This is a genomic window from Kitasatospora sp. NPDC004240 (genome assembly GCF_053603215.1).
Genome location: NZ_JBSGFD010000058.1, coordinates 1 through 45,428, shown reverse-complemented (window position 1 = coordinate 45,428; position 45,428 = coordinate 1). Strand labels below are relative to the sequence as shown.

At 71.3% G+C, this 45,428-nt stretch carries 37 protein-coding genes and 2 pseudogenes; 19 read left to right on the top strand and 20 right to left on the bottom strand.

Annotated elements, in window-relative coordinates; genetic code table 11:
* Positions 1-309: 309 nt before the first annotated feature.
* Positions 310-720, bottom strand: coding sequence for a hypothetical protein (locus ACWEQL_RS17925; RefSeq protein WP_452151223.1), 411 nt, complete (start codon positions 718-720; stop codon positions 310-312).
* 327 nt (positions 721-1,047) lie between these two features.
* Here ACWEQL_RS17925 and ACWEQL_RS17920 point away from each other — a divergent pair, with 327 nt between their 5' ends.
* Positions 1,048-2,241 carry an IS110 family transposase gene (locus ACWEQL_RS17920; RefSeq protein WP_452151222.1) on the top strand — a complete coding sequence of 398 codons (1,194 nt, stop codon included), beginning with the start codon at positions 1,048-1,050 and terminating at the stop codon, positions 2,239-2,241.
* Positions 2,242-2,795: 554 nt separating this feature from the next.
* Here the strand turns inward: ACWEQL_RS17920 and ACWEQL_RS17915 are convergent.
* Both ACWEQL_RS17915 and ACWEQL_RS17910 read right to left on the bottom strand, forming a co-directional pair.
* Positions 2,796-3,293, bottom strand: coding sequence for a hypothetical protein (locus ACWEQL_RS17915; protein WP_452151221.1), 498 nt, complete (start codon positions 3,291-3,293; stop codon positions 2,796-2,798).
* Positions 3,293-11,191 (bottom strand): ricin-type beta-trefoil lectin domain protein, encoded by a 7,899-nt coding sequence (locus ACWEQL_RS17910; protein WP_452151220.1) that lies wholly within the window; start codon positions 11,189-11,191, stop codon positions 3,293-3,295. The genes ACWEQL_RS17915 and ACWEQL_RS17910 overlap by 1 nt, the downstream gene beginning before the upstream one ends.
* A gap of 603 nt (positions 11,192-11,794) precedes the next feature.
* Here ACWEQL_RS17910 and ACWEQL_RS17905 point away from each other — a divergent pair.
* The 6 genes and pseudogenes from ACWEQL_RS17905 to ACWEQL_RS17880 all read left to right on the top strand — a co-directional run bounded on the left by ACWEQL_RS17905 (position 11,795) and on the right by ACWEQL_RS17880 (position 17,812).
* A pseudogene (locus ACWEQL_RS17905) lies at positions 11,795-13,067 on the top strand (IS3 family transposase).
* Between the two features lie 22 nt (positions 13,068-13,089).
* Positions 13,090-13,587 (top strand): annotated as a pseudogene (locus tag ACWEQL_RS17900) (transposase); the annotation flags it as partial.
* 68 nt (positions 13,588-13,655) lie between these two features.
* Positions 13,656-13,946: a hypothetical protein gene (locus tag ACWEQL_RS17895; protein WP_452151219.1), complete on the top strand. Its 291-nt coding sequence runs from the start codon at positions 13,656-13,658 to the stop codon at positions 13,944-13,946.
* 554 nt (positions 13,947-14,500) lie between these two features.
* Positions 14,501-15,145: a hypothetical protein gene (locus ACWEQL_RS17890; RefSeq protein WP_452151218.1), complete on the top strand. Its 645-nt coding sequence runs from the start codon at positions 14,501-14,503 to the stop codon at positions 15,143-15,145.
* A gap of 1,040 nt (positions 15,146-16,185) precedes the next feature.
* Positions 16,186-17,160 (top strand): hypothetical protein, encoded by a 975-nt coding sequence (locus tag ACWEQL_RS17885; protein ID WP_452151217.1) that lies wholly within the window; start codon positions 16,186-16,188, stop codon positions 17,158-17,160.
* 283 nt (positions 17,161-17,443) lie between these two features.
* The gene (locus tag ACWEQL_RS17880; RefSeq protein ID WP_452151216.1) at positions 17,444-17,812 is read left to right on the top strand and encodes a hypothetical protein; all 369 of its coding nucleotides are present in this window, start codon (positions 17,444-17,446) and stop codon (positions 17,810-17,812) included.
* A 61-nt stretch (positions 17,813-17,873) separates the two neighbouring features.
* Here the strand turns inward: ACWEQL_RS17880 and ACWEQL_RS17875 are convergent, their stop codons facing one another.
* Together ACWEQL_RS17875 and ACWEQL_RS17870 are read right to left on the bottom strand one after the other, a co-directional pair.
* Positions 17,874-18,047: a hypothetical protein gene (locus ACWEQL_RS17875; protein WP_452151215.1), complete on the bottom strand. Its 174-nt coding sequence runs from the start codon at positions 18,045-18,047 to the stop codon at positions 17,874-17,876.
* Between the two features lie 273 nt (positions 18,048-18,320).
* Entirely contained in the window at positions 18,321-18,704 is a 384-nt protein-coding gene (locus tag ACWEQL_RS17870; protein WP_452151214.1) for a hypothetical protein, read from the bottom strand.
* A gap of 237 nt (positions 18,705-18,941) precedes the next feature.
* Between ACWEQL_RS17870 and ACWEQL_RS17865 the strand changes: the two genes are divergently transcribed.
* Positions 18,942-21,239 carry a hypothetical protein gene (locus tag ACWEQL_RS17865; RefSeq protein WP_452151213.1) on the top strand — a complete coding sequence of 766 codons (2,298 nt, stop codon included), beginning with the start codon at positions 18,942-18,944 and terminating at the stop codon, positions 21,237-21,239.
* A gap of 256 nt (positions 21,240-21,495) precedes the next feature.
* Here ACWEQL_RS17865 and ACWEQL_RS17860 read toward each other — a convergent pair whose 3' ends face one another.
* On the bottom strand, positions 21,496-22,140 hold the full coding sequence (locus ACWEQL_RS17860) for a hypothetical protein (RefSeq protein WP_452151212.1): 645 nt from the start codon (positions 22,138-22,140) through the stop codon (positions 21,496-21,498).
* Between the two features lie 200 nt (positions 22,141-22,340).
* On the bottom strand, positions 22,341-23,168 hold the full coding sequence (locus ACWEQL_RS17855) for a hypothetical protein (protein WP_452151211.1): 828 nt from the start codon (positions 23,166-23,168) through the stop codon (positions 22,341-22,343).
* Positions 23,169-23,443: 275 nt separating this feature from the next.
* On the opposite strand from ACWEQL_RS17855, the gene ACWEQL_RS17850 reads away from it, so the two are divergent.
* On the top strand, positions 23,444-23,725 hold the full coding sequence (locus ACWEQL_RS17850) for an HU family DNA-binding protein (RefSeq protein ID WP_452151210.1): 282 nt from the start codon (positions 23,444-23,446) through the stop codon (positions 23,723-23,725).
* A gap of 84 nt (positions 23,726-23,809) precedes the next feature.
* On the opposite strand, the gene ACWEQL_RS17845 is transcribed toward ACWEQL_RS17850, so the two are convergent.
* On the bottom strand, positions 23,810-24,265 hold the full coding sequence (locus ACWEQL_RS17845; protein ID WP_452151209.1) for a hypothetical protein: 456 nt from the start codon (positions 24,263-24,265) through the stop codon (positions 23,810-23,812).
* A 130-nt stretch (positions 24,266-24,395) separates the two neighbouring features.
* Here ACWEQL_RS17845 and ACWEQL_RS17840 point away from each other — a divergent pair, with 130 nt between their 5' ends.
* Positions 24,396-25,019, top strand: coding sequence for a hypothetical protein (locus tag ACWEQL_RS17840; protein ID WP_452151208.1), 624 nt, complete (start codon positions 24,396-24,398; stop codon positions 25,017-25,019).
* 47 nt (positions 25,020-25,066) lie between these two features.
* On the opposite strand, the gene ACWEQL_RS17835 is transcribed toward ACWEQL_RS17840, so the two are convergent.
* Positions 25,067-25,642 (bottom strand): hypothetical protein, encoded by a 576-nt coding sequence (locus ACWEQL_RS17835; protein WP_452151207.1) that lies wholly within the window; start codon positions 25,640-25,642, stop codon positions 25,067-25,069.
* Positions 25,643-25,753: 111 nt separating this feature from the next.
* Between ACWEQL_RS17835 and ACWEQL_RS17830 the strand changes: the two genes are divergently transcribed.
* Entirely contained in the window at positions 25,754-26,098 is a 345-nt protein-coding gene (locus tag ACWEQL_RS17830) for a hypothetical protein (RefSeq protein ID WP_452151206.1), read from the top strand.
* A 94-nt stretch (positions 26,099-26,192) separates the two neighbouring features.
* On the opposite strand, the gene ACWEQL_RS17825 is transcribed toward ACWEQL_RS17830, so the two are convergent.
* Positions 26,193-27,479: a hypothetical protein gene (locus ACWEQL_RS17825; protein ID WP_452151205.1), complete on the bottom strand. Its 1,287-nt coding sequence runs from the start codon at positions 27,477-27,479 to the stop codon at positions 26,193-26,195.
* 173 nt (positions 27,480-27,652) lie between these two features.
* Positions 27,653-28,138: a hypothetical protein gene (locus tag ACWEQL_RS17820; protein ID WP_452151204.1), complete on the bottom strand. Its 486-nt coding sequence runs from the start codon at positions 28,136-28,138 to the stop codon at positions 27,653-27,655.
* Positions 28,139-28,458: 320 nt separating this feature from the next.
* Between ACWEQL_RS17820 and ACWEQL_RS17815 the strand changes: the two genes are divergently transcribed.
* The 3 genes from ACWEQL_RS17815 to ACWEQL_RS17805 all read left to right on the top strand — a co-directional run bounded on the left by ACWEQL_RS17815 (position 28,459) and on the right by ACWEQL_RS17805 (position 30,721).
* The gene (locus ACWEQL_RS17815; protein WP_452151203.1) at positions 28,459-29,448 is read left to right on the top strand and encodes a DNA-processing protein DprA; all 990 of its coding nucleotides are present in this window, start codon (positions 28,459-28,461) and stop codon (positions 29,446-29,448) included.
* A gap of 254 nt (positions 29,449-29,702) precedes the next feature.
* Positions 29,703-30,188 carry a ComF family protein gene (locus ACWEQL_RS17810; protein WP_452151202.1) on the top strand — a complete coding sequence of 162 codons (486 nt, stop codon included), beginning with the start codon at positions 29,703-29,705 and terminating at the stop codon, positions 30,186-30,188.
* A 218-nt stretch (positions 30,189-30,406) separates the two neighbouring features.
* On the top strand, positions 30,407-30,721 hold the full coding sequence (locus ACWEQL_RS17805; protein WP_452151225.1) for a WhiB family transcriptional regulator: 315 nt from the start codon (positions 30,407-30,409) through the stop codon (positions 30,719-30,721).
* A 105-nt stretch (positions 30,722-30,826) separates the two neighbouring features.
* Here the strand turns inward: ACWEQL_RS17805 and ACWEQL_RS17800 are convergent, their stop codons facing one another.
* Positions 30,827-31,378, bottom strand: coding sequence for a hypothetical protein (locus ACWEQL_RS17800; RefSeq protein WP_452151201.1), 552 nt, complete (start codon positions 31,376-31,378; stop codon positions 30,827-30,829).
* Positions 31,379-32,158: 780 nt separating this feature from the next.
* Here ACWEQL_RS17800 and ACWEQL_RS17795 point away from each other — a divergent pair.
* Positions 32,159-32,563 (top strand): hypothetical protein, encoded by a 405-nt coding sequence (locus ACWEQL_RS17795; RefSeq protein ID WP_452151200.1) that lies wholly within the window; start codon positions 32,159-32,161, stop codon positions 32,561-32,563.
* Positions 32,564-32,586: 23 nt separating this feature from the next.
* Here the strand turns inward: ACWEQL_RS17795 and ACWEQL_RS17790 are convergent, their stop codons facing one another.
* Entirely contained in the window at positions 32,587-32,934 is a 348-nt protein-coding gene (locus ACWEQL_RS17790) for a hypothetical protein (protein WP_452151199.1), read from the bottom strand.
* Positions 32,935-33,677: 743 nt separating this feature from the next.
* Here ACWEQL_RS17790 and ACWEQL_RS17785 point away from each other — a divergent pair.
* A complete protein-coding gene (locus tag ACWEQL_RS17785) occupies positions 33,678-34,037 on the top strand; it encodes a hypothetical protein (protein WP_452151198.1) in 360 nt (119 codons plus the stop codon).
* A 433-nt stretch (positions 34,038-34,470) separates the two neighbouring features.
* Here ACWEQL_RS17785 and ACWEQL_RS17780 read toward each other — a convergent pair whose 3' ends face one another.
* Complete coding sequence (locus tag ACWEQL_RS17780; protein WP_452151197.1) at positions 34,471-35,166, bottom strand: hypothetical protein; 696 nt, start codon at positions 35,164-35,166, stop codon at positions 34,471-34,473.
* 309 nt (positions 35,167-35,475) lie between these two features.
* Positions 35,476-35,619, bottom strand: coding sequence for a hypothetical protein (locus tag ACWEQL_RS17775; RefSeq protein ID WP_452151196.1), 144 nt, complete (start codon positions 35,617-35,619; stop codon positions 35,476-35,478).
* A 171-nt stretch (positions 35,620-35,790) separates the two neighbouring features.
* On the opposite strand from ACWEQL_RS17775, the gene ACWEQL_RS17770 reads away from it, so the two are divergent.
* A complete protein-coding gene (locus ACWEQL_RS17770) occupies positions 35,791-35,919 on the top strand; it encodes a hypothetical protein (protein WP_452151195.1) in 129 nt (42 codons plus the stop codon).
* A gap of 113 nt (positions 35,920-36,032) precedes the next feature.
* Here ACWEQL_RS17770 and ACWEQL_RS17765 read toward each other — a convergent pair whose 3' ends face one another.
* From ACWEQL_RS17765 to ACWEQL_RS17750, 4 genes are read right to left on the bottom strand one after another with little or no spacing between them, the layout of a single operon-like run.
* Complete coding sequence (locus ACWEQL_RS17765; RefSeq protein ID WP_452151194.1) at positions 36,033-37,274, bottom strand: beta-ketoacyl synthase N-terminal-like domain-containing protein; 1,242 nt, start codon at positions 37,272-37,274, stop codon at positions 36,033-36,035.
* A gap of 4 nt (positions 37,275-37,278) precedes the next feature.
* Positions 37,279-38,535 (bottom strand): beta-ketoacyl-[acyl-carrier-protein] synthase family protein, encoded by a 1,257-nt coding sequence (locus tag ACWEQL_RS17760; protein ID WP_452151193.1) that lies wholly within the window; start codon positions 38,533-38,535, stop codon positions 37,279-37,281.
* Positions 38,532-38,957 (bottom strand): cupin domain-containing protein, encoded by a 426-nt coding sequence (locus tag ACWEQL_RS17755; RefSeq protein ID WP_452151192.1) that lies wholly within the window; start codon positions 38,955-38,957, stop codon positions 38,532-38,534. Before ACWEQL_RS17755 ends, ACWEQL_RS17760 begins: the two co-directional genes overlap by 4 nt.
* A gap of 37 nt (positions 38,958-38,994) precedes the next feature.
* Entirely contained in the window at positions 38,995-40,164 is a 1,170-nt protein-coding gene (locus tag ACWEQL_RS17750; protein WP_452151191.1) for a SchA/CurD-like domain-containing protein, read from the bottom strand.
* Between the two features lie 378 nt (positions 40,165-40,542).
* Between ACWEQL_RS17750 and ACWEQL_RS17745 the strand changes: the two genes are divergently transcribed.
* Together ACWEQL_RS17745 and ACWEQL_RS17740 are read left to right on the top strand one after the other, a co-directional pair.
* A complete protein-coding gene (locus ACWEQL_RS17745) occupies positions 40,543-42,222 on the top strand; it encodes an FAD-dependent oxidoreductase (RefSeq protein ID WP_452151190.1) in 1,680 nt (559 codons plus the stop codon).
* Between the two features lie 459 nt (positions 42,223-42,681).
* Positions 42,682-44,085 (top strand): DUF2254 domain-containing protein, encoded by a 1,404-nt coding sequence (locus ACWEQL_RS17740; RefSeq protein WP_452151189.1) that lies wholly within the window; start codon positions 42,682-42,684, stop codon positions 44,083-44,085.
* A 66-nt stretch (positions 44,086-44,151) separates the two neighbouring features.
* Here the strand turns inward: ACWEQL_RS17740 and ACWEQL_RS17735 are convergent, their stop codons facing one another.
* The gene (locus tag ACWEQL_RS17735; RefSeq protein ID WP_452151224.1) at positions 44,152-45,117 is read right to left on the bottom strand and encodes a serine/threonine dehydratase; all 966 of its coding nucleotides are present in this window, start codon (positions 45,115-45,117) and stop codon (positions 44,152-44,154) included.
* Between the last annotated feature and the right edge of the window lie 311 nt (positions 45,118-45,428).

Below are 45,428 nucleotides of genomic sequence, written 5' to 3'. Positions count from 1 at the left end.
ACTGCCTGCCATGACCGCATCCACGAAGCGCGAACGGCCCGATCACTCACGCCGTGATCACTGGAGAGCCGGATGACAGGGAAACCGTCATGTCCGGTTCGGCGGGAGGCCGCGCGGAAAAGGACCTGCCACGGGCAGGCACCTCGCCGCGCGGCCGACCCAACGTCCTGGATCTGCCGGCGCCGGCGCTGCGTCCGCGACTACGAGCGCCTGCCCGCCCACCACCTCGCCATGGTCACCTGGTCGATGACCATCCTCATGACCCGCCGCCTGGCCCGACGGGCAGGCCACCCCGGATGAACCGGCCGGTCAGGCCGCCACGGCCCGCACCACCGCCCAGGCGAACCGGCCCCGATCCGCCTGCACCGCCCACCCACGCACGACCAGACGCTTCGCCTTCGCCCGCACACCCTCCACCACTGAGGCCGTCGCCTCCAGCCCGAGCAGACGCGCCAGCTCACCAGCCTGCAACGGCTCCGGGGACGCCCCCAACGCCTGCGCCAGTTCCCGGTAGATCGGCGGGAGAGCGCCCAGCCCCATGCCGGGCTCCCGCACCGGCACAGCCACCCGGATCCCGCCGTCCGCTCCCGCGATCGCCGGGCCGATCGCCACGGCGGCGCCCCGGCCGTCGGGCCTCCCATGCAGCACATCCCGCAGCGTCTCCCGGGCGATCACCAGCCGCGACAACTCCGCCTCGGCCTCCCCGAGAGCAGCAGCCACTCGCCCCGAAGCCGCTCGACCTCACGACGAGCCCCGGCTTCCCGCTCCTCCACCAGCCCCAACACCGACGGCACCAGCAACCTCCGCATGGATCGAAAGAGACGAATCAACAGATCTCTCCCACACAGGACGGAAGTTCACGCCATCCCAACGATCACCCGATCCAGCGATCCGCACGGGTTAGTGATCAGGCTCTCACTGATTGGCCGCCCGGTGCCCCGCGACGACACGGCCACTCATTGGGATGCGCGAACTCGATCGCTTCGTAAGGACACGTCGGCGTGGTCGTCTGCAGGGACCAGGACACGGATCGATGAGGAGGCGCGAGTGCCCGAGCTGTGGGCAGGGACGGATGCGGGCAAGGCCGAGCACCACTGCACGGTCATCGATGCCGAGGGCAGGCGGAGGCTGTCCCGGCGGGTGGCCAACGACGAAGGATCCTTGCTCGAACTGATCGGCGAGGTCTTGCAGCTGAGCGAGGGCGAGCCGGTGACCTGGGCGATCGACCTGAACGCCAGCGGTGCCGCCCTGCTGGCCGGCCACGGGCAGAGGCTGCTCTACATTCCCGGCCGCACCGTCCACCACGCCTCCGGCAGCTATCGCGGCGACGGCAAGACGGATGCGAAGGACGCCTACGTCATCGCCGACCAAGCCCGCATGCGCCGCGACCTGCAGCTCCTGCAGACACCGGACGAGATCGCCGTCGACCTGCGGATCCTCACCGCCCGGCGCTACGACCTGGCCGCCGACCACACTCGGGCGATCAACCGCCTGCGCGCCCAGATCCTGGAGTACTTCCCGGCCCTCGAGCGCGCCTTCGACTACAGCACCTCCAAGGCCGCCCTCGTCCTGCTGACCGGCTACCAGACACCCGCCGGCCTCCGCAGAATCGGCGAGGCCCGCCTCGCCACCTGGCTGGCGAACCGTAAAGTTCGAAACGCCAAAGCGGTGGCCGCCACCGCGCTGGAGGCGGCCCACGCCCAGCACACGGTGATCCCCGGAGAGAGGACCGCCGCGGCCATGGTGCACACCCTCGCCAGGGCCGTGATGGCCCTGGACGAGGAGATCGCTGCCACTGACACGGCGATCGAGGCCAGGTTCCGCGAACACCGGCACGCCGATGCGATCACCAGCATGCCCGGCATCGGCACCCTGCTCGGCGCCGAGTTCATCGCCTGCACCGGCGGCGACCTGGTCGCCATCGGCACATCCGGCCGCCTGGCCGGCATCGCCGGCCTGGCCCCCATTCCCAAGGACTCCGGACGTATCAGCGGCAACATGCGCCGCCCCCACCGCTACCATCGCCGTCTCCTGCGCGTTTTCTATCTCTCCGCCCAGGTCGCCGCCCGCTGCTGCCCAACCTCCAAGGCCTTCTACGAACGGAAGAGGAGCGAGGGCAAGTCCCACAAGCAGGCCGTCCTCGCTCTCGCTCGTCGCCGCCTCGACGTCCTCTGGGCCCTCATACGCGACCAGCGCACCTTCACCACCGAGCCGCCCCGACGCGATCTCGCAGCGGCATAACCCGTCACCGTCCGCTACCGGGCCCTTGACAAACCCGATTGGGAATCAGTGCATCCGCGCGGCGGGGCATTGCGGCGTACAAGTCCATTTGAAAGGAGGACAGTTCCGAGATTGCCTGCTGGCGAACGGCTTCAGGGACCACAATCGACACCGACGACCTTCGGCTCTGTTGTGCGACTCGACATCACACAGCGTGAGACGGAGGCCGTCGTCTTGTCTGGCAGATCCCCATGTGGGTGACCAGCTCGAACAACCCGGAGTCGATCACCGAAGGTGAAACGACAAGCTCAGAGACCGTTGCCAAGGGTCACGCGCGGGTTGCTGCTGCGCGGCACGGATCTCCACCTTGAGTCAGAACCCCAAACAGCCTGTCCAATACAGCGGGCCACAGGAAAGTCCGGAGCCGCGCTCCATGCAAAACGCCCGGGCGAGAAGTCCTCGGCCCGGGCGCCTGCAAAAAAGCTCGCAGCCTGCTCAAAGTGGCCACATGCGGCAACACCCCTAATTGTCATACTCGGGGGGTGAAGCCGAATTTCTAAAATCCACTCCGACTGTCAGGGTGTCGAGCCAGAACAGTGGAGCTGTCGGTTGATTTCATCAGCCGTCTTGGCGCCGTTTTTTGTCCAATACTGGCCGGGCTGCAGAGCAGCCGCACTCACCTTCTCCATCTCGACTGCTCCAGAGAATCCAGAACCATCGACAGCGGTGTAGCTGATCTGTAGAAGTCGGGGCAGTTTAGCGGATTCGTCAAGTATCTGACGGTCGGCGAATCCTTCGGGAACCCACCCTCGGGCGTCTAGGATCACTATCCTCCCCTTGGCCGCCTCTTCGGTATTCGGGTCAGATGCCGTGAACATTTTGACACGGTCACCCTCAAGGTCGGCCACCGTTACCTTATCCAGCCGATCATCCGGGCAGAGGGGGACGAGTATCTCAACCTTTCCATCGACGAATCGGTAGCCGAATGCAGGCGGTTCCGGGTCCGACATGAAGCATCCGGCGAGGAGTCCAGAGATGGTGGCCACGCACGTGGCGAGAGCCATCTTTCTCATCACAGGCATTGTGTATAGTTCCCCTTCCCCAAGCCCGCCTGCTGTTCATAGATGTTGGTGCAAGCATCTACACCCGCACTGAAATACTTGAAGGGGAACAGAATTCCGAACCTCATCCACTGGAAGGCATGAACCCGCTCGTGCTCAAGAACGTCGTCCGTGCGCATGCTCGGGTCATTCCCCGTGAAAAACGTCGAACCAATAGTCGTCCCACCCCTGCTGTGGAGCCCCCATCCTCCGGAGCAGACAGCTATGTAGCGAGTCCCGGAGCAGCGGTAGCCCAACCACGGGGCCGTTTTGCGCATGAGATAGTTTACACCGACAAGAGATGCCGTCCTTGCCATCTCCTTGTTGGCCCTGTAGAAGAATTTTCCGCCGCTAATAGCCTTTCTCTTTGCCAGCTTCAGGCCGCCCTTGATGGATATCCTCGGCACGGGTCGGATAATGCTATTCCATGCCTTTCCGCAGAATTTGCAACTGATGCGACCATCAAGGTCATAACGGTTGATTGGGTCAGCGTAGTTGTACTCGTAGGCGTTGGCACTGCCGCCGTGGACCGGGTCCGTCGAAAGGAAGCGGCCCGTCCCGGTGTTGTAGAGGCGGACACCCATGAGGACGACGCCGTCGAGGGCCTCGGTGGAGCGTTGTTTGCCGCCGAGCCAGCCGTAGCGGGTGGCGGACTGGCCGGTGGCCGGGTTGCCGTACTCGTCGGAGTCGAGGAGGACGGGGGTGGTCAGGGCGGTGTCGGTGATCAGAACCACGCTGCCGAACAGGTCGGTCAGCTGGAGTTTGATCTCGCCTCCGTTCGTGCTGGTCGCTACGAGGTCGCCGTCCGGGCCCTTGGTGTTGCGGGTCCAGGCGTTGGTGGACTCGTTCTCGACGGTCCAGGACGGGCTGTCGCCGGCGCCGGCGTAGTGGTTGATCTTCGCGGGTCCGTCGACCCAGGTGTCGTTCGTCTTGCTGGTCGCGAGGTGGAATCGGGAGAGCCGGCCCGTCGGGTCCAGCGTCCAGGCGCGGCGCGCTTCGGTGGTCTCCTGGGAGGCCACCATGTCGTTGGTGTAGTACCCGATGGTGTCTGTTTGGGTTTTCGCCGTGCGGCCGAAGGCGTCGTAGGTGTAGCCGGCGTCCGTGATGCGGTCGGCGCTGTCGTAGGTGTGGGTGGTGGTGGTGCCTCCGGTGGTGGTGCAGGTGCCGTCGGTGGCGGGGCCGGAGACGGTCCCTGCGGTGCGGTTGTAGTGGGTGTCGAAGGTGTAGGTGCGGGTCGTGCAGTCGCCGGTGGCGGTGGTCTGCTCGGCCTTCACGAGGCGCCCCAGGCGGTCGTAGGTGTAGGCCTTCGAGCTGTTGGTGGTGGTGTTCCGGGTCACCTGGGACTGGGTGGAGATCTCCTGGTTCTGGGCCCAGATGACCGTGTTGTCCGAGGTCCGCGTGTAGGTGCGGGCCACCGTCTTGTCGGACGCGTTGGCGGTGTCCTTGCGGACGATGTCACCGGGGTAGGTCTGCTCGGTGAGCTGGCCGTCGGGGCCGTACTTGGCGGTGAACTCGCCTGCCCGGCTGTCGTTGACGGAGGTGACCATGCCGCGCGGTTCCTTGGCACGGTCGTAGGTGTAGGTGACCGCACCGGTCGGGTCGGTGACCTTGACCGGCTTGCCGAACCTGTCGTACTCGGTGCTGGTGGTGCCGCCCTCGCCGTCGGTGTACGAGATCACCCGGCCCAGGAGGTCCTTGACCGTGGTGACGGACTTGCCGCCGGCCGTGGTCTTCACGGCCGCGCCCGTCGCCGGGTCGTACTCGGTCTCGGACTTCGGCACCGCCTGGCCCTCGCCGCCGGTGACCTCGGTGGAGACGGTCCGGCCGACGGCGTCGAAGACGGCGACGGTCGCACGGGTCTTGCCGGCGTTGGTCTCGGTGACCTCCTCCGGCTTCCCGGCACGCGAGTAGCGGGTGACCTGCTTGACCGGCAGCGTGGTGGGCATGCGCGCCGCGTCCGCGCCGGTGATGTCGGCACCCGGCCCGCTGGTGCACAGCTGGCCAGCCCACTCCGGGCGGTTGGCGCAGGACGTGTTCGCGGCGTTGGCCCCGGCCGTGTAGTAGACGGACTTCACGGTACTGGCGTCGGCCTGGGCCGATCCGGGGACCCGGACCTCCTCGGTGCGTCCGCTCGCGTCGTAGCGGGTGCTGGTGGTGAGCTGTGCGCCGAGCGCGTCGGTGGTGACTGCCGTCGCCTTCTTCAGCGTCCAGCCACTGGTGCCGCCGAGCGGTGTGCCGTAGCCGGTCTTGGTGACCCGAAGCTCCGCGTCCTGGGCGTAGCCGTCGATGCGGGCGCCGTCGGTCTGGGTGGTGACCAGGTGGTAGGCCTGGCCGTCGGGCTTGCCTTCGTCGTAGGTGTTGGTGTTGTGGTCGCGGGCCACCACGGAGGTGCCGGCCGGGAGGGTCGGGTTGAGGGTGGTCTTGGTCAGGGTGATCTGGTCGATGCCGGCCTGGAAGTACGGCGCGGCGGCGGACGGGTTGGCGCCGGTGACCGTCAGCTGGAGCTGGTGGTCGCCGGGCTCCAGGTGGACGGCGGCCCCGGCTTCCCAGGGGACGGCGGTGAGGGTGCCGCTGTAGCCGTCGAAGGTGCCGGCCAGGTCGGTGCCGTCGATGGCGAACTTGACGATGCCGTAGTCGCCGGCCTTCGTCAGGCGGGCCGTGAACTGGTAGTCGCCGGACTCGGGGACGCTGACGCGGAAGGTCGCGCTGTCCCCGGCCTTGGTGCCGCGCAGCATGACCTGCGAGTTGTCCGACCAGCCGCCGCTGACCCAGTTGCCCTCGTCGCGCTGGACGATGACCGTGGCGGTGGTGCCGAGCTGTGGGAGCTTCTCCCCCTCCGTCACGACCTTGGCCGGGGTGGTGCTGCCGTTGACCTGCTCGGCGAGCAGGGCGCGGTAGGCGGGGCCGAGGGTGTCGACGACGTCGAGACCGTTCGGGGTGTAGGTGGTGCGGGTGTCGAGCAGACGGGCCCGGGCCTTGGGGTCCGAGGGCAGGTTCAGCTCGGCGGCGAACCGGTCGGCATCCGGGTGGACGTTCAGCGCGATGGCGCGGTTGGTGGCCTCCAGAGTGCGCACGACGTGGCCGTAGCGGTCGTACTCCTTGGTGTCGATGTCACCGCACGGCTTATGCGTGACGTCGTCGCAGGCGGTGACGGACTGCGCCGCCGTGTTGACCTCGTTGCCGGAGGCGTTGAGGTAGTGGACGATCGCCTGCTGATAGCCGTTCTTGCCCGGCGTGGCCGCGCTGGCGGTGTGCGTGCCCGGCTCGTCCTCCGGCCCGTAGACGGCGGTGGCATCGGTGGGGGCGTCGGTCTGTGCCCACGTGGCCACGTCCGCGCCGGACATGTCGTACGGACCGTCAGCGCTGCGGGTCAGCGGCACGTCGTAGACGACCTTGGTGGCGGTATCGCCGTTCACCTGGTCCTTGGTGCCCTGGGTGAGGGCTCCGCGGCGGACCTTCAGCAGACGGCCCGGCTCCTGGTCGGATCCGGCCTTGCCGAAGTCGAAGTCCCACGGCAGCTCACCGGGCACGCCGGTCCGGGTGACCCGGCCGTCCGTGTCGTAGGCGTACGTGGTCTTCAGCGGCTGGGCCAGGCGCGGGTCCCACCTCTCGGCGATGTAGCCGCGGTCGTTGTAGGTGTACCGGGTGACCTCGACAGCCTCCTGCCGGGAGGTGGCGGGGTTCCAGGACCACACCTTCACGGCCTTGATCCGGTCGACGTAGTCGCCCGGGGTAGTGGACGTGGCAGTGGTGGTCTTCGCGTACTCGTACTCCATGACCTCGCAGCCGCGCGGCAGCGGGTCGACCGAGCACTTGTTGGCGTCGTCCACGCCCGGCTCGACCGGCGGGATGACGCGCTTGACCAGGGAGCGGCCGTCGGTGGTGTCGTACTGGTAGCGGGTGGTCGAGGCCGCCTCGGGGCCGCTCTCGCTGACCACCTGGTAGATGCTGGAGCCGGCCTGACGTGCGAACACCGTCTTCGAGCCGTCCAGGTCGGTCAGCTCGTAGGTGGTGCCGGCGGTCTGGACGTCCCAGATCTGGTTGGGACCCGCCCAGCAGGTCCAGATGGTGGCGCCGCGGTAGGCGTCCAGGCACTTGCCGGACTGCTGGTTGATGACCTGGCCGTCGGCCAGGACGTCCCAGCGCTGGTTGGACCAGGCATTGCAGTCCCACAGCTGGACGAGGGTGTTGTCCGCGCTGACACCGCCCGGGTTGTCCAGGCACTTGCCGAGGAGCTGCAGGCGCTGCTGGTCGTCACGGCTCCACTGCTGGTTGGCCGCGCCGGTGCACGCGGCGCCCTGCAGGGTGGTGCCGTTGTTCGCGACGCCGTTCGGGACCTCCAGGCACTGGCCGGAGGAGTTGACCAGCGCGCCGGACTTCGCCGCCACGGCCTTCAGCGTCAGCGACTCGGCGCCCGGCTCCGGGAAGAAGCTGCCGTCGGTGCCCTTGGCGAAGGTCAGCGACGAGTCGTCGTTGCCCTTGATCTCCACCAGGTCCGACTGCGGGAAAGACAGCGAGCGGAACTCGGATCCGGTTCCGGCATCCGGGCCGCCGGCCCACTGCGGACCGAACGGAGCGACGATCTCCTTCAGCGACAGGTCGTCGAAGAAGACCTCCTTGCCGCTGCCACCGGCATTGCCGTTGTAGAGACGGAACCACGCCTCCGTGGCGTCCTTCGGGACCACCATGTCGACGGTCAACTGCTGCCAGCCGTCGGTGTAGGCGGCCTTGGCCGAGGGCACCGACCCGTAGCCGGCCCCGGTCTTGTACAGGCCGACCAGGCGCAGACCGTAGTCGGGCAGCGGGTTGTCCAGGCCGGTCGCGCCGGGCACGTAGATCCAGCCGGTCAGCCGATAGGTCTTCCCCGGGCGCATGCCCTGGCCCAGCGTGTACTCCGGGCCGAGCGAGGCGAAGGAGTCCCAGGTACCGGCCCCGCCGGGGACGACCAGGAGCGAGTCGGTGGAGCTGTCGTGACCGCGGGCGGTCGAGCGGGACAGGGCTGCCTGCCCGGCCGTGAACCCAGCGGTGTCGGTGCCGATCTGGCGCTGGTTGAGCGTCAGGCGCTCGCCCTGCGGCTGCCAGCCGCGCGCGAGGTCGCGGGAGGAGGAGGTGCGGGCGAGTGTCATGCCGAACTCGCTCGCGTCGGTGACACTCGTCGAGTAGTCGCCGGTCAGCAGGTTGACGGAACCGGGGCCGATGTCGGTGGCGGCGGCGCCGTCGGCGTTGCGGTCGACGGTGAGGGTGTTCCATGCGGTGGTGTAGCCGTTGCCAGAGCCGTCCTCGGGGAACAGCACCGCGCGGACCTGGACGACACCGCCGACGTTGCCGAGGGTGTCCAGGACGTTCCAGTTGGCGTGGCTGCCGAGGTCGGCCAGACGCGGCTTGTCCTCGGTGACGGCCGTGTTGTCGGCCTTCGTCATGTTGGTGCGCGGCACGGTGTACTCAGTGGCGCCCGGGCCACGACGGTACTGGTAGATCACCCGCTTGAACTGCGACTGCGCGTCCACGCTCAGCTTGACGCGCTTGGCGGACTGGGTGCCGTTCACCGGCGAGCTCATGCCCGCCTGTCCGACGTGGAAGACATACTCCACCGGCGGCGACAGGTTGCCCGCACGGTCCTTGGCCTGCACGCTCAGCACGCGCCGGCCCTCGGTGGTCGGGGTGATCGTCGTGCTGACGTTCGAGGTCGCATTCACCGTCACCGGCGCGGCACCGTCGAGGGTGTAGACGTAGCCCACCAGGTCACCGGTGCCCGCGGCAGGCGTGAAGGTGAAGGATCCGCCCTGGTTCGCCGCACCGTGCCACAGCCCGTCGTTCGGGTAGCTGGCGGATGTCACGGTCGGCGCGCCCGGTGCGACGGTGTCCGCAATGACAGTGGTGCCGACCCAGCCGGAGGCCGCGTTGGCGTCCGACACGCGGGCCCACACCCCGTAGGAGACGTTCTCGTCCAGCCTCGCGACACCGAGGTCCTGCGGGGTGACCTGCAGGTAGGTGTTGGCGGGCACCAGGCGGTAGATGCCGTTGACGAAGGTTTGGCCCCGCCACAGGTCGACATTGACACCAACCGTGCCGCCGTCCGCGTCATCGGCGCGGACCAGGAAGCGAGGAGTGGCCGAGTTCGTGTAGGTCGGGCTGCCGGGCTGCGAGGGCTGCACATCCACGCTCGCCGGGGTCGGCGGCACGCTGTTGTACGTCACCGAGATGAACGGCGGGTGGCCGCCCTCGGAGGAGTCGAACCGCTTCCAGCTGTTGCTGTCGGACTCGTTGTCCGCCTTCAGGCCCATCGCGTTGGTCCCGAGGCCGTTGCCGGCCCACGAACGCGCGAGGGTGGTGATGTCCGCCTTCGTCCAGCCCGAGCCGTCACCGTTGGCGCACTGCTGCGGGTCACCGGAGTCGATATCGCGGGTCTCGAAGGAATAGGACCATTCCTTACCCCAGAGCGGCTGCGCGTTCCAGCGCGTGCCCGTCGAGGCATAACCGGTGTCCCACACCTCCCACTCGGTCTGCGCGCAGGAGTAGGAGTGGAAGTTCCACAGGTACAGCGTCGCTCCGAGGACCTGCTTGCCCTGGTAGTCCCAGGTCGGGAAGTGCAGGAACGAACGGGCCTTGACGCCGCCGCCGTTGTACGTGCCGACCTTCAGCTCGGTGGAGGAGGACTGGTCGGTGCCGTAGTCGCTCTGCACCCAGGTGTCGAACGTCGACCCCAGGTCGACCACCGGGTCGATGGTGACGGGGAACTGCCGCCCGGTGTCGTTCAGGAACGCGGCATCCGGGGTGAATACCAGCTCGGCGTCCTTGCCCTCGCCCCGCAGCTCCATCGCCACCGGGGCGCGGTTCAGGTGCTCGCCGGAGGCCGGGTCGATCACGGCGTCCCACATCACGGGGGCCGGGATCCTGACGGCGGGCCTGCCCGAGTCCTTGTCCAGCAGGTGGATCGAGCCGTCCGCCTGACGGGCGACCGTCAGGCCGGTGGTGTCCAGCGGCAGCGTCAGCGTGCCGGCCTGGGATACCGCGGCGGGGTTCTTGACGACCAGGAACTGCTCGAAGCCGGTACGGGTGGCCTCCAGCACCAGGTCCACGCCCGGGCGGGCGTCGACGTAGGTGGCCCTGTTGCCCTCCAACTTCGGCTGCGGCAACTTGCCCAGCCAGCCGAACGTCAGCTGCTGCTCACCGGAGCCGGCCTTCACCAGCTCACGCTCCGCAGGCGCGGGCTGCACCGGCGCAGGGTCCGCGACCGGGGCCAGCGCATGGGCGGTGCCGTGCGAGGCGTGCTCGGCCGTGGCACTCGGGGAAGCCGACGGGCTCGGCAACGCACCCGCGGTGGCCGTGGGCGTGGGCGTGGGTGACGCCGAGGGGGCGGCCGCCGTTGCGGTGGTCGAGGCCGTCACGGTGGGCGTGGCACTCGGCGAGGCGCCGGCGGTGGCCGTGGGGGCGGGGACGGGCTGCGGCGCAACGGCACCGGGAAGGCCGTCGCCCACGCTCACACCGGCGTCGCCGCCCTCGAAGACCAGGCCTTCGGGGTGCGCCTTCGGGGCCACCTTGCCATCCGCGGTCCGCACGAGCGTGGTGTCCACCGGAACCCACGCGTCACCGACCTTCATCCGGATCGGACCGGCGGACTGCTCGGCCGTCAGCGTGCCGTTCGGGTTCGCCCACAGGGTCGCGTACTCGGTACGCGCACCGGTGACCTCCACCCGATGCCCCTGCAGACGGGCCGACAGGAGGGCGGACGCCTGGTCCGGCGCCTCGTTACCCGAAGGGGCCGAGAAAGGAACGGGAGCAGCGGCGGCCGGTGCGGCGGTCAGCGCGTCGAGCGCGACCCCCGTCTGCACCAGCAGCCCCAGCGTCAGCAGACCGGATATCCGGCGCAATCTGCGCGAAGAGAAGGCCCCACCCGCGAACACGGGCGAGGCCGGAAACCGTCGAGACATCAGATTCTTTCAAAGAGAGGTCCGCATGCCGCGCGAACACGCGGCGTGCACCAACCTCCCATCCCCAGACGCTCTCTCACGCCCAGTTAGGATTGCGATCACATAACGGCGATCTGGTTAATCACCGGTAACAAGGTAGCTATCGACCAGTACGCCACACTTCAGCCCATATTCGCGCCATGGAACCAAGCCCTACCAGGTCAGAGCTTCAGGACCCGATGCTTCGCGACCCCCCGAATCACTACAGACGATGGGGTGACCAACGTGCGTCAAGAGGTCACCTGAGCGATCCGCATCGGTTCACAGACGACAAGGAGATACGAACTTGAGCATGGCCACGATGGCAGGGTCACCGGTTTACGAGGTCCGTAATCACTGACAAAGTCTGAGCATTTGCCAGACGCGATGGATCCGCGGCAGCGAGGCCCCCCGTCCAGGCCACCAGACATCACCAAGCCGCTACCCGGCCGCGCCCGGACGCCGCCATCACCTTGAACCGCCCCGGGTTCGGTGGGGACTCGATTTCGTGTAAGGATTCGAGTCATGGCACGTCCCTCCTCTTACCCGCCTGAGCTGCGCCGTCGTGCGGTTCGCATGGTCGCCGAGGTCCTCGGTGACTACCCGAACGAGTCCGCCGCGCTGCGGGCCGTCGCGGAGAAACTCGGTATCGGCTCGGCCGAGACGCTGCGCAACTGGGTCCGGCGGGACCAGGTCGACTCCGGGCAGCGCCCGGGGACGACAACGGAGGAGTCCGCGCAGATCAAGGCGATGAAGAAGGAGATCGCCGAGCTGAAGCGGGCGAACGAGATCCTCAAGGCCGCGGCGAGTTTCTTCGCGGCCGAGCTCGACCGGCCACATCTGCGCTCGTAGCGTTCATCGACGGGCACCGGGGCCGCTTCGGCGGTGTCGAGCCGATCTGCCGCGTGCTCTCCGAGCACGGCTGCAGCATCGCCCCCTCCACCTACTACGCCTTCAACAACCGTGTCGAGTCCGCCCGTTCGGTCCGCGATGCGGAACTGAAGGATCTGATCACGACAACGTACGAGGACAACTTCCGGGTCTACGGCGCCCGCAAGATCTGGCGCGAGTTGAACCGCCGCGGCCACGCGGTGGCCCGCTGCACCGTCGAGCGGCTGATGCGGGACCTGGGCATCACCGGAGCCGTCCGCGGCAAGCGCGTGGTCACCACAGTTCCCGACCCGTCCACCGAACGGGCTCCGGACCTGGTCGACCGCGACTTCGTCGCGCCGGCGCCAAACCGGTGCTGGGTTGCGGACTTCACGCATGTGGCAGCATTCGCCGGCGTCGTCTACGTCGCGTTCGTCGTGGACACCTTCTCCCGGCGCATCGTCGGCTGGTCCGCCGCGACCACGAAGCAGACAAGGCTCGTCCTGGACGCCCTGGAGATGGCCTTGTGGCAGCGCGACCGCGACGGATACCCGCCCAGACGGGGCGAGTTGATACATCACAGCGACGCGGGCAGTCAGTACACGTCTTTCCGCCTGGCCGAGCACCTCGATGCCGCCGGTATCGCAGCCTCCATCGGGTCGGTCGGCGACGCCTACGACAACGCCCTCATGGAGTCCACGATCGGGCTGTTCAAGACCGAGCTGATCAAGCCCCGTTCAAGACCGAGCTGATCAAGCCCCGGCGGCCCTGGCGCACGCTGTCGCAGGTCGAGCTCGCCACCGCCGAGTGGGTCGACTGGTACAACCACCGCCGACTCCACGGTGAGATAGGCCACGTCCCGCCCGTCGAGTACGAGAACACTTACCACCTCACAACCGCAAAACCGCAGGTCACAACCACAAGCTGAGGTCTCTATCGAACCCGGGGCGGTTCAGAGCGTGAAGACCTCCACCAACGTGCCCCTGGCCGGCCAGGGAACGGACGCCGCGAAGAAGATCGTCGGCCGGAAGCGCGGCATCCTCACCGACACCCTCGGCCTGCTCCTCGCCGTGACCGTGGCCGCCGCGAGCCTGTCCGAGAACGCCCTGGGAATCAACCTCCTCAACCAGGCCAAGAAGACCTACCTGAGTATCTCGAAGAGCTGGGTCGACACCGGCTTCAAGAACGCCATGATCGAGCACGGAGCCGGCCTCGGAATCGACGTAGAAGTCGTCGCGAGAAAATCCGACGTCCGCGGCTTCCACGTCGTGAAAAGGCGCTGGGTCGTCGAACGAAGTCGGGGGTGGCTCATGTTGTGCCGCCGCCTCGCTCGCGACCACGAGACCCTTCCGGCCAGCTCCGAAGCCATGATCCACATCGCCTCGATCGACAACCTCACCAAGCGCATAGCGGACGAAACCACACCAACCTGGCGAGGAACCTACTAGGGCATAAACGGCAATTCGTTCACATCAAACGCCCTCTCGGTGCTGCCTGGGTGGATCGTGCAGCGGTCGTGTACATCGGCAAGGCCGCGGGCCAGGACGGATTGAATCAGCGGCTTGCCACCTACCGCCGCCACGGCACCGGCCTGATGGCCGGCCACTGGGGTGGTCGCTACATCTGGCAGTTGGCCGACTCGGACGCACTGCTCGTCGCGTGGCGGCCGATGACCGAGGGCGACGTGGGCGAGGCCGAGCAGGACCTGCTCGATGAGTTCAAGGAACTCCACGGAGGAGCTCTGCCCTTCGCCAATCTCAGGAACAACGCCCGAAAGGCTCCGAGGGCGAACACCACCATCGATTGACCTCGGTCACTCCGCAGACGGCCGCGCGCCGACACGGGCCGCAGCCCCTCGACGTCGGCAGAGGATCGCCCGTCGGCCGGGAAGGCGCGGGCGGCGGTGACCAGGGCGACGTGGTGGTGCCAGCCGCGCCAGGTGCGGCTCCGGAAGTGCTCCAGGTGGGCCTGTCCTCGCCGACAGCCACTTGACCAAGAGGGCCTTGGCCGCAAGGACACCGTCCCAGGCGGCGCTGCCGCCCGCCTCGGCGGCCAGCGCGCGGGGAACCTTCCCTGCCAGCCGCACCTGCAGGACCCGCAACCGCGAGCGGCAGCCAGGGCGCGGTGTTCAGACCAGCCGCCCTGCACCGGCGTACTGTTCGCTGCTCCGGGCCGCCATCGTGCAATCGAGTGCCATCAGATCTCCGGATCCGGACCTGCCGGGCACCCGGTGCGCCGAGACTGGTCCGGGGCCGCGCAGTCCCCGTCCTGCGATCGCGGGCGCCACGGCGACCACGGCCGCCAAGAGGCCGACCCCGTTCCCAACGCCCGAACCGACCAGCGCCAAGGAGCAACCGCAGGATGCCGAAGAACACCGCCACCCCGGCCGCCCCCACGCCGCAGGAGGCCTACGCGGACGCCCCCGAGCCGCACGTGGAGACAGCGGCGATGCTCAACCTCGCCCGCGCCGACCACGGCACGTCGCCGATGCACGGCCGGGAGTGGGTACTACGCCATGCAGCGCTGCTCGACCGCACCGCGCTGCAGACTTCCGCCCCGCCGGCCGACGCCGCCGCCGGCTCCGCGGCCGGGCCGGACAGGCGCCCGGGCCCGGCCGTGGTCGGCGCCGCCCTGCAGCTGCGGCAGCTCGACCGGCACGGCGGCACCGGCCTGGGCCCGCTCGGCCCGGACGCAGCCGAGTGGGACGGCGACGACGGCGTCATCGGCTACCTACGCCAGGAGTACCTGGCCTGGCGAAGCGCGCAGCTGTCCGACCTGACCGCGGTCGGCGCGGTGATGCGCGCCATGTCCGAGGTCACGGACGACAACGTGCGCTGCGGACAGGCGGCTGGCCGCGGCGAACCCTGGCCGCACGAGCAACTCCTCGACCTCGCCCGGCGCAGGGTCGCCGCCTACGTGCGGGCGGTGGGCTTCGGGATCGACGCGGTCGCCGACCAGCAGCGCGCCGAGCAGGAACTGCGGGAGCTGGAGGCCACCGGCACATAGGCGCTGGTTGCGGTGGACGTCCGCTTCAGCGTAGGGGGTGAGCTCCGGGCGGCGGGGCCTGGGGCCCTCAGCGCCCCACCGGCCCAGCCCGGGGCCCGCTGCTCCCGGTAGTGGCAAACCCCTCGCCGACGTCAGGAAGTCACCCACCAGCTGCTCAGCGGGTCTCCGCTCCATCCCGGGGCCGCTGGCGTGCTCGTCCGCCACCTGGCCGCTGCTGCTCATCCCAGCATGCCCGCCCGCTCTGGCCGCGAGTGCCGCCGGACCCCTTCGCCCGGTCATCCGTGCAGGTCAGGGACGTTAGGGGGCTGCTGGTTGGGCCTGGTTGGGAGTGAGGTCGGGGCGCCGACGGAACGACTCGTGACGCCCGGCCGGTCCTGGGAGGCCGATCCGCGTCGGCAGAAGGCGGAGGTCCGGGTCGGCAGCTTGAGGAAGATCGCGTCGCAGACGCTGCCTGGCGGCCCGACCGCGCCGCCGAGATCCACCGCCGCTGACACCCTGGTCCACGCCCATCTGGCCAGGCCCGGCCACCTCTACGCCGCATCGCTACGCGGCCACGCCGCCGTGCCAACGGACGTTCATCCACTTCGGCGGCCTGGTCCGGCAGATCCTGACCGTGGGCAGCATCGGAGTCGTGTCTCGCCGAGGGCGACCACCACGGCTACCCTTCGCGGCGGGGGCCTGTCGGCGGCGTGTCTTGCTGTTGGGCCGTCACTCCCCGTGTGCCATCGGTCTGGTAGCGTCCCGGTCGTTGTCATGAAGGGGGCGGAAGGTACATGGGGCACCGCAGCAGGGGCTTTGCCGGGTCGGCGGTCGCGGCGGTGATCGCCTTGGCGGTTACCGGTTGCAACAGCGGTTCGGGCGACCAGCACAGGGCGCAGGACGCCAGCTCTCCCGGAGCAACCGCCGCGGCGAGTTCCTCGGGCGCTGTCGCGGCCCTGCCCGTGGGATCGCCCGGGACGGTCACCCTCTCGTGGTGCGGCAGGAAGGCTCCCGGTGGCAACAGGCCGGACGTCCAGGTGATCACCCTCGCCTCGTACTCCGTGACCGACGGGAAGCAGGTCGCCCAGAGCGTTTCGCAGCTCCCCCAGGGAGCGGACGCCGGTGTCCTCTGCGACCGCTCCGGCCGCGGCACCGTGCCGAGCGTGCTCCGGCAGAGCTTCAACGGTGACTTCACCCTCGTGGCCGGCCGACTGCTGTCCTCGCCGGGCCCGCAGGCGGGCAACCCGAGCGACGGCTCCGCTGCCGCCTTCACGCTCAAGCCGGAGAGCACACCGGTCGGGGCGCCGCCCAGCGACGGCTTCAGCGCGATGCCGAAGGACAAGGCCCCGGTCTTCCAGAACGGGACGTCGACGCTCTGGTACGCGAACGAGCAAGGCCATGTGATGAGCCGTGACCTGGGCCGGCAGGGCGCTGCCGCCACCGACCACGGCCTTGCCCACGGCCCGGTATTCACCCTCGCGGGCGACCATCCGTGGTCACGAGCCCCCCTGAGCGCCGGCACCAAGTTCGTGGTCGTCAACCCGGCCGGTACCGTCGCCGCCGCCGGGGGCGACTACAACCTCGGGATCTGGCGCAAGGACGCACCGGCGGCCGGGTACGGGGACGAGTACGTCGTACCCACCCTCGTCGGCCCCTCCAGCACCGATCCGACCATGCCCGGCTCCGCCGATGTCCCCAAGCAGTGCGCCCCCAAGTTCTGGACGGACGACCACAACCTCATCTGCCTCTCGGCGAAGAGCATGCACCGCGTGACCTTCGCAGCCTCCTTCGATTCCGTGGAGAAGGTCGAGAAGCTGATGCCCGACACCGACCGCGAGACCAACAACTTCGTGCTCTCGCCCGACGCCAAATCAGTGGCCTTCCTCTCGCCGACCAGCAGCGCTGCCGGCGCCCCCACCGACCTCTACCGGATCGACCTCACGCCCGGCGCCGCTCCCCGGAAGATCGCTTCCATCCCGTCCGACGCGCCGGGCACGTCATCGTCCGGCGAGCTGCGGATGATCGCCTGGCAGTAGCCCACCACGGTGACCTCCCGGCCGGCCCACGACCAACGGCCGGCCGGGGAAGCCGGGCCCGACGACCGTCCTCCTGGCCCAGCTCTCTTCGGGGATCAGCTTCCGGTCTGCCCCGTCCCCAGCCCAACCGCGCTGTATCGCCGCACAGGGCCGCCTTCGGGACAATGCCCAGCCCTATCACCATTGTGCGACGACCACGTGCCGGAGCCATGCCTGCTCCAACCCCGAACCGGTAAACGAGTTCCCACCCGGCCATCTACTCGACCGGGCTCTGAAGGAGCGCGTGTACGCCTGGTGCGCACAGCAGTCGGTGAGCTACCAGAGCGATCTGTCCGTCGCTCCCGGCTGGAAGGCGGGCGGATGGCCGGCCCCCTTCACCTTCCGCGACCCGGCCGAATCCGACGAGGAACGGCAGTGCGGCGAGTGCAGCGGGCCCCTGGAGGCGCTGCTCACCATCGACGGCAGTGAATGGGACGGGGCCAGTGGCAGCTGGCGGCCGGCCGAAACGACCTCGGACACGGCGAAGCTCGTCGGGAATCCCTACCGGAGCCTGCGCAATCCCACCATGATGACCATCGGACGGGGCTACACCCTGCAGGTGTACAGCTGCGTCGGCACGCCCTCGCACCTGCCGCGAACGATCATGCAGTAGCGCCGGGCACCACCGGGCACCCATCCCGTACGGGCCCGGCCGAAGCGGCCGGGCCCTGCTGTCACCGGCCCGGGTCGCCGGCGGCGAGGGGCCGTCCGCAGCACGCCTGCCCCGGTCGGTGCTCGCGGCCAGGTACGGCGTCGGCCCGCCAGGAGAGCAGGACGTGTTCGACGGCGCGCGACCTGGTGACCAGCGCCCGGTGCAGCGGCCCGGCCGTCGTCAACATCCCGTTCACAGCATCACGCGACCCGGTGCTCTCCGGTCGTCGGGTGCAACCCGCGGCGGAAGGCCGTCGTTCCTCCGGCCGGCGGTGAAGGCGAACAGGCCGCCGAGAGCACAGAGGGAGACCGTACGTTGCGGGTCGTCGTGGAGTCCCAGCGGTTCGAGGCCACAGGCCATCAGAGATCGGGCGCCGCCTGGCGCTACTACCGCGGTTGGCGGTCTTCCGGTCTGGCCTGCTCGGCGAACGGATCGTCACGAACGGGACGCAGGGGCAGGCAGGATAGGCCTAAACTGCACGCAGTTCTGGGGAGTTGGGGGGCTGGTGGACCAGCGGGTGATCGCAGGCAGGTACGCGCTGGAGCGGTTGCTGGGCCGGGGCGGGATGGAGCAGCAGACTCGCCACGATGCCGTTCGAGAAGACCCAGCCGACACCGGCCGGACGCCGGGCGCTGGCGATGCGGTGGTGGTAGGCGGTCACCGCTCCGAGGACGGGCAGGACCATCGCCGCCAGCCAGGCGTCGACGTTGCTGAACCCGGCCTGCGAACCCAGTGACCCGGCCACGTGCGGCACCAACCACGCCCAGACGCCTGCCCCCGCGCAGACGGTGGCGGCGGGCACCGCCCGATCCCAGCCGCAACGGCGCTCCGCGATACCAACATCACCAGCCACGGCCCGACGATACGGCCCGGCAGTTCGCAGGTCACCGGCCACGCCGGGGATCTCATCCGAACGAGGCCGGGTGAGCGCCGAGTTGACCCGAGCGCCGACCGGGCGACCGCAGCCGCGCATCGGCGGCCGCCCGGGTCAATGCGACCCAGAGCGCGGCCAGTTGGGCAAACTCGGTGCGCGCCGACCGTGCCTGCTGGGACGATCAAGGGCACTGACGGGGCTGGGCGAGAGGACGGTATGGAGACCAGCAAGACGGTGCGGGCGGTCGTCATGGACCGGCGGGTGGTCTTCCGGACCGACAGCACGCCGCACACCGGCATCCAGTCGCTGCTGACCTGGCTCCGCCGGAACGGACTCGCCTGGGTCCTGCTCACGGGCGACGGCTTCGACGCCGCCGCCGCGTGCGCCGCGGCCGGCCTGCCCGCCCCGGCGCTCCACCTGAGCCCGCAAGACCTCCCCGGCCGCGAACCACGCGGCAACGCCCGCTGGCTGACCCACGCCGCCGAACTGCTCGGCCTGCGCGCCAACCAGCTCCTCATGGTCGGCAGCAGCCAGGTCGACTGGTACACCGGCATCCATGCCCACGTCCTGTACGTCCACGCCCGCTGGGCCGACGTGGCGACCAAGGACGTCCTGGCCCTGACCTACGAGCACCCGGACGCCATCCGCGCCCTGCTGGAGAACTTCCTCCTGGCCGAACCGGACTTCGCGTTCTGCATCGACGACGACGTCCGGGCCTTTCGTCTGCGCGCTCTCCTGCCGCCGAACGTCCGCCTGCCGGCCAGCACGCCCGCCTCGTTCACGCTCCAGGACGTCTTCACCTACGACAAGCCGGTCACCATCGCCGGCCAGCCCGGCCGCGACGTCCTCATGCTCCACCTTCTGTGCTCCGCCTACCTCGACGGCGCCCTGCCGGCCAGGTCCCTGCAGTTCTGCGTCTACCCCAGCAGCACGCCGGGCAAGGGCAGCCCGCAGCTTGCCGCCTACCTCGAGCTCGCCAAGACCGTGGTCGGCTCCTACTTCAAGGCCGACCTCCTGGAGCGCGCCGTCCAGGCCCCCGATACCAGCCTCGAACGCGTGAAGGCCCGGCGGACGGGCATACCCGCCGGCATCTCCATCGCGGCACAGGCCCAGAGTGTGCGCATCAACCCGCGGTACCGCCGGACGGTCGCCGGCAAGACCATCGTGGTGTTCGACGACTTCACCACCAGCGGCATGTCCTTGGACTGGGCCCGCACCCTGCTCGCCGAGGCCGGAGCAGCCGAGGTCATCGCGCTGACCATCGGCAAGTACCCGGGGCCGTACACCTACTACACGCCCCGGCCGGGCGTGCGCGTCGATCCGTTCAGCACCAACACGCTGACCGGCGACGACTTCACCACCACCACCGTCAACCCCGACATGGGGCCCGGCCCGGCTGCGGCCCTGCAGCAGACGATCCACCGGCTCATCGCCCAGCGCCGCACGGAAGCCGCCGCCCCCACCCCGACGGTCGGCAAGACCACGACACCCACCACCGGACCCGCCCCCGCAGCGCCCGGCCGGCTGCCGCACCCGCGCACCGACCCACCTGGCCACCCGATCCCCGACCCCCCCTACCGCACGCCGCGCGAGCGGCACCTGGGCGAGCAGCTCGCCCGGCTCCAGGGCATCGGACACCTCACCTGGCTCTGGGAGAACGAGATCGACGACTACTGGGACGACGACCCCGGTCCGATGTGGTGGATCGCCGGCCCCGGCCACGCCGACGCCCTGTACGACCTCGAAGCCGCCGAACTCGTCGTCGAGGCGATGAGCGCGGCAGCAGGCCGCCCCTGGAAACCCGCCAGCCCTGCCGAGTTCGCTCCCGCCCCCCGCTCCACTGTCGGCCGCCGCGCCCCGCTCGGCGGCGTCTTCCGGCCGCGGTCCGCGCCCCCGACCGGGCGCGAGCGCCGGCTGGGCGAGCAGCTCGACCGCCTCCAGGTCCAGCGGATCCTGATCTGGAACCGGACTGAAGCACCGCCCCGGCCCTGGTGGTGGATCGTTCTGCGGGATCAGCCTCAGCTCCCCAGCTTCTACGAGCTGCAGGAGGCCGAGGACCTCGTCGCCCGCCTGTCCCAGGCCCACGGCATCCCGTGGACGCACGCCGCGCCGGCCGCGCCGAAGACCCCGGCAGGCCCTTCGGCGCCCGAACGCAGCACCCCGGCCGCACCCTCCGGGCAGCTGCTTCCGATGCAGCCCTTCCGGATCGCCCGCCAGCGCCATCTTGCCGAGCAGCTCAACGCCCTTCAACGCCAGGGCCGTCTGAGCTGGCGTGGCGCCTACCTCCTCAAGCCGAGAACGGACGGGAAGAAGGAGACGACCACCGCCCTGTGGTGGATCACGCTGTCCGGCGAGGGCGAGAAGCTGCACGAGACCCTTGGCGCCGAGGAAGTCGTCGCCCGGGTGTGCGAGGAAGCCGGCATCATCTGGGAACCCGTGCCCTACCCGGGCGGAAAGCGGCAGCTGGACATGACCCTCGCCCGGATCCAGGCCCGCCGCGCCCTGCAGGGCTAGCACCAGCGACCCGGGCCCCACACGCCTCGTGCCGACCCGGAAATGTCGAGGGTCTTCGACACCCATGTCGAAGACCCTCGACATCCCGTCCACCAGATGTCCCCGCTGCCGGTACACGCCGACAGCAGCGAGGCCACGAAGCGGTGGCGTCCACGGCCGTGCATGCGGACCGAGACGGTCGACCACCATCCACAGCCTGGAGGCAGGCCGCCCTGGGCTCGGCGCGCAGCGTCGCCGGCCGGAGCTGGGCAGGGACTCAGGAGCTGTGCTCGTCGTCCGGACGGGGAGTGAAGAGGACGGCCTGGTGGATCCCGGCGTTCTTGAGCTCCTCGGTGACGATGCGCAGCACGGTGCGGGCCATCAGCGGCATGACGGCGCCCTTGCAGTCGAGCCAGACCGACGGGACGTCCGGCTTGGTGGCGACATAGTTGGGGGAGTAGAGGTCGGTGTCGTCGATGAGGTCTTCGGCTTCGTCGGGCGGCAGTTCGGTGCCGTCCTCGAGGACGGCCCACAGGCGGTGGTGAGCGGCGGTGGTGAGCGCGGTGAGGGCGGCGTCGTGCTGCGCGGAGCGGACCGCGATCTCCCAGTGCTGGACGAGTGGGTCACCGTCATCGCCCCCGCTGATGCGCAGCAGGCCGGGATCGACGGTGATGCCGCCGGGTTCGCCCGTCGTCAGGACGGCCTGGCTCATCCAGTGGCCGGCCTGGGTGGGGATCCACTGGGTGGCGTCGGCGATGCGCCAGGCCATGTCCGGTCCGCCGAGGGCGGCGGCTCGTTCGAACTGCGCTCTCGCGCTCTCCCAGCCGTCGATGCCGTCGTTCTCCAGGGTCCGGAGCGCGCGCTGGTAGTGCGCCTCGGGGTCGTCCTCTGCGCGCAGGGCTGTGGCGTCGTCGGTGTCCATGGCCACTATGGCTAGCACTCCGCTCCGACAGCCGGCCCGCTGCCGGGCCGGACCGGGTGCTCGGCGTGCGGCCCGGCAGGTCGACGACGCCACGGCGACGGCCCTTCGCCTTCGCCGCCGCTGGCCGGCCGCCGCTGCCCGACGGCCCCCGGGGCCTGCCCGGTTGCTGGAAGGTACGCCCCGGACCTCACGGGTTCGGTCTACCGCTCGACTCGGTTCCGCAGCCAGCCGGTCGAGGCCGACCAGCGCAGGACGTCCGTCGCCCCCTCCACCGGGACGGCGAGCCACACCCAGGTGATCTGCTCGCTCACCACGGGGGCTTCCGTCGGCAGACCCTCGCTCGCCGCGCGGACCACGTCGAATCGGCTGTTCAGGTCCACCGCGAGGTACAGATGGCGCACCGCGGCTCCGGAGCGGGCCAGCTTGTTCGCGTCGCCCTGATGGCGCTTCAGCTGCAGAGCCTTCGTCAGGGCCTGTGCCACGTGCTCCGCCCCGTTCATGGGCCGCCCGGGGAGCGTCATGGCCGCATACGACAGTGTCACCAGGCCGGCCGGGAGGAAGGGCAGCGCCTCCGCGGTCATCACCCCCGCTCGGGCGAGCTCGAAGATCACCGGGTGCTCGTAGACCCGACGGTCCCACCGGCCCCCGGAAGTGATCCCTTCGGCCTCCAGGGCCAGCAGCCAGGCCGCCAGGTGCTTCTTCACCCCGGTGGCCTTGGCGGCGTCGTCCACCATGACCGACCACCCGTGGGCGAGCCCCTCCACCTGCTGCTCCGAGGCGGGGCCGCGGGTTCGCCAGTGCATCTTGTTGCTTACCGCGTCCTGGTCGGCCAGCGTGGTGACCTCCAGCGCCTCGCGTCCGGACGCCCGGTGGACCCAGAAGTCGTGCACCCCCTGGAGCGGCGGGACGTCGTGCAGCTCCAGGGTGACCGGTACACCGTCCTCGGCGCTGAGGATCTCGGTGATCAGGGCCTGCGCGGCTGTCTCGGCCGGGCGCAGCTTCGCCGGCCCCTCTTCCGTTGGCGTCATGGCTCGCAGTGTCGCAGCGCGAGGCACCGCCCGGCGAACCAATACCAGGACGGAGACGCCGCGTTCGAAGGCGGGCGGTCGGCTCGGCCGACGTGTTGCGGACCACCGCGGCGGCCGGTGTCCAGTTGCCCGCCGAGTCGGCTCGGAGCCAGTGCGTGCGGTTGTCGCTACTGCCAGAACCCGGCGCGACATGCGCGGGACGGCCGCGATGCGGCCTGGGCGGTGGTGTCCTGGCAGCATGTCGATCACTGATAGTCGACCGGAAGAGCATCCTCATGAACCGCAGTGAATTGGTGGGCGCCGTCTCGGAGCGCGCCGAGGTGGCCCGCAAGGACGCCGACGCCGTTCTGGCCGCCTTCGCCGACGTCGTCGGCGAGGTCGTCGCCAAGGGCGACGAGAAGGTCACCATCCCCGGGTTCCTGACCTTCGAGCGCACCCACCGTGCCGCCCGCACCGCCCGCAACCCGCAGACCGGCGACCCGATCCAGATCCCGGCCGGCTACAGCGCCAAGGTCAGCGCGGGCTCCAAGCTCAAGGACGCCGCCAAGGGCGTCTGACGCTCTGCCGGTGTCCGCGGCCGGCACGGCCGCGGACACCCGAGGCGCGGTACACCGCGCGGCGGGCGGTGAGACGGCGGGGATTCAGTCCCGGCGCAGCTGTACGTAGTCCTCGTCGGTGAGCAGCGCGGACAGCGCGTGAGGCTCCTCGTCGGGGAACGCCCAGGTCAATCCGGCCCCGGTAAGGAGCTCCTCGATCCGAGAGGGCAGGCTCGTCCAGATCTCGGGCGGGGTCTCGATCGGGTCGCACGCCACCAGCAGGCGCACCTCGCGGGGCTCGGTCGCCGCTGCCGGCGTGGTGGCGTCGATGTACGGCTTCAGCCCCGCCTGCACCAGCAGTTCGCGGACCTCGTCGCGCAGCGCCAGCACTTTCAGGTAGTCCAGCGTCGTGGGCCTGCTCCAGGCCGTGCGGACCATCCGGGCGAGGTCGTTGGCACTGACGCCGGCCTGCTGGTCCGCGCGCATGGCGTCCAGGAGCGCCCGCCGGGCGCCGAGGTAATTCTCAAGCGCTGTCGGGGTGTTGAGGTCAGGTCTGCTCATACCTCGAGGTACGGTCAAGATTTTGACCAGTCAAGAATTTGGCCAGAGGTGTGTCGTCAGGGTCTCCTTTCCCGACGTCGGCCCCGTACAGACCGGCCCGGCGTCGGACGGACGTGATACCTCTCCTCTCGTGACCGCTCCCGAAACCCCCGAACTCCCCGAACTCGAAGCAATCTTCCACCGGGCACACGAAGCCCTGCGCAACGGTGATGGGGCGGCGGCCGACCTGTTCGAGCACGCGGCGCGCCACGGCGGAGGGCAGACGCTCTGGCGGATCGCCGACGCGTACGCCCAGGCGTACTCCGCGCACGCTGCGCCCTGGATGGGCCGGGCCGTCACCTCGATGAGCACCGAAGGCGGCCTGGTGGTCCACCCGGGGACGCTGCGCATCATCGCCGACCACGGAATCTGCGAGCAGCAACTGTGGGAGGTCGAGGTCCGCTCGTCCGACACCGACCGCCCGGCCGTGGTCGCTGCCCTGAACGCCGCCCTGCCACGATTGATGCGGATCACCGACAGCGGCCAAGAGCTCACCGCGCAGGAGATGGACGACGGCCTCTCCACCGGGGTGACCTTCTACAGCCCGAACTATGCCGCGGTCGACGCCGACGGAGCCGCTCCGCGTGTCTGGCTGGACTGCAAGGACGCGGTCGCGCCGATGATGGCCCGCGCCGTGCTCCACGTCGTGATGGACGAGTTGAGCGCCGCCGGCATCACCCGCGCCGGACTGTGTACCCAGCCGAAGCGTCCGTAGACCAAGAGCAGCGCTCGCCCGCCCGCTGCGGCCGCCCGGCCCCGGCCCTACGGCATCAGGGTGCCGGCACCGGCCTGCCCGGCTGCCGCCCCTTCGGGCAGGCCCCACTGCAGCACCTGCTCGTTGTCGCCGATCCGGAAGTCGGCAGGGTCGGCCATGAGGACGGCGCTCGTCCCGCGCCGGGCCTGCTCGGCGGCCCGGAACACCGGGGCCAACGCGATCCCGAGGTAGAGCGCGGCGTGGCCGTCGGGCAGAGACGGGTCCGCGACCTCGCCGTCTCGAAGGCACCAGGCGTGTTCGAACACCGGCCACTCGGTCAGCCCTGGGACCAGGACGAAACCCTCCACGTAGGCGGCCTGGGTGGCGTCGGCGTAGGCCGTGGCCGCGTCGAAGCAGCGACCGGGCTGCCACTGGGGGCGGTCGCCGGGCCACGGCGAGGGTGGCCAGAGCGTCCCGATCTCCAGGACCATCTGCGCGACGGAGCGAAAGCGCCACGTGTCATCGCCCAGCCGCAGGCCCGCGAAGGTGCCCACGAACTCCCGCAGCCGTGCCACATCGCCGCGTGCCGCCATGAGACCCCTCCACTTCGGCTCGGCGCCCTGGAGCGCCGCCAGAGCGTCCATCGTGCCGTATCCGCCGCCCCAGCACCGCGGAACACCGGCCGGCCACCGCCCTCCCGGGCCGCTGCGCGCTGGAACAGCGGTCCTGTCAGTACCGGCCGATAGCGTCCATCCATGATCGCCACGAACACCGCTGCCCCCGCTCGCCCGGTGATCCAGACCGGCGGCTGGGTGCCCTGCCCCGACCGGGCACCGCACCCGGCCCTCGGCGGCCGGCGAGTCTCCCACATCGGCGGGGGCCTGTGGCTGGGACTGCGCGCGATGCTGCTCGGCCTCGACCCGGCCGCCGCCGAACACGACTCCACCGCCGGAGCCTGCGACCTCCTGCGCCTGCTCGCCCTCACCGCCCGGCCCGCGAACGGCGGCGGGTACCTCACCGACCCTGTCGCCGACCTCGGCCACCGCCCGGTACGGCTGCGCCCGGACGGCGCCGGCGCTCTGCTGGCCGACCAGCCGTAGAGGCCAGCCCCCAGAAGGCCACCGGCCGGACCCGGGCCGACGGGGGGCAGGCCCGTATGGCGCTCATGGGAGGCGGGACGGCGCTGACCGGGCCCTACCGAGGGCCTGCCGCCTCGGGGAACGGCGTGAACCGCCGCCCCAGGGCGGCGTAGGTCTCCAGCGGGTCCTCGTCCTGGACCAGCCGGACGGGAAGTGAGCCCGACGCGCCGAACTCCTGTGCGTCAAGGGGCTCGAAGCGGGTCACCGTCCATTCGGGATCTTGCAGAGCCCCCAGCTGGTGGCTGACGGCCACCGTCTGAAAGTTCCGTGACGCCGAGCTGAGCAGCTCACGGCAGTGACGGAATCCCCGCGGGTGCATCATGTCCAGGTCTTCGTCCAGGAGCAGGAGGGTGGGCTGCGCCCGCGCAGACTCCTCCGCCAGTGCGATGGCGACCTCCAGCACGACGATCGCGGGCAAGCGCTCCTGCTCCGAACCGCGGACACAGAACTCCTTGCCATCAAGGCTGCATACGGCCCGGATGCCGTCCTTGCCCTCGATGGCCACTTCCTTGACGGCCCCGCCGACGATCTCGGGCGTGCGCAGGAGCAGGCCGCGCGCGTTCCACGGGTCCAGGCCGAGGCGAGAGGCCAGTGAGGTGAGGGAGCCGGCAGGGTGTCCCAGCAAGGGCAGGGACGGCTTCAGGACGCGGTAGGGCTGGGCCACGAAGGGGACACCGGCCCCGTCCAGAACGAAGGAGATCCCTCGCTCATCTGCACTGATCTCGGCCGTGCGCGGCTGGGGGTCGTACCAGTTGATGACGGCGTTGACCGCCGAATCCGGGAGCGCGGCCCGCCGCATGATCTGGGACGGCTCGGAGAGCCCGGACAGCAAGGTCATGAAGAGCGTCTTGCCCGAGGCGTTCGGACCGATGAACATGTTGCAACGCGAGAACCGCACCGTGGTGGGCTCGGCGAGCCACACATCCTCGCGGACCTCGACGGAGTTGATCCAGCCTCCCGGACCCGCCACACCGGAGTGCTCCAGCCGCGTGCGCGTCTCGTGCAGATCGCGCCACCCCCGCAGAAGCGACACGGGGTACCGCCTGCCCTCGTTGGTGTCGACCAGGCCCCCGCAGCTCGCGCAGAGCCAGATCCCGTTGCTCGCGTGCCGGCGCTGCTCGGGCGAGAGGCCGCCTGTCCCGCGTGGACCGCCTTCCGCGGCGGCGTAGATGTGGGAGGCCGTGCCGGTCGACGACGTGTCCTCGGCCCCGCTGCCCGGACCGATCGTCAGCTTCCCGCACCCCGGATTGGAACACCGATACGCTGCCCGCTGCGCCAGGACCAGTTTGGTCTTCTCGTGGAAGTTCGCCTCTGCCCGGCTGCCGGCCGACCGCTCGTCCAAGATGCTCCCCTTGCCCTCTGGGCACGCGTCTCACGCCCCCGCGATCGGGGGATCGTAGCCCCAGCGGGTGACACCGCGCCCGACCCCCAAGGCAGCGGGCCAGGCTCGTCCGCCCCTGACGCGGCAGGATCCGGTCCGAGGCAGCAGTGGCGCCCGGTTGCGACGCCGGCGCTTCACCCTCGCCGCGGCCGCCCGTCGGCGGCCGACGGCTGGAGGCTGCCAAGGCGCCCGTCGAGGGCGGCGCCGATGAGTCGACCGGCGATCACGCGGACATCGGGCGCCGCACGTCGCAGGTTCCGCTCGACCGTCAAAGCGGGCATGTCCAGGATGCGGTCGAGGTCGCCCTGCACGGACGCGAACGGGCCGGCGGCAGCTGCGACGCGCGCAAGATCCCCGCCCAGTCCCCGGCGGACCATGGACACCGCCATCCCCGCCAGCAGGACGCGGATGAACGGGTCCTGGTCGAGAGCAACGAGGCCCTCGAAGCCAGCCCGGTTGGGCGTGCCTGTCGCCGCGGCGAGCAGCCGAGCGGCGACCGGAAGCCCCTCGGTGAGCGCGGCCGCGAGAACGCGGGCCTGCTCCAACTCGCCATCGTCGGCTTCCGCCACTGCCTGGGCCATGCTCGGCACCGAGGTCACGGTAGCGCCGAACTCGAACATGTCGGCAGCCGGGCCGGTGAGCCACAGTCGCGCCTCCCGAGACCGGCAGGCCCATCGGCCCCAGCGGCTGCAGGTATAGCGAGGCCATCTCGGGGACCTTCAGCACGCCCTGGCTCTGACCGTCTTGAACAGGCACACCATGGGCAGCATCGGTCATGGCCCGGGTCCTAGGCCCTCCGGGAGTGCCTTCGGAGGATCCCGCCCCCTCGACTGCCGGGTTCGGTGGAGCGCAGTCGTGGGAGTGCGCCATGATGGCCCCAGGCCCAAGGCAGTGCGCTGAACCCTTCGAACAGACCGGGCCGCGAGTAGAAGGAATGATCATGTCGCCCACAACCGGACAGGGCAGACTCCCCAGTGAGCTGCCCGAGCTGCACCACGACCTGCTGGCACTGTGCGCCCTCAAGGTCGGGGAAACCTCCGTCGACTGGAGCCTGCTCGCCAGGACCTGCCAGACGGCAGCCGGCATCGAGACCGTCCTAGGAGGCGATCTTCCCGAGCAGTCCGCAGCATCGCGCAAGAGCCTTCCAGTGCTGCGTTCGGCCCTGTCCCACCTCGACGCGGCACGTGAGCGCGTCGCCGCCGAGCTCGAAGCGGCCGAACACGTCGGAGCCCGCATCGTCACAGTCCTCGACGAGGCGTACCCGGCGAACCTGCGGCTGATCCCGAACCTGCCACCGTTCCTCTTTCACCTCGGCGAGCTCTCCATCCGGGACGGACGCTCGGTCGCCGTCGTCGGGACGCGCAACTGCACCGAGAACGGTCGCCTCAGAGCCGCCCGGATGACCCGAGGCCTGGTCGAAGCGGACGTCGTCATCTACTCGGGCCTGGCCAAGGGCATCGACACCGCAGCGCACCAGACAGCACTGCAGCACGGCGGACGAACCGTCGCCGTGATGGGAACCGGGATCGCGTCCAAGATCTACCCGGCCGAGAACACCAGCCTGGCCCGCTCCATCGTGGACGCCGGCGGCGCGCTGTTCTCGCAGTTCTGGCCCACCTCGTCCCCGGCCCGGTGGACCTTCCCCCGACGCAACGTCGTCACGAGCGGCTCGACCCTGGGAAGCGTCGTCATCGAGGCCTCCAGCACCTCAGGCGCCAAGCTTCAGGCCCGGATCGCGGCCGAGCACGGCAAGCAGGTCTTCCTCCTGCACTCGCTCGCCACCTCCGAAGCGTGGGCCGCGAAGATGCTCGCCGACCACCGCGCCACCGAAGTCTTCGAGCTCGAGGACGTCCTGACCAGACTTGGCAGCGCCACCCAGGCGCACCAGGCCGGGAAGCAGCGTCTGCAGCTCGCCCTGGCCGGCCTGTGACCGGGCCCGGTCCACTTCCCGAGCCTGCCGGCTTTCCAGACTGCAAGAGCTGCGCATACAAGCTGACCGGAGCGCCGGCAATCTGCGCGGCCTGCGCCGGCGACACCCTGCCGCCGGTCGCCCCTGCGCACTGCCTGGTCTGCAGCCAGACCCTCCCCGAGGTCGGTGTGCCGTGCGGGAATCGCATCTGCGGCTGGCCCCTGGAGGAGAGGCACTTCACCAGGGTCGACGCGGTCGCGATGTACGACGGGGCGATGAAGCGGACCCTTCCGCGGCTCAAGTACGACGGGAGGATGGGCTGGGCGCTGATCTACGGCCGACTGATCGTCGGGTGGCTGGACACCCATGCTGCCGAGGTCGCGGACATCGACCTCATCGTCGGGAACCCGACCGCGCCGGACCGTCGCCCGCAGCACGTCGAGGCGATCATGCGGGCCGCCAGCGACGCGAACCGAACCGGACGGTGGCCGATCGCGGATCCCGACAAGCCGGTGCTGATCAAGACCAGCGCGACCACAGCATCCGCAGCCACCGGAGCGTTCTGGCAGACCAAGTGGGCCGCCGCCGAAGCACATGCACAGGCGCTTGAGGTCGGCCCCGGTGTCAGCGGTGCCACGGTCCTCCTGGTCGACGACGTCTTCACGACAGGCGCCCAGATGGCGGCGGTCTCCCGGCTGCTGCGGCAGCACGGTGCGCGTGAGGTGCGGGGACTGGTTCTGGCCAGAGCACCTTGGAGGTAGAGGCCGCAAAGCCCATGGCCGCGAGGCGCGCGTTCCTCCGTTGTCCGGGGCTGCTGCCGGGCTGGCCCTGGGCAGCGAGGAACGCCGTCATGATCGGCAGCCCTCCGATGATTCACCCGAACAGGGGACTTGGCGCTTTCACCCACACCCTCGACTGACGTATTGTCAACGCCCCTTCGGGGAAAGCGATCTGGCTTTTGGGGGAGAGGTAGGACGTGATGGAGAAGGATCCGGGCTGGGCCGCACGTGGTTCCTGCCGGACCAGTGATCCGGACGAGTTGTTCGTCGACGGCGCGGGGCAGAACAGGGCAAAGGCGGTATGCGCGGGCTGCCCGGTGCGTACCGAGTGCCTGGCTTACGCCCTGGATGAACGAATCGATCATGGAGTGTGGGGCGGGATGACGGACAGGGAACGCCGAGCGCTGCTCCGGCGCCGGCCGACCGTTTCCTCCTGGAGGAGCCTGCTGGAGCAGGCGCGGCATGAGTACGAGCAGCGGGTCGGTGCTGGCAGCGAGTTATCCCGGGCGAGTTGACCCTTCCGCTGTCACTGGCGTCCCTTCAGCGAAGGGGCGCCCGTACGTCGTGAGCGATCGGCTCTCCTGCGCGCCAGTCATCCGCGTGCGGCTGCCCGCCGGCCGCTACCTCCGGTCCCGCCACTCCGCTGGGGGGAGGTGGGTCTCCGTGGAGTCGCCGAGCCGGTCCGCCCAGGAGATGCCGACGAGCACCGGCCTGGTGAGGAGGAGGTCGTCGGCCCGCTGGGTGGCGCCGAAGAATCCCAGCTCCTCCGAGGCGAGGTCCCCCAGGGAGGTGTACCGCAGGAAGATGTCGTGGGTGTCCGTGTACTCGGTGAGATCGGCCGCGAGCCGGGACGGCGCGCGGCCCACCAACGGGATCCCGGCCAGACAGACCTGGGGGCCGCGCAGCGCGTCGATGGCGACCCCCGCCAGGCGCCCGTCATTGAAGTAGGCGGTGACCGCCGGCCAGGCCGGTGTGTGCGGGGGGTTGTACTCGCGGCTGAGCACCGTCCCGTAGTGCGGTACGTCGCTCCTCCACGGGCCGAGCTCCAGCACGCCGTGGAGGGCTTCCTCCGCCTCCCCGGGTGTCATCCCGAACTGCAGCGGGCCCACTCCACGGAGCGGCTCCGACGTCCATCGGATCCGCTTCTCCTCCGCGACAACATCCCAGCTCACGTCCCGCTCCCCTTCTCGCCGCCGGTCCTGGAAGCCCGCGGACCCGCCAGCTGGTCCGTCCAGCCCGGGGGAGCCTATGGCAGGGCAACGACACCGCGGCCGCGCCGCAGGTGCGCTCGGCCGTCCGGTCTGCCCGGGCCGCTGCGCCGTCGTCCCGCCGCGCCCACGCCGCCGGTGTCGACCCCGCTGCCCCCGCCGGGCCACCCGCCCGTCGCCCGGCCCGGGCCTGCTTGTCCAGCCAGCCCTGGTCCCGGCCCGGCCTCAACCATCCCTGCCCGGTGTTGCCCGGTACCGCGGCCGGGACAACACCCTGTTCCCGCTGCCGCCGCTCCGCCGTCGTCTGCCTGGCCGCCGCGCTGCCGGACCCGGAGCTCTGCCCGCCTGCCAGCCTGCCCGCCGTCCGGCCAGCTGCTCCGCCGGGCCGGCCTCCCGTTGTACCGCTGTCGGTTCCGGCCTGCTCGCCGTGGGTCGGCCCCGGGACAACGCTCAGGCCTGGTGCTGTCCCGGCCCGGTCGTCGTCCTCACAGGCCGTTCCAGCGCCCGCCGCAGCGCCGTCGCCGACCAGCCGTCCGTCCCGCCGCCGTCACGGCGTAACCCTGCGTGCCGGACCCGGCCGTCACCGGCATGGCGGAGAACAGCGGCCCCGGCCCGAACCCCCGAGCGGGCCCGGGAGTCGCCCCGGGGGCGCCTGGGATCTCCGGATGAGCCCTGCAATTTTGCAGGCCAGGCAGCACTTTCGGGGCGTGGAGCGCGTCTCAATGACGGGCGTACGGTGGAACCATGGCTGGCCGGGTGCGCCGGTGCGCGTACTGCTGGGAACCGCTGCGGGCTACTGCGCGGAGCGACGCTCAGTACTGCTCGCCGAAGTGCAAGGCCGCTGCCCGCCGCCAGCGGCACCACTACCGTGAGGCTGTTGCCATCGGCCTGTGGTTCACCATGGGCATCGCGACCGACCTTGTGGTCCGCTGCCCGGCCTGCGGCCGCCGCTTCGCCCACAAGCACGGCCACCGCCGAGACGCCGTCTACTGCAGCTCCGCGTGCCGACAGGCGGCCTACCGGGCCCGGAAGGCCGAACGGGTACGCGAAGCCGTCACGGCGTCGGCGGATGTTACGGATGCCGAAACCGGCTACATGCTGCTGACCCGCGAAAACGGCAGCACCGAGACCACCCCGGGTACGTTGTAGTCGATCACTTCGCAGGCGGCTGGTCAGCTTGCCGGACCGGCCCACAGGAAGACCCCGGACACCGCGCTGTCAGCGCTGGCACCCGGGCCCCAGCCACCAGAGATCCGCACACCGGGCGTGGACGTCGGAGCGCCGGGGACAGGCAGCGGCCGGAAGCCGATCACCAGCGGAGACGGCATGCCGACGCGCTCCAACCGCAGCAGCGGGGCGGTGGCGAAGTAGGGGATGCGGTCGATGAGGTCCTGCTCGCTGGTCCCGCTGAAGAGGGCGAGGCGCAGCATGGCGGTGTCCGCCCCAGGGCCGGGGACCGCGAGGTCGAAGCGGCTCCGGTCCTTCGGTGGGGCCGACCAGGTGCCGTGGGCGGCCGCCACGGTGCACCGCCAGATCCTTGGTGTTCCATCACGTGCACCGACCTTGGAGGCGTCGGCTGCGTCAGCCCACTGCGCGTTCAACGCCTCGATGTCCGCCACTGACAGGGGCCGGGGGTCCTCCGCCGCCTGGACGACGGTGAGGATTCCCTCCCGTATACGCTCGCTGGACTCACGCTGAATCTCGATTGTCACTCGCAACTGCCTCAGGGCCTCGGCCACCTCAGCGCGCCACTGCTGGGTTAGTCGCCGCCAGGACTTCTTCTGCTCGTCATACTGGTCGGCTCGGCACAGGTCAGTAAGCGGCTCGGGAAGTGAGTCCGGCCCCATCCGCGGCGGCAGGGCTGCTGCAGGACTCGCTGAAGCAGAGGCGAAGGCATCTATCGACACGGATGCAGATGCTGCCAGATGGAACTGACAGCCAGTCATCTAGAGTCCCGTCACGGATCGGAAACCGCACCAACAAGCGTATGTCGCTGGCGGCCGCCTCCTTCGGCGTCGGCGTCCAGATCCGGCGCGACCCCACGTGAGGGCGACCGCCGGCTGCACCCTGCGGCGCACCGTTTGGCCCGTCGCATGCCCTGGCATCTGGGCCGCCCGCGGGCCCCGCCCGGCCGAACCCGGGGCGGCCGGTCTCCGCAGCCGGCTGCCCCGCCCCTCGCCGGAGCGTTCGCCCACCCGCCGACGCCGCTGGGAGGTGGCCGGTTTCCGACCCCTCACCCCAGGTGCTGGTGCATGATCCCGGCGTGAGCACGTGGTGGACGAGACGCAGGGATGACCTCCTGGCCCAACTGGCGGCCCTGCTGGTGTACTTCGGCGCTGACGTGCTGGAGGATCCCGGCATCGGCGAGCTCGCCGGCACCGCGTCCGCCTTGGCGGGGGAGTACCGAGCGAGCGAGCACGGCGAACCGATCCGTACCACCGCCGTCCTCCTGCAGGAGGCCGCCGCCGAACTGCGGGCCGCCGACCGCTTCCGCTCCACCCTGCTGCCCGTCGTCTGCCACCACCTGCGCCGCGCCGTCGCCCTGCTGATGAGGGCCCGCACCGACCTCGAGGCATCGCGCCCGGCCGACGGGCCGCGTGCCCGCGCCAGGGCGCCCTGGTAGCCGTCTCGTCCCGCGGCGAGACCGCCCGGCCAGTCCGGGTCCGCGCTGGGCCTCTGCCCGGACGTGGAGTCGGCAGGGTGCCGTCCGGAGATGCGGGTGGCTCCCGGGCAGGCAATGAGGAAGCCCGGGAGCCGGGCCGATCCTCTCACCCCCGGGTGCGCGCGGGTCCGCGCGGGTAGGGCGCCCGGCGTGCCCGGGGCGGGGTGTTCGAGAATGCCGTGCGTCCGGGACGGTGGTGGCCGGCGGAGTCTCGGCCGCCCGCGGGCATGGCCGGGGTGGCCGGCGGCGTGTCCGCGGTCGGGGTGAGCCGGGTCACGACCGACCCCAGGGCACGGGCGGCAGCGGACGGGCGGCTGCGGCGGCCCGTGGTTCCGCTTCGGGCCAAGCCCTGAGGGCGGGTGGGTGGCTGTCGGGCCGCCCGCCGTGAGGACCGTCAGGGTTCGTTGCTCGCGAATCGCTGCGCCTGTTCGATCACCAGGGCGAGGTCCTGCGGTGTGGGGCGCGGGCCCAGGACGAGCGGCAGGTACGAGGCCAGTACGTCCAGCGCGTCGTGCAGTTCCCGCAGCGCCGCCTCGTAGGCCATTCGCCGCTTCATCGCGTCGATCCGCTCGACCGGGTCCGGAACGTGCCGCTCGTCGCGGGGCGCTTCGAGGTAATCGAGGGGAGCCCACCGGTCCGCCGCCAGCCGGGCCGCCCGGACGACCGCGTCGGCCACAGCCACCGCCCCGCCGGGCGTCGCCGCGCCGGTCGGCTGGCCGGGCTCCCACAGCAGCCCTTGCCGGCTCAGCGCGTTGACCAGCACGCGGTAGCGGGCATCGAGGCGGCTGCGGATGTCCGAGAGGACCGGAAGATTGGCCTGCCGGTCGGGGCCGTACCTGGCCAGGTCGATCCAGGGGTGCCCGCGGTCGGGACCGTACATCCGCTCGCCGATGAACTCCTCCAACTGCGCCATCACCTCGGCCAGCGCGGTGTACGCCTCGTGCAGGGCGGGGTCGACGAAGTCGACGACGTCGCGCTCCACCCGCCGGCAGGCCCACCGGTACGCCTCGATGACGGTGACGTGGATCGGGAAGGACTCCCGGTCGCGCAACACGCCCAGCCACTGCGCCCGGTGGGGGAGCGCGGCCACGATCCGGCCAGCCTTGGCGGCATCGCCCGGCACCGGACCCGCAGCGGCGTCACCAGAGCCCACCGACCTGCCCGCGCCGGGAGCGCCGCTCCCGTCCGGGACGACCGCCCTCGCCCCCTGGCCGCCGCCGTCGCGCCGCCCCACCCCCATGCTCAGGCGCCGCTCACGTGCTGCGGCGCGCCGCAGCTCCTCCCACTCCTGCGCACTCCTGCCCTGCCGGTCCGGGGAGCGCCGTGCCGCCACGGGCTCCAGAACACGGACAAGGTCGGCGAATACAGCCGGGTCGGATGGGACGGAGGTGCCGTTGAACTACTCGCTCAGGGAGCCCTTCGTGAACGTCACCGGCCGAGGGAGCCGCTTGCCGATCCCGATGATGTCGTTCAGCGAGAGCCCCGAGGCGTCCTTCAGCGCCTTCAGCTCCCTCGCGAAGCGCTCCGCCGCGCTCTCCACCACCGCACCGCCCCCTCGTCCGGACCGAACACCCGCCGAACCCTAGCCGAACCCCCCTTGACCAGGACGGCCGTCCCCCCGGCCACCCCACCGGCTCGTCGGACCCCTCCCCGAACCACTTGCCTTCCCCTCGACCGCCCGGCACCCCGCCGGACCGACCTGAGGAGACCCTGGATGAACAACCGGCCCACCACCCGCCCCGCCCTGCGCGACATCGCCCGCCACCCGGCGACGAAGGCCGCCCTGCGCCTGCTGCTCACCGCCGCCCTGCGCGCCCTCCTGAGCCTTCTGCTGGGCCCCTGAGCGGCCCCGCGTCGGCCCGGCACCCGGCGACCGTACGACCCCCCCCGCGTCCCGCTGCGCACCGGGGGCGGTGCCGCGGCGGGGCGCCGGCCCCGGCCCGGGCCGCTCGTCGGTCAGGGCCGCTCGTCGCGCCGGAGCACCAGCGCGGCGTTGGAGCCCATCAGCCCCCGGCTGAGCACCAGCGCGGTGCGCAGCTCGGCCGGGCGGGCCCGGCCGGTCACCAGGGCGAGGTCGTGGCCGACCTCGGTGACGTTCGGGGTGGGCGGCACGATGCCGTCCTCCATCGCGAGGACCGCCGCGGCCACGTCGAGCATCGGCGCACCGCAGTACGCCCGCCCGGTCCCGGCCTTGGGCGCCGTCACCGGGACCCGCTCGGCGTACGGGCCGAGCGCGTCGGCGAGCGCCAGCGCCTCCGCCCGGTCGGCGGCGGGGACCGCCAGGGCGTCCGCGAAGACCACGTCGATCTCCTCGGGCGCGCAGCGGGCCTCCTCCAGCGCGATCCGGATCGCGTGCGCCAGGCCCTCCCGGGACTCCTCCCAGCGGGAGGCGCCGGTGAAGGTGGCGCCGTGCCCGGCCACCAACGCCCGGACCCGGGCACCGCGCCGGCGGGCCGCGGACTCGTCCTCCAGCAGCAGCATCGCCCCGCCCTCGGCGGGGGAGAAGCCGCAGGCGTCGGCCGAGAACGGCAGGTACGCCCGGTCGGCCCGCTCGGCGAGGCTCAGCTCGGGGTAACCGAGCTGGCACACCATCGAGTACGGCGCCAGCGGCGCCTCGGCCGCGCCGACCACCACCGCGTCGGTGCCGCGCCCGATCGAGCGGGCCGCGTGCGCGAGGGCGTCCAGACCGCCGGCCTCGTCGCTGGCGACCACCCCGCACGGGCCCTTGTAGCCGCCCCGGATGGAGATCTGGCCGGTGCTGGCCGCGTAGAACCAGGCGATGGACTGGTACGGACCGACGAACCGCGGCCCCTTGCCCCAGAGCTGCTGGAGCTCGCGCTGGCCGAACTCGCCGCCGCCGGAGCCGGCCGCGGTCACCACGCCCACCGCGAACGGCTCGCCCGGGTCGGGGACGAACCCGGCGTCCGCCACCGCCAGGTCGGCGGCGGCCATCGCGTAGTGCGTGAAGCGGTCGGTCTGCACCAGGTAGCGGCTGTCGATCGAACCCTGCGGCTCGAAGTCCCGCACCTGGCCGGCGATGCGCAGCGGCATGGCCTCGCAGCCCTCGCGCGATATCCGGTCGAGGACGCTCACGCCCTGCCTGGTGGCCTTCCAGAAGGCGTCGGCGCCGACGCCGTTCGGCGCCACCACGCCGAGGCCGGTGACCGCCGCCCGGCGGCCGTTCTGACGTGACGTCATGGTGTCACCCCGTTCTGCTGAGCACGACGGCGGACTGGAACCCGCCGAACCCGCTGCCGACCGACAGCACGTGGCGCAGGCGCAGTTCGCGTGCCGTGCGCGGCACGTAGTCGAGATCGCACTCCGGGTCCGGCGTCTCGTAGTTGGCGGTCGGCGGCACCACCCCGTGGGCCAGCGCGAGGGTGCAGGCGACCACCTCGATCGCGCCGATCGCGCCGAGCGAGTGCCCGACCATCGACTTGATCGAGCTCATCGGTGTCCCGTACGCGTGCCCGCCGAGCGACAGCTTCACCGCGGCGGTCTCGTGCCGGTCGTTCTGCTTGGTGCCCGATCCGTGCGCGTTGACGTAGTCGACGTCGTCGCCGTTGACCCGGGCGTGGTCGAGCGCGGCGTCGATCGCCCGGGACATCTCCAGCCCCTCCTGGGTGAGGCCGGTCATGTGGTACGCGTTGCCGAAGGTCGCGAAGCCGCCGATCTCGCCGTAGATCCGGGCGCCCCGCCGGCGGGCGTGCTCCAGCTCCTCCAGCACCAGGACGGCGCCGCCCTCGCCGAGCACGAAGCCGTCCCGGTGCGCGTCGAAGGGGCGGGAGGCGTGCTCCGGGTCGTCGTTGCGTTCGCTGGTGGCCTTGATGGCGTCGAAGCAGGCGACCGTGATCGGTGAGATCGGCGAGTCGGAGGCGCCGGCCACACAGATGTCGGCGCGCCCCTCCTGGACCGCCTGGAAGGCGTAGCCGATCGCGTCCAGCCCGGAGGTGCAGCCCGTGGAGACGGTCTGCACCGGGCCGCGCGCCCCGGTGGCCTCGGCGACGGCGGAGGCCAGCGTGCTGGGCGCGAACGCCCGGTGCAGCTGGGGCTCGGCCCGGTGGTGGTCGACGTCCCAGCGGTCGCCGCCCGCGCTGACCAGCGCGTAGTCGTGCTCCAGCCGGGTGGTGCCGCCGACCGCCGTGCCGAGCGAGACGCCGACCCGCCACGGGTCCTCCGCCGCCAGGTCCAGGCCCGCGTCGGTGACCGCCTCGGCGGCCGCCACCAACGCGAACTGGACGTAGCGGTCGGCCCGTTGGACGTCCTCCGGGCCGAGGCCGTGCGCCGCCGGGTCGAAGTCGCACTCGGCGGCGATCCGCGAGCGGAACCCGGTCGGGTCGAACAGCGTGATCCCCCGGGTCGCCGTACGGCCGGAGGTCAGCAGCCGCCAGAACGCCGGGACGCCCACGCCGCCGGGAGCGACCACGCCGATCCCGGTGATCGCGACACGCCGGGTCACGAGCCCACCTTGGCGTGTTCCGGCGGGCCCGAGGTGACGGTCTCCTCGGTGTCGACGTGGCCGAGCTCGGGGCGCGGCGCCAGCGGGCCGAGGTGGAAGACCATCCGGGCCTCGGTGTCCCCGACGTTGCGGAAGCGGTGGCGCATGTCGATCGGGATCATCAGTCCCTCGTTCGGCTTCAGCGCCCGGGTCACCCCGTCCAGGTCCACCTCCAGGTCGCCGCTCACCACGAAGACGAACTCCTCGGAGTACGGGTGGTAGTGCTCGCCGATCGTCTCGCCCGGCCGGACGATCGCCAGGCCCATGAAACCGCTGGTGGCGCCGCAGGTGGTCGGGGTGAGCATCGCGCGCAGGTCGCCGCCGCGCCGCCGGTTCTCGGGGGCCTCGTCGACGTGCACGATGCGTGGGTACTGCGTGGTCATGGTTTCTCCTCCGAGGGATCTGGATCTGGCGGGAACGTCAGTGGCCGGGCGAGCGCCGGTCCGTGACGGGGTTCATCGAACGGTTGGCGAGGAACGCGGAGAGACCGGCGACGGTCCGCAGGTCGCCCTCCGGGCCGAGGTCGAGCAGCCGGCTCAGGACGGCGGCCTCCCGCTCGCCCGCCACGCCGAGCGCCTCGGCCGGCACGGCCTCCGCGGGCACCCGCAGGTCGGCCAGCCGGACCACGGTGTCCTCCCGGTGGAACACCGTGGAGGCGGCCACCGGACCGGTGGGGTCGGCGGAGGCCAGCTCGTCGTGCGCGGCCAGCAGGGAGGCGACCGCCTTGCCCTTGCCCGGGCGCACCGGGTAGAGCACGGCGTGCCGGTGGACCCGGTCGCCGCCCGGGGTGGCCGCGATCGCCTGGTGCTCGGCGGGCAGCGCGGCGCGGGTGAAGAAGGCGCGCGCGGCCTCCGGGTCACCCAGCTGGCGGGCCTCCTCCAGGTACGGGTTGATCGCCTCCTCGACGGCCCGCACCTCGGGCTGCATCGCCACGTGGCGCAGCGCGTCCCCGAGGTTGCCGACCACCTCGACCGCCCGGACCACCCGGTTGCCGTGCATGAACAGCGAGGTCCGCTGCAGCCGGGTGACCGAGTCCACCTCCGCCTTCGGCGAGGTGTAGCCGGCCAGGATCCTCGCGACCTCGGGCTCGCTGCCCGGCTTCACGGTGAACGTCAGCGCGTGCCGGACCACCCCGTCCGGGCCGGGCTTGACCTGCGGCGGGCCGACGTGCGAGGCGTTCGGCGCGGTACGCGGGGTGCCCGGCGGCACCTCGACCGGCTTGCGGGTCCCGGTGGCGCCGGCCGCCGAGGTCTCCCGCAGGATCGAGTAGCGCAGCGAACGGAAGGTGTCGCTCACGCAGCCGTGCATCGGCTTGACCATCTCGCGGTGCGCCGGGCTGTCCACCCACTCCAGGAAGGTCTCCTGGTCCTCCCACTCGCTGGTGATCAGCCACTGGCGCGGGTCGTTGATCGACTGGCAGAGCTGGTCGCTGACGTGGCCGGGCACCGAGGCCACCTGGTGGCGCAGCTGCTCGTACACGTCCAGGAAGCGCTGCTGCGCGCCGTCCTGGATCTCCAGCATCAGCACCACGCGCAGCCTGGTGTCGTTCTCGGAGTGCTTCCGGGCCTGCGGTTCGGACAGAGTTGTCATGATCCACTTTCTGCTTCTGGGGCGCGCCCGGCGCCCGTGGACGGACCCTCGGGGGGCCGGGTCGGGGACCCGGACCGGTGGCCCGGACCGGTGGCCCGGTCACCCGGTCGGTGACGCGGGCCGGAGCTCCGGTGATCCGGACGGGCGCGGTGGCGGGTCGGTGGCGGTCGGCCCGGGCGGTCGGCTCCAGACCTGAGGTCGATCGTGCGCGGAGCCCACCGGTGGCGCGAGATATGCGGTCCATCCGAGCGAAGGGGCGGCAGAACCGGCTCCTGACGGGGGATGGAAGAGCGGGGCCGCGGAGCGCGCGGGCCCCGCCGAGGGCGGCACCGAGCCCCGCAGCCGGGCCGCGGATTCCCCTACAGGCTGGAGCAATTGATGAATCCGAAGGTTGACGACCGGGTGCCGGTCCTGATCGTGGGCGGCTCGCTGGTCGGCTTGTCGGCCTCGCTCTTCCTGGGCCGACTGGGTGTCAGGCACCTGCTCGTCGAGAAGCACTCCGACACCTCGCATCACCCGCGTGGCCGAGGCAACAACGTCCGGACGATGGAGCTCTACCGGGTCGCCGGGATCGAGCCCGCGATCCGCGAGGCCGCCTCGGTGCTTGCGGCGAACCACGGCATCCTGCAGGCCCCCTCGCTCACCGGCGAGGAGCAGGAGTGGCTGTTCCGGGAGATCGACCCGGGCGGGCGGCTCGCCCGCTTCAGCCCCAGCTCCTGGTGCCTGTGCAGCCAGAACGACCTGGAACCCGTCCTGGTCCGCTCGGCCCGCGAACTCGGCGGCGAGCTGAGGTTCAGCACCGAACTGGTCTCCTTCGAACAGGACGCCGACGGGGTGACCGCCCAGCTGCGCAGCCGCGAGACCGGCGAGCGGCGCACCGTCCGGGCCCAGTACCTGATCGCCGCGGACGGCCCGCGCAGCCCCGCCCGCGAACACCTGGGCATCGGCCAGAGCGGCAAGGGCGAGCTGTTCCACAACGTGTCGATCACCTTCCGGGCCAAGCGGCTCGCCGAGGCGGTGGGCGACCGGCACTTCATCGCCTGCTACCTGACCAACCCGGAGGCCGACGGCGCGCTGCTGCCGGTGGACAACCACGAGGAGTGGGTCTTCCACGCCCCCTGGCACCCCGAGCACGGCGAACCGCTGGAGGCGTTCACCGACGGGCGCTGCGTGCGCCACATCCGTACCGCCGTCGGCATCCCCGACCTGGAGGTCGAGGTCACCGGGAAGGCCCCCTGGCACGCCGCCGAACGGGTCGCCGAGCGGTACTCCTCCGGACGGGTGTTCCTGGCCGGGGACTCCGCGCACGAGATGTCGCCGACCGGCGCGTTCGGCTCCAACACCGGCATCCAGGACGCCCACAACCTCGCCTGGAAGCTCGCCGCGGTGCTCTGCGGCTGGGCCGGGCCCCGCCTGCTCGACACCTACGGCGAGGAGCGCCGCCCGGTCGCCCGGGTCACCTCCGAACGGGCCTCGGCACGCTCCGCCGAGCACAGCCACCCCGGGTACGCGGTCGTCCCCGGCGTCGGCCGGCAGGCGGGCGTGCTCGCGGTGGCGCTCGGCTACCGCTACCCGGCCGGCGCGGTGGCCGGCGCCGACCCGCGGCAGCCGGTGGTGCCCGAGCAGTTCGAGTCCGCGGGCGAACCCGGCAGCCGCGCCCCGCACCAGTGGCTGCTGCGCGCCGGCGTCCGCCTCTCCTCGCTCGACCTGTACGAGCAGGCGATGGTGCTGCTCACCGGCCCCGAGGGCACCGCCTGGCAGCGGGGCGCCCGCCGGGCCGCCGACCGGCTGGCGGTGCCGCTGGACGCGTACCGGATCGGCGACGGCGCGGACGACGACCTGGCGCCCGAGCCGGGGACGGACTTCGCCACGCTGCACGGCGTACGGCCGGACGGCGCGGTGCTGGTCCGGCCGGACGGGTTCGTCGCCTGGCGCTCCGAGGGGGGCGCGGGTGGCCCGGGTGCCTCGGGTGCGGGCGGTGGTCCGGCGGCTGCGGCGGAGGCCGCGGCGGAGGAGACGCTCTCGAAGGTGCTGCGGACGGTGCTGCGCCTGGGCTGACGGTCGTCCGTCCTGCGGTGTGACGCGGGCCCGCCGGGGTGCTCCCGGTGGGCCCGCTTCCGGTGCGGGCCGGGTGCGGTGCGGGCCGGGTGGGGTGGGGTGCGGTGCGGGCCGGTGCGGTGCGGGCCGGTCGGGTGTGCTCGGGGCCGGACCGTGGAAAGCGCCGTCGTGGCGTGCCGGGGGCGGGCCCGGTCGCCGTGGGGCGTGTCTGACAATTCCCGCCGGGCTCGCGACGCTCCCCCAGCCTCCGGCTGGGAGGCGCCCCCAGAGCACGCACTCCCCCAGCCTTCGGCCGGGAGGTGCCCCCACGCCGCGTTGTCGTCAGGCGCCGATGGCCCCCAGCCTCCGGCCGGGAGGTGCCCCCACCGCATGGACTTCTTCCTCCGCCTTGCGATGCACGCACTCCGCCGCCGCGCGCTGATCCGCCGCGAATTGTCAGACACGCCCTAGCCTGGGGCGATGACCGAGCGCCGCCCCGGCCCGTACCGGCCGGTCCACTACAAGCCGCTGTCGCCGCTGCGCGAGCACCTGCGCGAGTCGTTCTGGTACGCCCCGCTGCTCGCCTGCGTGGCCGCGGTGGTGCTCTCCGCCGTCACGGCCTGGCTGGACGAGGCGGCCGTGACCGCCAGCGTCGCCGACACCGGCTCCGCCGAGGAGCTGATGCGCTTCACCGGGGCCGCCAAGAGTGTGGTGTCGACGGTCAGTTCGGCCATGCTGACGTTCATCGCGGTGGTCTTCTCGATCTCGCTGGTGGCCCTGCAGATGGCCGCGAGCCAGTTCAGCCCCCGGGTGCTGCGGCTGTACGTGCGCAGCCGGCTGACCAAGGCCACCTTCTCGGTCTGCCTGGCCACCTTCCTCTTCTCGCTGCTGGTGCAGCTGAGCTACGACGACTCGACCGATCCGGCGCAGGTGACCTCCGTCCCGGTGTTCTCCGGGCTGTTCGCGGTGCTGCTGGTGCTGCTCAGCCTCGCGCTGTTCGTGCTGTACGTGCAGGCGACGACGAGGCTGCTGCGGGTGCCGCACGTCATCGACCGGGTGGCGAACGAGTCCGCCACGGTCATCGGCCACTACCGGCGCCTGCGGCCCGACGCACAGCCGCAGGCCGTCCCCGAACAGTCGCTCACCCTGCTGCACGAGGGCCGTTCGGGGGTGCTGCGGGACGTCAACATCCGCCGGCTGATCCGGATCGCGCGCCGGCACGACGTCGTCCTCCATCTCGTCCCGCGGATCGGGGACTTCATCACGCCGGGCACCCCGATCGTCCGGATCGTCCGGATCGCCGATGGGGGGCCGGACCGGGACCGGGACGGGAACCGGAAGGGGAGCGGGAGCGGTGGGGGTCGGGGCGGGGACGGAGCGGGGCGGAAGCTCGCGCCGGGCCGGATCGCCCGGGCGCTCAACGTGGGGGTCGACCGCACGATGCACCAGGACCTGAGCTTCGGCTTCCGCCAGCTCGTCGACATCGCCATCCGGGCGCTCTCACCGGCCGTCAACGACCCGACCACCGCCGTCCAGGCCATCGACCGGATCCACCAGTTGCTCGCGATGCTGGTCCACGAGAGCTTCGGCGACCTGCGGCTGCGCGACCGGTACGGCGTCGTCCGGCTGGTCGAGCCGGTCCCGGACTGGCGCTGTGTGATCGACCTCGCCTTCACCGAGATCCGGATCTGCGGCGCCGGCCATCCGCAGGTCACCCGGCGCCTCGCCGCGGCCCTGGACGACCTGCTACGGATCACCCCCGAGCCGCGGCGCGCCGAACTGCTGCACCAGCGCGCCCTGTTGGACCGCGCCGTGGCCGCGCACGAACCCGACCCGGACATCCGCTCCTTCGCCCTGCTGCCGGACCGGCAGGGCATCGGCTGAGCGGATCCGTCCTCGGCGTCCTCAGGCGCCCGTGGGCGTTATCGGGCGTCTGCGGGCCGCCCGCCGTCACACCGTGCCGACCAGGTCGGACGGGTCGGTGTTGGCGCCGCAGAGGATGACGGCGGTGCGGGTGTCCGCGCCCTCGCGTGCGGCGGCCGCGAGAGCGGTCGCGGCGGCGTGCTCCACCACGATCCGGCGCTCCTCCCACAGTGCCTGCCGGGCGCGGACGATGGCCGGGTCCGGCACCAGCACCGAACGCACCCCGCCCCGGCCCGCGGCCGCCACCGCCAGCGCCGTGGCCCGCCGGGCACCGAGTGAGTCGGCGGCCACCGAGTCCACCGGGACGTCCACCGGACTCCCGTGTTCCAGCGCCGCGTTGAACGCCCGGCAGTTCTCCGGCTCGGCGGCCACCACCTCGATCCCGTGCTCCCGCGCGGCCGCCGCCACCCCCGCGAACAGGCCGCCACCGCCGACCGCCACCACCACCCGCTCCAGACCCGGGAGCCGGGTGCGGACCTCCTCCAGCACGGTCCCCGCCCCGGCCGCGATCAGCCGGTCGTCGTACGCGTGCGCGGCGAGCGCGCCGTCCGTCGCCGCGAACTCCGCGCAGGCCGCCAGCGCCTCCGCGTACTCCGCCCCGATCTGCCGCACCCGCGCCCCGTACGAGCGCAGCCGGGCCACCTTCACCGCCGGCGCCGTCGTCGGCACGAACACGGTCGCCGGGACCCCCAGCTCCCGCGCCGCCCAGGCGCACGCCAGGCCCGCGTTGCCGCCGGAGGCGATGGTCACCCCGGCCTCCGGGAGCGTGCCCGCCTCCGTGTGCGCCCGCAGGAAGTTCTGCGCGCCCCGCGCCTTGAAGCTTCCGGTGTGCTGAAGGAACTCCAACGCCAGCCACAGCCCGCCGTCGCCACCCCCGTCGCCCCCGGGAGCCAGGGCCACCGGCCGTACATGTCCGTCGATCCGGTCCGCCGCCGCCTCGATGTCCGCGTACGTCAGCCGGTCCACGCCGCCCTCCCGGTCGCCGCCCGCCATGTCGTCGCCGCTCGCCACGTTGCCGCTCGCCATGTCGCCGCCCTCCTCGTCGCCGATGGAATCGTGGACCCACGGTGCCACAGCCCGCCGGCGTGGCGGTCCGGCCGGGAGCGCTTCCTCGGGCTCCTTCCTCGGGCGCCGACCCGTGGCGCCCCCCGAGGCCCGGGTGGGGGCGGCGGGGCAGCGGGGGCGGCTCAGGGGAGGCGCGGTGGCGGGCTAGTGTCTTGCGCCGTAAATCATGAGGGTGAGTTTTGCTCTGATGCCGGGCCTGTCGGGTTGATTTTGGTGAGGTAGTCGGCGAGGGATTTGAG

Excerpts from the sequence above, each read along its gene's own strand:
- ACWEQL_RS17915 (WP_452151221.1), bottom strand. The coding sequence starts at position 3,293 with ATGAGAAAGATGGCTCTCGCCACGTGCGTGGCCACCATCTCTGGACTC.
- ACWEQL_RS17890 (WP_452151218.1), top strand. The coding sequence starts at position 14,501 with ATGCCGAAGAACACCGCCACCCCGGCCGCCCCCACGCCGCAGGAGGCC.
- ACWEQL_RS17865 (WP_452151213.1), top strand. The coding sequence starts at position 18,942 with ATGGAGACCAGCAAGACGGTGCGGGCGGTCGTCATGGACCGGCGGGTG.
- ACWEQL_RS17860 (WP_452151212.1), bottom strand. The coding sequence starts at position 22,140 with ATGGACACCGACGACGCCACAGCCCTGCGCGCAGAGGACGACCCCGAG.
- ACWEQL_RS17855 (WP_452151211.1), bottom strand. The coding sequence starts at position 23,168 with ATGACGCCAACGGAAGAGGGGCCGGCGAAGCTGCGCCCGGCCGAGACA.
- ACWEQL_RS17850 (WP_452151210.1), top strand. The coding sequence starts at position 23,444 with ATGAACCGCAGTGAATTGGTGGGCGCCGTCTCGGAGCGCGCCGAGGTG.
- ACWEQL_RS17845 (WP_452151209.1), bottom strand. The coding sequence starts at position 24,265 with ATGAGCAGACCTGACCTCAACACCCCGACAGCGCTTGAGAATTACCTC.
- ACWEQL_RS17835 (WP_452151207.1), bottom strand. The coding sequence starts at position 25,642 with ATGGACGCTCTGGCGGCGCTCCAGGGCGCCGAGCCGAAGTGGAGGGGT.
- ACWEQL_RS17830 (WP_452151206.1), top strand. The coding sequence starts at position 25,754 with ATGATCGCCACGAACACCGCTGCCCCCGCTCGCCCGGTGATCCAGACC.
- ACWEQL_RS17820 (WP_452151204.1), bottom strand. The coding sequence starts at position 28,138 with ATGTTCGAGTTCGGCGCTACCGTGACCTCGGTGCCGAGCATGGCCCAG.
- ACWEQL_RS17815 (WP_452151203.1), top strand. The coding sequence starts at position 28,459 with ATGTCGCCCACAACCGGACAGGGCAGACTCCCCAGTGAGCTGCCCGAG.
- ACWEQL_RS17810 (WP_452151202.1), top strand. The coding sequence starts at position 29,703 with ATGAAGCGGACCCTTCCGCGGCTCAAGTACGACGGGAGGATGGGCTGG.
- ACWEQL_RS17805 (WP_452151225.1), top strand. The coding sequence starts at position 30,407 with ATGGAGAAGGATCCGGGCTGGGCCGCACGTGGTTCCTGCCGGACCAGT.
- ACWEQL_RS17795 (WP_452151200.1), top strand. The coding sequence starts at position 32,159 with ATGGCTGGCCGGGTGCGCCGGTGCGCGTACTGCTGGGAACCGCTGCGG.
- ACWEQL_RS17770 (WP_452151195.1), top strand. The coding sequence starts at position 35,791 with ATGAACAACCGGCCCACCACCCGCCCCGCCCTGCGCGACATCGCCCGC.
- ACWEQL_RS17765 (WP_452151194.1), bottom strand. The coding sequence starts at position 37,274 with ATGACGTCACGTCAGAACGGCCGCCGGGCGGCGGTCACCGGCCTCGGC.
- ACWEQL_RS17755 (WP_452151192.1), bottom strand. The coding sequence starts at position 38,957 with ATGACCACGCAGTACCCACGCATCGTGCACGTCGACGAGGCCCCCGAG.
- ACWEQL_RS17750 (WP_452151191.1), bottom strand. The coding sequence starts at position 40,164 with ATGACAACTCTGTCCGAACCGCAGGCCCGGAAGCACTCCGAGAACGAC.
- ACWEQL_RS17745 (WP_452151190.1), top strand. The coding sequence starts at position 40,543 with ATGAATCCGAAGGTTGACGACCGGGTGCCGGTCCTGATCGTGGGCGGC.
- ACWEQL_RS17740 (WP_452151189.1), top strand. The coding sequence starts at position 42,682 with ATGACCGAGCGCCGCCCCGGCCCGTACCGGCCGGTCCACTACAAGCCG.
- ACWEQL_RS17735 (WP_452151224.1), bottom strand. The coding sequence starts at position 45,117 with ATGGCGGGCGGCGACCGGGAGGGCGGCGTGGACCGGCTGACGTACGCG.